Genomic DNA, 57,671 nt, shown 5'->3' with positions numbered 1-57,671 from the left:
ATGCAAATTCTAAGCAAGAACTATTTAAGTATAACCTTCAAGAAGATTTTTCTGGTAAAGTTACTGTTTTGGCGGGCGAAATTTATCGTAGAAACGGAGAATGGAAATTTAGTGCTTTAGGTATTGGTCAAAATGAAGAACTTCGTGAATTAAGTAATATATATAGTTAATAATAATTACAATAAAAAATTTATAAAAAGGAGTTGTTTTAAATGGGTATAACTTTGGCAAAAGGACAAAAAGTGAGTTTAACAAAAACTAATCCTGGTCTTAAAAAAGTAGTAGTAGGATTAGGATGGGATACTAATAAGTATGATGGTGGTTTTGATTTCGATTTAGATGCTTCTGCATTTTTAACTGGTGCTGACGGAAAAGTTACAAATGATGGAGATTTTATATTCTACAATAATTTAAAACATGCTTCTGGAGCAGTTGAATATATGGGTGATAATAGAACAGGTGTTGGTGATGGTGATGATGAACAAATAAATGTAGACTTATCTAAAATACCACAGAACATTGCTAAAATATCATTTACGGTTACTATAAATGAGGCTGTAACAAGAAGACAAAATTTTGGACAGGTTGAAAATTCATATATAAGAATCTACAATGAAGAAACTAATGAAGAGCTTATTAAATATGAATTAGGTGAAGATTTTAGTATAGAAACAGCAATAGTAGTTGCAGAATTGTATAGACACAATGAAGAATGGAAATTCAATGCATTAGGTTCTGGTTTTGAAGATGGTCTTGCAGGATTATGTGGAAACTTTGGCGTTAATTTAGGCTAATATCAATTTAAAATAGTAAAGATATTTACTAGTACAATATCAAATAAAAAGAAGGGTATATTAATATACTCTTCTTTTTATTTGATATTGTATTTTTAGTATATTATAAAACATTCATTTTTTTATTCTTTTTTCTCATTTGCTTTTTTCCAAAATCTACTGAAATATCAAAAAACGATGAAATATTTTCTGTAAAAAATTTGTTTTTATGAAATGCAATATCAAATGTCCTCTGTAAATTGATACCCTCAATATCACAAGACCATAAAAGATGTTTTTTTAAATAATCTTCAACAAGTAATTCAGATATAACTGCAATACCAAAATTATCTACAACTGCCCTTAATATAGCTTCAGAATTATAACATGACCATCTAATATTCATCGGTATTTTCAATTCTTTTAATTGATTTTCTAGCTGTGCTCTTGTGCCACTTCCCAACTCACGCATAATTAGTGGTTGATTTGAAAGCTCTGAAACATTTATGTAATCTCTTTTGTAAAATTCATGCTTATTAGAACATATAAGCACAAGGTTGTCATTAATAATACTTTTTGTAATAATATCTGGATGTTTTATTTTACCTTCTACAATTGCAATATCTAATTCACTATTAAGTAGTTTCTTTGCAATCAACCTTGTATCCTCTACAAATACTTCTGGCTCTATCAAAGGGTTTACCTTATATAATTCTAATATTATTGGGCTTATTACGCATGTTCCAACGGTTACTGTAGCTCCAACTCTTATACGTATGTTTTTTGCACAGTGTTTCATGCAATCATTCATTTCTTCATTTATAGCCAAAAGATGCCTTCCATATCCAAGAAGCTTTTTACCTGCTTCTGTTAAGTATAATTTTTTTGAAATTCTATCAAATAACTTAACTCCATACTCTTTTTCTATTTCTGAAATAGCTTGGCTAACTGATGACTGTGTAATATACATGTTTCTTGCTACTTCACTCATTTTACCACATTCGGCAACCTTAACAAATATCTCAAGACTGCGAATAGTCATATTATCACAACCTTAGCAAACATTAGTAAATACTTATGATTTTATTAATATTTTAGTATTTTACAAATGTATTGTCAAGAATTATAATTTTAGCATAGAGTTATAAAAGAGATTGGAGTGTGATATATTGTGAAAGTATTGATTATAGGTGGAGTTGCTGCTGGAACAAAGACTGCTGCAAAAATAAAACGTGAAATGGGTGATAACTGCTCTGTTACAATCCTAAATAAAGGTGAAGATATTTCTTACGCTGGTTGTGGTCTACCATACTATGTTGGCAATATAATTAAGGATAAATCATCTTTAATTGTCAATACACCTGAAAGTTTTTCGAAGCTAACAGGAGCAGAAGTTCGTTGTGGAGTTGAAGTTACATCTATTGATAGAAATACAAAACAAGTAAATTTGAAAACGATTTCAACAGGAGAAGAAGAAAATTTAAGCTATGACAAACTTGTAATTGCTACAGGAGCAGACCCAATAAAACCACCAATACCTGGCATTGACTTATCTGGAGTATTTTTTATGCGCACTCCAAATGATGCTATAACATTAAGAGATTCTATTGGAAATGATGTTAAGAGAGCTGTTGTTATTGGAGGCGGTTTTATTGGTCTTGAAATCGCTGAAAACCTTTCTGCAATGGGCATACGTGTAAGTGTCATTGATATGGCCAAACATGTCATGCCAGGATTTGATACTGACTTTGCAGAATATGTTGAAAATCATATGGCTGATAAAGGTATCATGATTTTTACAGGGGACCAAGTTGTAGGTATTGAAGGTCAAAATAAAGTTGAAAAACTTCGTACTAAAAATAGAGTCATTAAAACAGATTTAGTAGTTATGTCAGTTGGAATTCGCCCTAACACAAACTTTCTAAAAGATACGGGATTGGAATTTGCTCTAAATAAAACACTTATTGCAGATGAATATATGCTTACAAATGATAAAGATATATATGTAGTTGGGGATTGTGCATTTGTAAAAAATGCTTTAACAAATAAACCTACATGGTCACCTATGGGCTCATCTGCAAATCATGAAGGTAGGATTTGTGCACAAAATATATCTGGTAAATCTAAAACTTATAAGGGTGCTCTTGGAACAACAATAGTAAAATTACCTGAGCTTAATGCAGGAAAAACAGGTCTAAGCAAAGAAACTGCTGAAAAAGAAGGTTATAGTGTTTGTTCTGTAACTATAGCTACTGATGACAAAGCACACTATTATCCAGGTGCTTCTAATTTTATTATAAGAATGGTTGCTGAAAAAGATACTAGAAAATTATTAGGTGTTCAAGTTATGGGACCTGGAGCTGTTGATAAAATAGTAGATATCTCTGCCACTGCAATAACTTTAGGAGCTGACCTTTATTCATTAGAAAGTATGGACCTTGCATATGCACCACCTTTTTCAACTGCTATTCATCCATTTGTAGTAGCAGTAAATGTTTTACAAAACAAACTTAATGGAGAACTTGATAGTGTTTTACTTGATGAAATAGAAGACTTTGACAGTTGGACTAAAATAGATGTTTCAAAAGCTCCTTCTATTCCTAGTTTACGTTATCTTCCTGTTGGTGAGATTAATGGAGAAATTGAAGGCCTTTCTAAAGATGAAAAAATTCTTCTTATATGTGCAAAAGGTAAAAATAGCTATATGGCTCAAAATCGTTTAAGACGCTTTGGCTATACAAATACGAAAGTTCTTGAAGGTGGAATACTATTTTATCCAAATCTTAAGGTAATGGAGGAGTAATTATGAGTAATATTACAGCAGAACAAAAAAAAGAATTAAAAGGTAGAGGTTTTTTACCAAGCAGAGATGGAGAACATTTTGCAGCACGTATAATAACTGTAAATGGAGTAATAAATACATCACAGGCAAAAAAAATTGCAGAAGCTGCTGAAAAATTTGGAAATGGTCAGTTAGCATTTACTACTAGATTAACAGTAGAGTTACCTGGTGTAAAATTTGAAGATATTGAAGCTTTGAGTGAATTTATTGCTAGTGAAAATCTAATCACAGGTGGAACTGGCTCAAGAGTTCGTCCTGTCGTAGCTTGTAAAGGTACTGTTTGTGTTCATGGGTTGACTGATACACAGGCACTAGCTGCTGAAATACATCAGGAATTTTACAAAGATTGGTATGATGTAAAGCTACCTCATAAATTTAAAATTGGTGTTGGAGGATGCCCTAACAATTGTATTAAACCAGACTTAAACGACCTTGGAATTGTTGGTCAATGTGTACCTGATTATGACTCTGAACTTTGTGTTGGTTGTAAAAAATGTGCGGTCATGGAGGTCTGTCCTGTCAAAGCAGCTAAATTAACAGATGAGGGTAAACTTGAAATAGATAGTAATTTATGTAATAATTGTGGGAAATGTATAGACAGTTGTAATTTTGACAGTATTGAAGAAAAAGAATCTGGCTATAAAGTATATATAGGAGGAAAATGGGGTAAATCTGTTCGTCCTGGAACACAAATTGATAGATTATTTTCAAAACAAGAACTTATGACTTTAATTGAAAAAGCAATTCTTTTGTTTAGGGAACAAGGTAAAACAGGTGAACGTTTTGGAATAACAATTGACAGAATTGGTGTTGATAAATTTATAGAAATGCTTTTATCAGATGATGTTTTAGAAAGAAAAGAAGACATACTTGATGCTCCTCTACATCTTAAAGGTGGAGCTTTATGCTAACAATAAATATTTTAATTGTATAAATGTCACTAACATATATAATTTAGTTAAGAACAATTAAAAAATTAAGTGTCATAAATAATTTGTAAAGGTATATATAAATATATCTTTACAAATTATTATTTTATAATAACTATTTATTAATTTTATTTTAATTATATAAAATATACAATAAGTAATAATGTCTGATATTATCAAATTAATTTTGAATTGTATTAATTGAAAAATTAACTATTCCTCTATTTCCATCTTGATTTACAACCAAATACCATGTTCCTGTATTAGGTACTTTCATTCTGCATAGATTTTTCTTAGCAAATCCGCCATAGTAGTCATAATTTTTTTGATTTTTAAATTTTACATAGTTTATATGATCTAGCAATATTACATTAGCTTGTTTCTCTAAATTTACCTCTACAATATCCCCTTTTTTTAGATTCATCTTACTATAACTATATTCCATTGAACTACCCCTCCAGTATCGAATAATCTTTGTTATTTACTCATCTCATATATATGAAAATCCATTTAAAATATTATAAATACTATATAATTACGTTATTATCCAGCTTTAACTTTGTCTACTACAACCCAAAGTTTATTAAAAATATTATTGGCAACGTTTTCTCCATCCCATACTACTTTTTCTTCTTTATTTTCTAATAAAGCATAATACCCAGAGTCAGAACTTTCATCTTTATAGACTGTAACGTAAAACTCTTCATCACTATATCCAGGCTTATCTTTAAAGTCTTCAGATATTTTACATTTTAATATATATCCTTCTAATTCTTCCTCTATAAACAAATCAATTCCTCCAATCTCTATATTTTTACTAATTATACCATATTATGATATAATCTTTGTATTTTATCGTAAATTTCTATTTTTTCTTTATTTCATAAATGAATTATATGATTTTTCGTTTTTTTACTTTATATTATATTAATTATCTCTTTTATTTTGTTATATATTTCTTTATAATTCATAAATTTAATCTTTAGTTTATCCCGCTTTATATTGATAAATATAATAACTCACTTACTATTAAATAACTTACATTTTCTTAATTGCTATATTTATATTTTTTATTGTCACTTATTCTTTTTTTAAGTAAGTTATATTAATTAAAATATAATAAAATTGATTTAAAGATTATACTAAAATTATTATCTATTAAAAATAACAAAAAAAACAAGTATTCTATCCAATATAAAATACTTGTTTTTTATGATTATTTTTGACTTTCTAGCATTTCATTTAAAGCATCATATGTGAAATTTATTATTTCTTCACAACTTACTTTATTTTTCTTCAAGGATGCACATATTTCTGTACTGTATCTATCTCTTACTCTATTCATTAATTCTCTTGAATACTTTCTTGCCATATTTTCATCCAAATTACTATTTCGTCCATTTAGATAACCTATTATAACAATAGCTGCATTTACAGCTCCACAGACACTTCCAACAGTAATTCCAACTCCCATACCACTTCCTATCGAAATTGGTATATCTGTGTTATGTTCTTCATTATAAAACTTTATTAATGCCTCTGCACAAGTGTATCCTTGGCTATGATATATTGATGGTCTTGTCATTTTTATACTTCCTTTCAGATTTTATTTTATTACTTATTAATATTATAATAGTAACAATATTTTTATATGATGTTTTTGTACCTATAAACTCTAACTTATGTTTATAACAGATAAACTTATAGCTTTCTAAATTTAAACTACTTTATTATTTATAAAATTACCTTCACTAAATCTTTCAAATGATATACTTTTATTATATCTTAAATTTATTTTAGTTTCTGTGACTTAGTCACACAATCAATGTTTATTTACAACAACTTAATCTAATTTTCCAATATTAGCTAATATATATTTATGTACTAATTTTGATTTTTTAGACAGTAACTTGACTCTATTAAGTTAAGCAATATATTATTGATTTTAATTCTTTGTATTTAAACAAAAGATTTGCTAAAATAAAAATAAGCAATACTACATAAATCAAACCCCGAGGAGGTTGTCAAATTGAAAAAAATACTTATAACAGGTGCATTAGGACAAATAGGTTCAGAATTAACAATAAAACTTAGAAATGAATATGGAGAAAAAAATGTAATTGCTAGTTCAAGAAGAACAAAAGAAGGAAACCCTGTGTGTGAATCTGGTATATTTGAAATATTAGATGTTACAGATAAAAACTGTTTCTTTGAAATTGCAAAAAAATACAATGTAGATACTATAATTCATCTAGCTTCTCTACTTTCTGCTGTTGCTGAAAGTAAGCCTTTAGAAGCATGGAATTTAAATATGAATGGATTAATAAATGGTCTTGAAGTAGCTAGAGAACTCGATTGTAAATTTTTCACACCTAGCTCAATTGCTGCATTTGGTGAAAATTCTCCAAAAAATATGACTCCTCAAGATACATTACAAAGACCTAATACTATGTATGGTGTAACTAAAGTTTCTGGCGAGTTACTATGTGATTATTACCACTCAAAATTTGGAGTAGATACTAGAGGCGTTAGATTCCCAGGTCTTATTTCTTATGTTACTCCTCCTGGTGGAGGAACTACAGATTATGCAGTTGATATATACTATGAAGCATTAAAAAATAAAAAATATAAATCCTATATAGCAAAAGGTACTAAGATGGATATGATGTATATGCCTGATGCACTTCAATCAATAGTGGATTTAATTGAAGCTCCAGATGATAAACTTATTCATAGAAATGCGTTTAACATTACTGCTATGAGTTTTGCTCCTGAGGAAATCGCCGCTTCTATAAAAAAATATATCCCTGAATTTGTAATAGAGTATGACGTAGACCCTGTAAGACAAAGTATAGCTGACTCTTGGCCTAATTCTCTAGATAGCAGTAGTGCAGAAAAAGAATGGAACTTTAAATTCAATTATGATTTAGACAAAATGACTAAAGACATGTTAGAAAAATTATCAGAAAGAGGAATTGGTAAATAACAACTAATCTCTTAATGTTAAAGGAATTCAGAGAATAAGATATTTTATGTTTATAAATTAAATCTACAAGATATTATTTTACATACTTTTTCTCTGAATTCTAAAGATAATTTATTTTAAACATTTAACAAGCTATTATTTTTATATACCAATATTGATAATTTTTTTATGTATTAATTATACAGAATAATCTTAAAATCTAAAATGAAAGGAAAAGCTACTTTTTTAAGTGTGATAAAAATTTACTTGAATTTTACTACACTTTTCATAATATAATGTAAGTAGCAGGTACTAATATTGCTAAACTTAAGGGAAATTAGAGAGGAAATAATTAAAAAATATATAGGTGATAATTTAATCTCTGAACTTACAGAAGAATTAAAGAACATACTTATAACCGATTTACAGTCTAACCCATTTAAAAGTAATATTGAACTTAGTATAATACCAGCAAATATAGAAATATTTAAGAAAATAGAAAACACATTATTAGATTCTAAAGTTAATTTAAAAATGGGTTGGGAAAGGATACTTATAAATTACATACTAAAAGATTTATTTGAATTAAATTATGAAATAAATAAAAGTTGTAATGAGCCTTTGATGTTTAGAATCATTATATCAATTGATTCTTATGATGCTTAGTTGCAATAAATAATATACATGAGGATGTGCTTTATATTTATGAAATACAAGTTATTTATAGACTTTGAATTTAATATGCTAGATGACAATAAAAATAAATTAGAATATAATGGGGCTGAATTAATTTCAATTGGTGGAGTTTTAGTTGATAATGAATTTAATATAATAGATGACTATTATTCTTTGGTCAAACCAAAATATAACGAAATACTTTCAAATAAATGTAAAAAACTTACTAAACTAAATCAATTAGATATTGATAATGCTCCTAACCTTTTATATGTTATGGATGATTTTTATAGATGGTTTTGTAAATTTAATGATGTTACTATATACAATTGGGGTGATTTTGACATTGCTGGTCTTCTAAATTCATTTAGAGTATGTAAATATACTGGTAAATGCTTAGAGTTGTTTAATATGATGATTGACATTCAACCTTTTATATCTCAGCATATCACATACAATAATAGAATCTTATCTAAACAATTATCTTTACTTAATATGAAAAAGATTTTTTCTGTAGAAGGAGACATTAAACACAACTCACTTTCAGATGCTATGGATTTAATGAATGTATGTAAAAGCTTTTACCTTAACTATCCTAAAGATGTTGATACTCTCGGAGAATTATATAATAAATTACCTCCTATCAAAACTCCCTTATATTATATTCCATACTTCGAAGATGAAAATTTTGAGCTTAAATTTGATAAAACTCCAGAAGATATAATAATATATCTCAAACAAATATTAAATATGCTAAATATAAGTAAAAAAGAAATCTATTTTAAAAAAAGAAGTGTACTAGTAAATAACTCCAAAATTATTAATTTTAAAAATCTATCTTCTTCTTTTAAATTAACAAAACTCAATGAATTTGAAGAATATCCTGATTTTATCTTAAAATTAGGAGACAAAAATAATTTCGTTGAATCTATTATTAAAATAAATAAGAGCAATAGAAAATCTATAAAAAACTTAATATTCAAGTTATCAAGAACACCTTAAATAATTGAATTTAATTATTTAAGGTGTTTTTTATATCTTGAATTAAAATTCTTATACAGGACATAATAACTAAATGCAAATATTTTTTAAAGGAGTAATTGATAGATATGACAGTAGTATTAATAAGAAGTATTATATTATACATAACAGTGCTAATTGCGCTTAGAGTCATGGGAAAAGGTGAGATAGCTGAAATGAACTGTTTTGATTTAGTTATAACACTTTTAATTGCGGAAGTTGCATCTGTTCCAATGGAAAATAATAATATACCAATTATAAATGGTGTTGCAGCAATAACTGGACTTGTAATTATGCAGACTCTAATTTCATTCCTATCCTTAAAAAGTAGAAAATTGAGTTCATTTTTATCAGGTAAACCTTCTATATTGATAGATAAGGGAAAAATTGTATATAAAGAACTAAAAAAAGAGAGAGTTAGTATAGATGAATTATTAGAACAGCTGAGAATTCAGGGATACTTCAATCTAAAAGATGTGCAATATGCAATTTTAGAGACTGATGGCAATTTAAGTGTTGTACCAGCATCAAGTTATAATAGTACACCTCCAAGAGCTTTTAATCATTTACCAATTCCACTTATATTGGATGGTAGAATAATAAATGAAAATCTAGACATGGCTAAAAAAGACACTAATTGGTTAATGGGTATCTTAAAATCTAACCACATAGAAGCTTTTAAAGATGTTCTTATTTGTGTCTTAGACGAAAACGACAAAATATTTATTCAAAATAAAAAGGGTGATTAATATTGAAATCTACAACATTTGTTATAATATGGGCTATTTTATTTTTATTATTTGGATTTTACATTAATAATAAACTATATGATTTTACAGAGGAGTACAAAGATAATATGTCTGTTTTAGAAAAATCTATAGAAAATGAAGATTGGGAAAAAGCTCAAAAAGAAGCTGATTCTATATCTACAAGATGGGATAAAGAAAGAAATCATTGGTATAAAGTTTTAAACCATGAGTACTTTGATGAAATAGGTCTAAAGTTTAATATTCTTGATAAGACTATTTATACTGAAAATAAATTAAGATCTTTAGAGGAAGTCGAAAGCATAAAAACATATTTAGGAAATATTGTTGAAAGTGTTAAATTTGATATAAATTATATATTTTAACAACTTAAGCAAGGATATAAATAAAAGTAAGATAATTTATATCCTTGTTTTAATGCTTTTACTAAGTATCTTAACAAAATGTACAGACTTTTACTTCAAAGTTTGTAATAGTTATTGACTTTGCTTATAAATTGTTACAATCAAAATAAAATTTAAAAGCTTCTCCAATAAACTTAGATGCACCATCACCATATTTCTTATCAGTTACTCTTATATATGTAGAATTTGTCAAATAAAGTTCTGCCATGTAATCAAAATATCTTTCTCCATTATCTATTTTATAAAACTCATTACTCTTTTTCATTTCATTATCTATTTCTTTAACAATACTTTGAACCTCATTTGATGAGTAATCTCTACTTAAATCTGATACAAGTTTTTCATGTAATATATTTATCTTGGGCTTTTTATCTCCTAAATAAAGCTCTAGTGTTTGTCCAATAAACTTCCCTGCTCCACTTCCATATTTTTCATCTACATCTTTTATCCACATAGGATTTACCAAATAGTTTTGTATCATACTGTACCAATTATCATCTCCTGTATCCATATAAAAAACTTCATAGTCTTTCTTAGATATATCAGTTATCTCTTTGGCTATTTCTTGAAGTTCTTTTGATGAAGGATTCTTACTTAAGTCTTCTACAAGTTTTCTATATAATTCTTTCAGTTTAGGATGTTTTTCTTTTAAACAATCATTTTTATATATATCAAATTTTTCTCCTAAATTCAATATATCACTGCTAAAATTTGTTTTTATAGCCTTGGCAAACTTCTCAATAGTTCCATATTGTTTTATAGCCATTTTAGCAATTTTTTCTTCATTAGACTTAATTTTTTCTATAAATTCATTGTATTTTTCCACACTACCATAAATTTTAATTATCTTATTTTTATGCTCTCTTTTAAATTCTTCTAACACATTAAAATACTCACTCATATCAAATTCTTTAAAATTAATAGTACTCTCTCCTTTTATAGTTTTATTTATAAGCTCTATTAATTCATCCAATCTGTTTCGTTTTAGGATGAGTAACTTCTTTTGATTTTTCAAAGCTTCTACTTTATCAAAGTATGGGCTTGACATTATCTCTTTAACTTCCCTCAAAGGTAGGTCAATCTCTTTAAAAAATAAAATTTGTTGGAGAGTTTTAATGGCTTCATCATCATAAAGTCTATACCCTGCATCTGTAATTTTATTTGGTTTTAAAAGACCTATTTCATCATAGTAGTGTAATGCTCTTATGCTTATTCCTGTCAAATCTGAAACTTGCTTTACTGTTCTCATATCAACACCTCAAAACTTGATTTTATAGCTATCAATATTTACTAATACATCCATGCTATATTTTCATATTACACTATTACGTAATGTCAGGGTCAATAAAAATATTTTTCTTCTAAATAACTATATTTATTTAAAACATATATTTATGTACTACCTATTCTCAAATTTCTGAGGATTTTTTACATAAGACCTAATCACAGTTCCACATTTTTTACAAATAACATGAATTAGTTTATCTTCTGTAAAGCTAATAACTTTTGCTGGTCTGACATTTGCATGTCCTGATTGAACACCATAAACAACTTCTTCACATCCACACCAAGGACATATATACTTTTTATCCATAAATTTCATCTCCTTAATATATGTTTCTTTTACTTATTTATAAGAATAGTATATAAAATTCTCAAAATCGTGTCTAGTATAGGCTAAATTCTGAGAATTAGTTTTTTAAAATTAATTATATTCAACATATTTTACACGTCCAATATCGAATACACTTTTTTCATGTTATTCAAAATCTCAGAAAACAGTAAAGGAAGTTGTTCTGTATCATCATTCCTTTGTGTTAAATAATCTATTATAATATTAGATATTATCTCAATTATAGTAGCACATTTATCAAAAACCTCAGCTCCTTGTATGAAAGATTTATTTTTATATTCACCTCCAATCTGGTTAAGCATTCTACTCATTTTATCAAAACCACCTCTAAATTTGACACTATCTGGTTCTTCAATTCCTCTAATTGCATTTGGAATAGTTGGTACTGTCCCAAAAAACATAACCATATTAGATAATATCTTATCATAATCATCTTTTTCTAGTTCATTTTTCCATTGTGGCAATTCCTTGATAAACTTTTCAAAACCTTTGTATCCCAAAAAACTTTTAGGTGGATTTAAAAACATATTACTCTTTATAGCAAGTGCTTCTCTTGCAATCTCATATTTACTCTTTGAACCATTCATTCTAACTGTACAAATAGTATTTGCCTTACTCAACCCTAAATAACTACAATTCATACTTTGGCGTAATTCATCATAAGAAAGGTATAATAACTCAGTTCTTCCACAATCATACAAGTATATTCTTTCTTCCTCATCATCATACCCTACCATTAATATGTAATGAAAAGGAATATGTTCTTTATGATATAACTTCTGATAATATGGTAAATAATACATATCTAAAGCTCCTAAAATAACTGGATACCCATTATCAATTTCAGATTTTGCTTTTTTTAATGCCTGCTCATATCTCCTAAACTCATGATGTTTGTATTCAAAATCAACAATTGGCGCTAAAAATTCATACATCTTTTTTGTTCTTCCATCTCCCAAAACTACCATTCTTTTTAGTTCTGCTTTATTTGTTTTCATATAACAAAAAGAGCCAAAACCTGATAGTAAAAAGAAAAAATCACTTGGAAGACATTCTCCTGTTTTATTTATATATAAATCTTCTATACCATTCCACATACACTCATAATCATGTGAATGATGCTTAATTTTAATTATTTTTCTCATATAGTCTATCTCCTCACTATAAATTTTTATTAGATTCAGTATAAACCCTCTTACAATGAGAGAGTCAATAGGTTTTATATCTATAAAATTTATATTTAAGGACATTACATTTTTAGATTACTAAATTATTTGAAGTTATAATATATCTTATTCTATTATGTATAATATAATAAATCTAGATAAAAAAAGAGCATATAAAAACTAAAAATAGCTTTTATATGCTCTTAAGTAATTCATTATATTATTTTCCAGCCTTCATAGCTCTTATTTTTAATGGTAAAGTAAATAAATTAATGAATCCTTCTGCATCTTTGTGGTCATAAAGCTCACTATCTCCAAAAGAAGATATTCCTTCATCATAAAGAGCATTTTCAGTAAATATTCCAGCAGGTTTTATATTCCCCTTATAAAGTTTAACTTTTACTGTTCCAGTAACATTGTCTTGAGTTTGCTCCATAAAGGCATCTATAGATTCTCTTAGCTTACAATACCATAATCCATTGTAAATAAGTTCTCCATATTTATAAGATACCATTTGTTTGAAATGTAATGTATCTTTATCTAAAGTAGCACTTTCTAAAATATTATGTGCTTCATAAAGAATTGTTCCTCCTGGAGTCTCATATACTCCTCTTGATTTCATACCAACAAGTCTATTCTCAACTATATCTATAACACCAATTCCATGCTTACAACCTAATTCATTCAATTTATGAATTAATGCAACTGGAGATAATTCTTCACCATTTACCTTTTTAGGAACACCCTTTTCAAAGTAAACTTCTACATATTCAGCTACATCACATGCATCTTCTGGGTCTACACATTGTTTATATACATCTTTCTTATGTTCATTTTGTAAATGCTCTATATCCCCACCTTCAGTTGATACATGCCAAAGGTTAGCATCTACTGAATATATTTTAGCTTTAGTTGCTGTTACTTTTATATTATGTTTTTCTGCATAGTCTATAGCATCTTCTCTTGATTTTATATCCCATATTCTCCAAGGCGCAATAACTTTTATAGTTGGGTCAAGAGCTGCAATTGTAGCTTCAAATCTAACTTGGTCATTACCTTTTCCTGTACATCCATGACATATATATTTTGCACCTTCTTTATGAGCAACCTCAACTAGTTTTTTAGCTATTATAGGTCTCGCTAAAGAAGTTCCTAATAAATACTTTCCTTCATATTTAGCTTCTGCTTTTACAGCCTTAAATATAGTTTCAGTTACAAATTCTTCACTTATATCATCTACATATGCCTTTGATGCTCCACTTTGTAAAGCTTTTTCATAAACATCTTCCATCTTATCTTCTTGACCTACATTTCCACAAACAGCTATAACATCTATATCTTCATAATTTTCCTTTAACCAAGGTATTATGATTGATGTATCAAGTCCTCCTGAATATGCTAATACTACTTTTTCCTTCATTTTTAGTTCCTCCCAATTTTAAATTATGATTTTTATTTTTTATTTAATAGAAATTCTTAATATTGAATGATTTTGAGCATTTGAATTAACTTAAAATCATTTTAATACTAAAAAAGCCTCTCAGTATTTTTAAATACTAAGAGGCGAAATATCCGCGGTACCACTCTTATTGATAAAATTAGCTAATCAATTAGTAAATGTTCAACATATTAAATAAACATTAGTAATTAAATATATTAAAAAACGCCTCTTGGAAAAACCAAGAGACGAAATATATCCGCGTTACCACTCTAATTGATAAGATAAACTTATCCACTCTTTCTCTTAAGGCGAGATTACCTACTAACCTACTAAATTCAATTAGCATCCTCCAAAGTTCTTTTCACTAATACTCATTTGCTAAGCTTCCACCATCCTTAGCTCTCTATAAAACGCATATAAGTTACTCTCTTTCTCACAGGATTTAAATATAAAGTTTTTCATATCTCTCTTATAAAATATATAATAGTTTATTTTTCCATTTATGTCAACTATATAATTTATTTTATTTTTATTTTAAGAAATTTTTCTACACTACTCACTAATATCTCACTTTCCAAAGACATAGCCCTTTAGCTGGTGCTGTATCTGATGCTTGGTTTCTATCCTTAGATTCAAGCATATACTTAATATCTTGAGGAGCTTTTCTCTTAAGACCTACCTCTATCAAAGCACCCACTATGATTCTTACCATGTTATACAAAAATCCATTTCCTTCTATGTATATTTCTACAACATTATCATCTTCTTTTATATTTATTGAATAAATTTCTCTTATATTTGATTTTTTCTTAGACTTAGAAGAAGCAAAACTAGTAAAATCATGTTCTCCTATTAAGTATTCACTTGCTTTTATCATTCTATCTAAATCTAATTTTTTACTTACATGAGTAGCATATTTTCTTATAAAAGGATTGTGATACTTGTTATTGTCAATTTTATACATATAAGTCTTTGATTTTACATTATATCTTGAATGAAATCTTTCATCAACTTCTTCAACAGTTTTTACAACTATATCTTCTGGCAAATATTCATATAAGTATTTTTGGATTTTCTCTAATGAATCTGTACAACTTGTTCTAAAATTTATTACTTGTCCTCTAGCATGCGCTCCCATATCAGTTCTCCCAGAACCAATTATCTCAACTGTTTCATTAGTCATCTTACTTAAGACAGTTTCAAGTTTTTCTTGTATAGTCATGTTATTATCACCTAGTTTTTGATACCCTTTATATCTTGAACCATCATATGCTACTATCATTTTTATGTTTCTCATCTTAATCCTCTTTCTAAGAATTTATGCTTGTTTAGCAAATTTATTTTTTATATTGAAAGTTATCTTTGTTCCAACATTCTTTTCACTTTCTATTTTCATTCTTCCACCATGTAGTTTTACAATTTCATTACTGATTGCTAGACCTAACCCACTACCAGCTTTATTGTAGTCTTCTTGGAAGAACTTATCTAATACTTTATTTAGATTTTGTTTTTCTATGCCTGAGCCGTTGTCTTCAACTGATATAGTTGTTATATCTTCATTTTGAGAAGCTACAACTTTTATGTAACCACCTTGACCAGTAAATTTAAATGAATTCTGTATTAAATTTATAAGAACTTGTCTTAATCTATTCTTATCTCCTTGAATGTTCTCTATAAACTCATTTTCAAATTCAAATAAAAGTGCTATATCTTTTTCAGCTGCTTTAACTTTGAGCTGATTTACAACACCTACAACCAAACCTTCAACATCAACTATATCAACATGAAGTTTTATCCTATCTGAAGAAAGTCTTGAAAAATCCAATAATTCTTCCACAAGTTTTATAAGTCTTTCTGTTTCATCTTGTATAATACCCAAACCTAAGTCTAGCTCTTCTCTTGTTATACTTTCATAACCTAAAGTTTCACTCCATCCCTTTATCGATGTAAGAGGAGTCCTTAGTTCATGTGATACAGAAGATATAAATTCTTCCTTTAATTTTTCACTTTTATCAATCTCATGTGCCATATGTTCAAATGTCTGTGCCAAATCACCAATTTCATCATCTACAATTTTCATATTTTCTAATTTTATGTTATAGTTTCCTACAGCTAATTCATTTGCAAATTTCTTTAACTCTCGTAGTGGCTTTATAAGAGTCTCTGCAAATTTAAGACTTATTAGTATAGCTATAATAAGTATAAATATACCTGCCAATATAAGCCATGTAGCTTGCTTTAATATTGCATTGTCAATAGCATCTAATGAAACTGTATATCTAACAACACCTTCTATTATATTATTTACCTTTAGTGGCAAAGAGATACTCATAACATGTTCTCCTGTATCTGCTATTCTATAGGTATAGGGTGTTAAGTTTTTAGTCTTTATATCTTTTAGTGCATTATTGACATCTTCATAATTTGCTTTTTCTTTACTCTTAAAGCCATATTGGTCTAATATAATATTTTTATCCTTATCTATTATTGAAATTCCAAATTCCGAATTTTTAGTTAATGGTTGCTTATCAAATATGTTCTTTACTTTTTTTTCAAAGCTTGTAGTTTCCATTGTAATAGCATTATATTCATCAGCATATTTTATTTCAGATTCAAGTAGTTGTTTGACAGAATCATAGTAATAGTTTTGTATATAAAACATAAACAATCCTTCAAACAGAGTAACCATTATAATAATTATTATAAAGTAGTTTTTTATTACTTTTTTTCTCAGACCTTCAAAATGTAACACTATTATTCTTCCTTTCTAAAACAGTATCCATACCCCCAAATAGTTTGTATATATTTTGGTTTTGATGGGTCATCCTCTATTTTATTTCTTATCCTTCTTATATTTACATCTACTATTTTAAAATCATACAAATAATTAGTTCCCCAAACTTCATCTAGTATTTGGTCTCTACTTAATGACTGCTTAGCATTTGATATCAAATATTTTACTATTGAAAATTCAGTTGGAGTAAGCTCAATTTCTTTTCCATTCTTAAATAATTTTCTTTTGTCTATATCAAGTATAAATGGAGGAGAAACTATCTCACTTGACTTAACATTTGAATCGTCTTTTGTTACTCTTCTAAGAAGAGCAGAAACCCTAACTAAAAGTTCCTTTATACTAAATGGTTTTATAATGTAATCATCTGCTCCTGAAATGAATCCTTCTATTTTATCATCTTCTTGAGCTTTAGCAGTAAGCATTATTATACCTACTTGGTCAAAATTTTCCCTTATAAATTTACATACCTCTATTCCACTTATATCTGGAAGCATTACATCCAAAAGAGCTATTGTAATATCATTTTCTGTTGTCATTTTTTCTATAGCTTCTCTCCCAGTACCTGCCTCAACTATCTCATAACCTTCTCTTTTTAAATTTATACTAACAAAACTTCTAATCCCAATTTCATCTTCTAGTATAAGTATTTTTTCCTTCATAAAATAAAACCTCCAATTGAGTATAATATTAACCATATATTAATGAGAAATATTCTTTTAATGCGTCTATAGTAATATCTAGCTTATCCATTTCATTTGCATCATTTATGACTAGCAAGAAAGTATATTCATCACTCTCTTGAAGTACAATAGAATTTTGTGTATTTGGATTTTTTCTATCTTCAAGTTTATTTTTACTCTCTACTACTATATTAAACAAATTCTTACGATCTGAATAGTCAAAATAATAAAATTTAAACACTGCTTTCTCTCCAACAAATTCTTGCTCGACAAGTATTTTATCAAATAAATTATTTGGAATAAATAATTTAAAATTATATTTATAATTATAATATATCTGACTTGTAAATATTAGGCTTGAACTAGCATCTTCTTTTCCATTCCATCTATACCAGCTTATATTTGCAGATGCTTTAGAGCTATAAGTGTTTCTATTGCTACCTGCTACTATAGGTATTTCTATAATCTTATCTTTGTCAATATCATCTACAGGTATGTAATAAGATTTAGTAATAGTTTTATCATAATCACTAAAAGCTTTTTTAATTTTTCTGTCTTTCATATAAAGTATCTGTGTAATATAATTATTATCCTTTAATATCGGAATATCAAGTACGACACCTTTTATGGCTGCAGAGGAATTACCAATAGATGAAGCAACGTTACCTAAGGTTATATATAGTTCACTCAAATTTTTCACATTTTCAAATTTAACATAATCCTTGAGTTTCATATTTCCATCAAAATTTGCAACACTTGCAAACATTTCATTAGTTTTATTATTCAAATGAAGCATTAATATTTCTAATTTGTCATCTCCATCTATATACCCAATTTTAACTTTCATATCATTAAAATCTTCTTTGTTTGGAAGCCATGACGCATCTAAGTCATATACTTTTGTTATTTCATTGTCTTTTACTTTATATATATGCATATTAGTTTTGTCTTTGGATTTAATCAATAAAACGACTTCTTTATATCCATCTGAATCCAAATCATAAAAGTTAGCATATTCTATTGACTCACCATTTTCTAAAAAATGGTCACCAAGTACATATTTTTCTCCATTATAACTTAAAGTCACAAATCCTACCTGAGTTACATTATTGCTTAAATCCTCTTTTTGCTCAAATACAACTAATTCATCAACTCCATCACCATTTAAATCCACTTTGTTTATTTTTCCTACTTCTTTTGCATTAGAAGGTAATATCATAGATGAATCTGGCTTTAGTAACTGGTCAATGCCATCATACAATACTTTTTTTGTGTTATCATAATCAGGTATCTTTGCTAATTGTTCTGGAGATTCAGTTTTAATATTACATCCAGTAACAAATAGCATCATTAGGGCTACTACAGTAATAAGTTTTAATACTTTCATTTAACTCCTCCTAATCCCATTAATCTTGAAATTTGCTCACAAAAATCTCCTCACAATAATTAGACGTTTCAAGTCGTCATAATGTTTTACTTATTTTAATAAAACTTTATACTTTTTATCTGCCAATAATGTAAAAGCTATTTATTGTTTCTAGGAGGCTTAGGACCTGGATACTGGAAAAAGTTAGTTTTTAACATCCCATTATACAACTTTCTTTTTTTATCTGCCTTTTGTCCAAACTCGTATTCAAAATCTTCATAAGATGTTATTAAATAATACGACCAATTTTTTAATCTTCTAAATGCATAACCAAGCTCTTTATATAATTGTTTAACACTATCTTTATCTTCCAATCTTTCTCCATAAGGAGGATTAGTAATTATAAATCCAAACTCATCTTCACTTTTAAATTGAGTCGCATCTCCTATATTAAATTCTATATATTCATCTACTCCTGCTATCTCAGCATTTTCCTTAGCTATCTCTATACATTCTTCATCTATATCATATCCATAAATCTTAAACTTAGATTCATTATCTATCTTATTAAAAGCATCTTTTCTTACATCCCACCATATTTTTTTATCAAGAGTTCTCCATTTTTCTGATATAAATTCTCTATTCAAACCAGGTGCCATATTTATACCTATCATAGCTGCTTCAATCAATATAGTACCAGAACCACACATAGGGTCCACTAAAATTCTACCTGCTTTCCATGGTGTCAAATAAATAAGCCCAGAAGCTAAAGTCTCTCTTATAGGAGCTTTATTTGCTTTTTCTCTATATCCTCTCTTGTGTAAAGCATCTCCTGTTGTATCTATAGAAATAGTTACCTTATCTTTATGTATAAATACAAAGATAGGATATTTCTCTTTATCTTCTTTAAGTAAACCATCTTCCAAGTAGCTTTTCTTTAAGCTTTCTACTATAGCTTTTTTTACTATAGCTTGTACATCTGGTGTACTGTACAATTTTGATTTTATAGAAGAAGCTTTTGATATAGGAAATTGAGCTCCATAAGGTATATATCGAGACCAATTTATTCTTTTTGTATTTTCAAATAATTCATCAAAACTTTTCGCCTCAAATTCAGCTATTTTAAGATGTACTCTTTCAGCACACCTTAACCACATATTTGATTTTGCTATTCCAAACTCATCAGTTTTATATGTTATTCTTCCATCTTCTGTTTTTATTATTTCGTATCCTAAATTAGTAATTTCTCTAGCCAACATTTTTTCCATTCCAAAAAAACATGGCGATATTAGTGTATAACTTTTCATAAAACCTCCTGTTTCCTATGTTAATTACAAAATTTATTTATTTTTCATATAATCTACACATTTAAATTCATACTTCCCATTTTATATCCTGACATATCTAGTGTAACATATTTAAAGCCAAATATTTTTAATTTAGTATCAACTTTATTAAAATTGTTATTTTCAAAAAATTTTCCTAATTCTTCCTGTCCAACCTCTATTCTAGCTATATCTCCATGCATTCTTACTCTAAATTGAGAAAAACCTAAATCAGATAAATATTCTTCACTCTTTTCCACTATTCTTAGTTTTTCATCTGTTATTTGAACTCCATAAGGAATTCTACTTGCAAGACATGCAAAAGATGGTTTATTAAAAGTATCTAGTCCTAATTTTTTTGAAAGTAACCTAATTTCATCTTTTTTCAAACTACTTTCTTTCAATGGACTAATTACTCCTAACTCAGTCAATGCTTTAAGACCAGGTCTATAATCTCCTAAGTCATCTATATTTGTTCCATCTGCTATGTACTTTATATTATGTTCTTTTGCTATCTCTTTTATTTTAGAAAATATATATTTTTTACAATGGTAACATCTATCAACACCATTTTCTTTAAACTCTTTTAAGTCAAAGTCTTCTATATTTAAGATGATATGTCTAACACCAAAATTTTTAGTATATTGTTTAGCTTCTTCAATCTCTCTACTTGAATGCATCATTGCATGTATAGTTACAGCTATAACATTTTCTCCTAATGTATCTTTTGCTACCTTAAGTAAAAAGTTACTATCTACTCCACCAGAATAAGCAACTACAACACTTCCTAATTCAAGTAGTATTTCTTTTAATTTCTCTAATTTTTCTTCTTCCTTCAAAAAAACAACCTCCATATCTTGAAAAACATGAACTATAGAATACCCTATTATTTTTTACATTCTTAATGATTATAACATATAAAGTATTTATTTTATAAAATAGAATTATCTTTAAATACATTAATTACAATACAAAAGAATTTCTTAATATGTACAATTTAAACATATTACTGTAATACACTGTATATTAAAAATGAAGTAGTGTAATATAGTAATATATTTAAAAGCCATGAAGTGGAAATAGCTCATCCTCATGGCTGAATTCACGAATTTGTTTTAAGATAATTATTCCCCCACCAGTCATACTTGTAAATCGCAAAAAAGATACTATCATATGAATTTTCTAAAACTTTTAATTTAATACTTATAGCTTACATATATTTCTATTAATCCCACCAAAAAAGCCATATTGTAGAACGTTGTAGTACTTCTTTAAGAACTTTTAATGTTTCATATCCTTGTATAATAATGTCTTCACAATAAAGGACTAATTCAATACACAAATCATCAAATTTTTTATTATCTTCAATTGGTTTTTTTGCAGAATATTGAACTGTGTCACATCCAATTGCAATTGGGAATGCTCCGTATTTTTCGTACCAATATTTTGCAACAGCTATATGTTCTTCATCACTAGGACAATCATTAAATCCACCAATTGGTATATATGCAAACACTTCATATGGTTTAATTGTTGGAATTTTTGCTATGTAAATTTTGTTATTTTCTTGAAATATATCTATATTTGTAATTGGGCTAAAGTTTTTGTAATCATAAAAAGTATCTTCTGAACCCATTAATTCTGTTAGCAATTCTGGAATCTCACACTTTCTAGAATCGAAGAATTTATTTACATCAATTTCATTACTTTTTTTTAAACAATATTTTCTATAGTTTTCAAGAGAACCATACTCTTTATTAATCATGTCTATATTTTCTCTTAATAATCCTACTTTTTCATCAATAACTAGAATTGGTGTATATCCATTTTCTTTTCCATCTTCTCTCATCTTTTCAAATAAATCATCAATATCAATATCATTGTTCACAGGAACACATTCAAAACCATATAAATCTCCAATACTCATATTTATCTCCTATTCTTTTTAGATTTAATTCTTTTGAAAGTTTTCTTTTTTTGTTGTCAAGTTTTTAAATACTATTATTATTTGTAAAACTATAAGTATAGATGCAATTTATAAAATATACTTATATAAGACAAAAGTTAGTTTTCTTTTTTTGTATAAATAAGATATTTTTTATGACAATTCCCTCATATAGATATAATAGCATAAAACACATGTTCATGGTTAATAATAAGTGATTTTGTAATAATTCGTTGTATATTATACTATTTTAAGTAAAATAAATGATATTCTTTGTATAAGAAATAATATGTTTATTGATGTGAAATTTTTTTGGTTTAAATTTGTTAAGAATAATATTTTAATATTAATAGATAGACTCAAAAGAAAAAATCTTGTTGTAGTATTTAAACTCTACATATAATCTTTTAAAATCCTATATCAAATTGCAGGAATCAATAAATTAAAATCAAAACTTAAACTTAATAATATGGTTACTTAGAATCCCACGTAGTTATTTTATTCAGTAAAATCTAATAACTAAATAGGTATATTTCATCTATAAAAATCAAAGTAGATGTATAAATTTATAGGTGTATTAATCAAAAATTTTAATCAATACACCTACATACTTCTAATCTTCTTTTAATAAAGTACTTTTCCAAACATCTTCTTTGAAACCTAATAGTACATTTTCACCATCAAAAAGCAACGGTCTTTTAATAAGCATTCCATCACTCACTAATATTTCTAAAAGTTTATCATCAGATTCACTCTTTACAATATCCTTAAGACCTAATTCTCTATATTTCATACCACTTGTATTAAAAAATTTCTTTATATCATATCCACTAGTCTTGTAAATTGCTTCTAATTCATCTTTACTTGGAGGATTCTGAACCATGTCTATATCTTCAAATTCTAAATCATTTTCTTTTAGCCAGTTTTTTGCTTTTCTAACAGTAGAACATTTTGTATATCCATATAACTTAATCATCATATTAAAAGTCCTTTCTAATTTTTTATTTTTATACCCATAATTTGTATATTATAACCAACTTATATCACAATCATTCTAAGCTTTCAATATAAAAAATTATTCTATTTTAAAATGACTATTAATTCATATTAGATATTTAAATTATTATTTTATAATATATTAAATCTAATTAATCACTTAACATTAGATTTAATTTTTAAATAAAAAAAGAGCATAGTATATTTATTTTACTTAGCCCTTATTTATATTATAAATGTTCCTCTAATTTCCATTTATAAAGTATTAAACAATTTTTTCTTTGATTTGAACATTTTCCACTATACCATCTTTTATACTTATAATCTTATCTGCAACATTATTTGAGAAAGCAACATCATGCGTAATTATTAGTATAGTCATCCCTTTATCTTTAAGTCTGTTCATTATATTGACTACTCTTTGAATAGTATCAATATCAAGTGCAGAAGTAGGTTCATCGAAACAAAGAACTTTTGGCATTAGTGCACATGACCTAGCTATTGCAACTCTCTGTTGCTGTCCTCCTGACAATTCAAATGGATAGGAATTTAATTTATCTTCTAAATCAACTAATCTTAAAAGTTCTCTAGCCCTCTCTTCAGCCTCTTTTCTAGGAACTTTAAAAACATTAACTGGAGACTCAATTATATTTTCAAGAACTGTCATATGAGGGAATAAATTAAAATTTTGAAAAACCATTCCTATTTTCCCTCGTATTTTTGACATATCTTTCTTACTTTTTATTATCTCATTATCTATCATAATCTCTCCGCTATCAAATTCTTCAAGACCATTTATACATCTCAATATTGTAGTCTTTCCTGCACCAGATTTTCCAAGTAAGACTCCAATTTGACCTTCTTCTAGCTCAAAAGAAATATCTTTAAGTACTTTATTTTTTTTAAATGATTTATTTAAGTTTCTAATTTTCAACATATAAAAACCTCCTCCTATAATATTGTAACTTTATCTATAATAAGAATATTTTTTTTCAAGTAATTCAAATCCCTTAGTAAGTATAGCTACAAATATAAGATATATTGCTCCTGCCTCAAATAGTGGTAATAAACTTGCTTCTCTGTTCATTGCTATTTGGGATATTCTTAAAATATCATTTAATCCTAATATATATACTAAAGATGTATCTTTTACTAATGTGATTACTTCATTTGAAATAGGTGCTAGTATTCTTTTAAAAACTTGTGGAAAGATTATTCTCTTGTACATTGTAAACTTATCAAATCCTAGTACTTTAGAAGCTTCATATTGTCCTCTATCGATTGACTGTATTCCACCTCTAAATATTTCTGCAAAGTATGCTGCATAATTTAAGAAGAAAGCTACTATTCCAGCTGTAAATCTGTCAAATACAATTCCTAAAAGAGGTAAGCCATAAAATATGACTATCATTTGTAAAAGTAAAGGTGTCCCTCTCATTATTAATATATAACATTGTGTAATACCACTTATTAATTTATTTTTTGATAATCTTAAAAATGAAACTGCAATCCCCAATGGAATTGATACTATCAATGTTATACAAAACATTGCTATAACTATCTCTAAACCTTGTAACATGCCTTTAGTGCCCCCTTCTTAACAGCTAATCTATCTTTTATTTAAACCACTTATCATAAATTTTGTCAAAAGCTCCATCTTTTTTCATTTCTTTTAATGTTTCATTTATTTTATTACAAAGTTCTGGATTTTCTTTAGAAGTTGCTACAACATAATCTTCTAATCCAAAATCTTCTTTTAACACTTTATATTTATCTTCACCTTTTTGACCCATATAGTATCTAATTAAAACTTCATCACCAACAACTGCACTAGTTCTACCTATCTCTAAATCTCTAAGTGCTTTATCATAAGTATCATAAAGAACTGGTGCTCCACCTTTTAAGCTATTCATAAAATCTTTATCCTTTTCCACTGCATCAAGTGCTGTTGAACCTTGTTGTGTTCCAACTTCTTTATCTTTTAAATCTGCTTTTGAATTTACTTTTGAATCACTTAAAGTAACTATTATCTGTTTATTTTGTAAATATGGGTCTGTATATGATACTATTTTCTTTCTTTCATCTGTTATAGAGTACCCATTCCATAATACATCTACAGTTTTTGAATCATTTAACTCAGTTTCTTTCATTGACCAATCTATTGGTTGGAACTTAACTTCCATTCCAAGTCTCTTAAATGTTTCTTTAGCTAACTCTACATCAAATCCTACAGTATCTCCTTTTTCATCTAAAAATCCCATTGGAACAAATGTATTATCAAACCCTACGATTACTTCTTTTTTTGCTTCTTTTGAAGCATCTTTTCCCTTTTCATCATTTGATTTTGAACAACCTGCCATCCCACTTACTAAACCTAACATAATTGTAAATATTCCTAATTTTTTTAATATATTTTTCATAATATTCTCCCTCATCTTTTAAATTTTTAAATATTTTGATTATTTTTTAAAAAGTATATCTGTTGCAATATAATTCTCTGCGCGCTTAAAAAATTATATTAAAAAAACTCCCGTCTCTAGCTTCTGCTAGAGGACGGGAGTTGACTCTCGTGGTTCCACCTCTGTTCATTAATGCCTCACGACACTAACCTCTTTAAGTACAATAAAACAATTATACTCTAGCACTATAACGGGTGCAAGGATTCCGGAAAACTCCTAATAAAGTATCTTTACTCTTTCAGAGTTCTGCTCAAAGATGTGTTCAAAGTAAAATCTATTGCTCCTCTCACCAATCGGAAACTCTCTGTTTAAGATTAACTACTTCTACTATTTCTTTTCTTAGCATTTAATGTTGTTTTGAATTGTTATTATGATATTGATTTTATAGCATAAGGCAATATCTGTCAATATATATTTTAAAATATATATAAAAATCTAATTCCAAGGAACAACTTCTACTTCACCATAACATCTTTCTACCAATCTATTGGAATATTCCCCTCTATATCCCAAAATGAAAAGTAAAACAAGCTCAATATATCTTGTTCCTATTGAGATTATGTTCCAAATATCTTCAACTTCTAACACAGCTCTATGAGTTCTTCTGCTTGGATGAACTATACTATTCCTTAAATAAATTACTAAATCTACACCATCATCAAACTTATTTTTTATTGTATTATCAAATATATCTAATTCATGTTTTCCATATGGTATCTTACAAATATCAAGTAATAATCTTATATTTTTGGATGCTAAGTTACAATCAAAAGCTTCATCTGTAAGTATTTTGTTTTGCTCTACTAAAATTACATATGACAGAGTTTCAAGTGCAATTTGTACAGATATTATATTATTTTCCATAGTAACACTTCCAAGAGATTCTATATACCAGTCAATAACACTTTTTATGGCAGAACCATAATAAAAATCTTCTAATTTTTTACACATAAGACTTATATATTTCTCCATATTATGATAATTTGAAAGTGTATCTGACCATGTTGGTACATATCTAAATGGAGATATCTGATTTTCATTCCATATTCTATAGACTTCATTTCCACTTCTATATCCTTTAGCCAAACAAAATCCAACATATCTTCCACACATAAAACTCAAAGCTGTTGATATTCTATCTAAAAGATTTATTGTATTATTTGTTCTAAAAATTCTACCATCTTTTCTTCTAACTCTACCTATATGAGTTATTATGGCTCCAGACTTAGACCTTAAGTCTGACTTAAGTTCTTTTCTATAATCGTATCTTTTATCTATAGTCACAATATAATCATTTATATCAAATTCAATTCTACCTGCATATACTTTATCATTATATTTAATGAGTTTTCCAGGTATTTTATCTAAGTTTATTATATTAAAATCTACATGCTCAACATAAGAATTTTTAGATTTTATACAGTCATCATTGATATATCCTTCCACATTAACTTCACTTAGAGTGTTTATTGTTATAGAAATAATTTTATAACCATGAACTTCAAGAATAGCATTATCATAATCTAAAGCTAAATTATCATCTTCATTATCTATTTCTTCAATGCAACCTATATCCGCCTTAAAGCTTATAGATATTGGAGGTGTCATTTTATAATAAATTTTTCCATTACATCTATATTTTTTATCTAAATATATGCAAAACCGACCTTCATAGATACTAATATCTTCATTGATACCATAGCTTAAATACTCTGATGTTATAGCATCATCAATTTCTTTCATTTTTATTCCCACCTTTGCTTTTGTATAATAACATAGGGATTGTAGTTCTTTTTTATTTAGTAAAACTCAATCTATTATATAATTTAGCATATTATTTTATTACTTATGTACTTTAATAATTTTCTACAAAAATATCATCATTCTAGTATCATCGTTTATTTAATACTTTATGTATCTCATTTAAATTTAATTATTTAAAAGCTTACATTGCTTACTTGTAATTTCTACAGCTTATTACATCCTTCCTTGTAATTATAGCATAGTTTTATAATTTCATATTATATATTTACTAAAAAAGCTAATACCTTTACCTTTTTCTAAACAGTTTTTTAAATAAAAATGGCAGCTTTAATTTATTATTTTAAAACCGCCATCAAACTGCAAATATTTTATTTTGATATATATAACTTAACCATTATATTAAGAGATTTTTGCTTCTATCAATCTTCAAGTTTAGATAAGACTTCACTTATATCCTTTTCCACTAATGGTTTCATATTATTATTATAAATACTTGTGTCTGCATTACTTAATTCCATTTGTATACGATGGATGAGATTTTTTTTATACTTTGTAATATTAGGTAATGATTTAATAAACATTCTTGATACAGACGGTTTTTTATCTACAATATGACTTAAAATACAATCTATATTTATTTCAATTTTATTCTCAGTATCCCATTGAGCATTTACAGCTATTAATAACAATCCTCCTCCCCTAATATATGAACTTTCATTATTTAGCATATCTAAAAATGAATCAAAAAAACAATATGTAATATTTGATTTCATACTTTCATTTTCTAAAAACAAAAAAATTCTATATGCTTCATTATGATTTTTTGAATATAATTTATTAATAAGTAAATTTATGTCTTCCAATCTTTCCATCTCCCTCATGACAAACATGTACTTAAACAAAGTATAATATATCCCAAAATATATGTAAATAAACCTCTATACTAAATACAAATCTAAAATTATTCTAAAATCACTTAATATTTATTTCCAAACAATAATCATAAATGTTATACACTTATTGATTATATGTCATAAAAATAAGCTATCAAATAATTTATATTTGATAGCTTATCTTTCTTATAATTCTTTTTTTAAAGTTTCCTTTAGATTATCATATGCAAAATCCATTATTTCTCTACATGCAACTAAGTCCTTTTTTAAGTCTATACACAGTTCTGAACCATACTCTTTTCTTACTGTTGTAGTCAAATCTTTAGCATACACTTTAGCTTTAGTACTTTCATCTTCATGATTTCTACCCTTTACATATCCAATTATTATATTTGAGGCATTTACTGCACCACATAAGCTAGCAACTCCACAACCTGAACCTAATCCACTACCTAAACAAACTGGTATATCTGTATTAAATTCCTCATTATATGCTTTTATAACTGATTCAGCACAATTAAATCCTTTTTCATGATATTTTGATGCTATAACTTTATTACACATTAAAATTCCCCCTTATCTTTATAAGTTAAAATATTTGTTTGCTATCTTTGTAAAAAAATATTTGTTTTTACCATTATTATATCAAATTTTAACAATAAAAACATTTTTTTCTGGATTATACACTTTTTTCTAAATTTAATAGTATTTCTTTCAAATCAGAATGATTTCCCATATATCCGCCAATATTATTTTTGCCAACTACTCTATGACAAGGTATTATTATTGGAATTTTATTGCTCTTACTTGCCTGTCCTATTGCTCTTACTGATTTCGGATTATTTATATTTTGTGCTATATCTGAATAATATAATGTTTCTCCATATGGTATTTTTAGCATTTCCCTATAAACTGATTTTTGAAACTCAGTTCCTTCAATTCGAATATCTAAATCAAATACTTTTCTTTTTCCTTTAAAGTAGTCATCTATTTGGTTTATAGCTTCTTTTAAATCTTCTTGGCTTCTTTTTATGTCAATTCCTTTTTTGATATATTCATCTTTTAATTTATTAAATTTTTCGTCTCCTATATCTACACTGACTATAAAACCATCTTCACTTAATATGTACAAATTTCCTATTTTTGATTGATAAACATCATATACTAGATTCATATAACTTCCCCCCTTTACACTAGTATACATATAATTTTTTAACTAATAAAGAGTTACCCTAAAAAATAGGATAACTCTTCTTTTATAATTATTTAATATATAATATTTTTTTTAAGCTTATTGGCTATTTAATATATAAAAATATCGATTTTATATATTTTTAAAAGCTTTAGAAAGCATAAGCTTTATCCTGTTAAGCTGATTTACCTCACTTGCAGAAGGGTCATAATCAATAGGTATTATATTTGCATTTTTATATAATCTTTTTAATTCTTTTATAGAACCTTTACCAATTATATGATTAGGTAAACATCCAAAAGGTTGCATACAAATAATATTTTCTACACCTTCGTTTAATAGCTCAACCATCTCACCTGTTAAAAGCCAACCTTCTCCAGTTTGATTTCCTAATGACACTACTGGTTCTGTGTTTTTTGCAACAGTCTTTATGTTACCTGGTGCATAAAATCTTTTACTCTTATCAAGTGCCTTCTTATATACTTTTTGGTATATTCCAGTTATGTATATAAATGCTTCTCCTATAATTCTACTCTTTCTACTTCCCTCTAAATGAGTATGTTTATAAATAGTATTAAAAGCACAACTTAAGAAGAAGTTTGTAAGGTCTGGAACAACAGCTTCAGCACCTTCTCGCTCCAATATGTCTACTAGATTATTATTTGCAATTGGATGGAACTTTACTAAAATCTCTCCTACTAAACCTACTTTTGGTTTTTTTACATCTAGTATCTCTAAATTATCAAATTCCTTTACTATATCTTTTATATTTTTAGTAAATATAGAAATTTTTGCTTTGACAAGCGAAGTTTTACATATATCAACCCATTTTTCATATAGAGCATTTGCACTTCCAGTAACCTTTTCATATGGTCTTACTCTATAAAGTACCTTCATCAATAAGTCACCATATACAACTGACATAAAAAGTCTATTGATTAATTTTAGTGATATATTATCCATTATTCCACTGTCTTCTATTCCATTTACACTAAGGGCGATTACAGGTACATCTTTAAATCCAGCATCATACATAGCTTTTCTCAAGAATCCGATATAATTTGTAGCTCTACAACCTCCACCAGTCTGAGTTATAGTGACAGAGGTGTTATTTAAATCATATTTACCAGATTTTAATGCTGTTATTAGTTGACCCACGACTATTATAGCTGGATAACATGCATCATTATTTACATATCTTAATCCCTCTTCAATTACATTACTATCTGTATCCTTTAGAACTTCTATATTATAACCACTTAAGTTTACGGCTTTTTCAAGAAATTGAAAATGTATTGGAGACATTTGTGGAGCTAATATAGTATGTTTGTTCGTTATTCGATTATTTTTAGCATACTGTATCCTATTTACCTTTATATTTTTAACATCTATATTTTTGCTTTCTCTCTCAAACATGGCTGCTTTTAAAGACCTCATTCTTATTTTAGCAGCACCTAAATTGTTGCCTTCATCAATCTTTATGATAGTATATATCTTTGATTTTTCATTAAGTATCTCTTGAACTTGGTCTGTAGTTACTGCGTCCAATCCACATCCAAATGAGTTAAGTTGTACTAATTCCAAATAATTTTTATCTCTCACAAAGCTTGCTGCTTTGTACAATCTTGAATGATATACCCATTGGTCTACAACTCTAAGAGGTCTTTGTATATTTGCTAAGTGACATATAGAATCTTCAGTAAGTACTGCCATATCTAATGAGTTTATAAGTTCTGGCATACCATGATTTATTTCTGGGTCTATATGATATGGTCTTCCACATAACACAATCCCCTTAATATTTCTTTCTTTTATTTCTTTAAGTGCTCTTTCACCTGCAGCCTGCATCTCCATTTTAAATGAATTTTGTTCATCAGTAGCTTTATCAACTGCATTATTAATTTCGTCTTTAGTTATTTTTATATCTGAAAAACTTTTTGATAATTCTTCATAAAGTCTCTTTTTCAATTTTTCCTTATCATTTAGACTTATAAATGGATTTATGTAGTTTATGTTCTTATTTCTTATATTTTCTACATTGTTTTTTATTACTTCAGAATATGATATTACCACAGGACAATTATAATAATTATCAGCGCTTGAATCTTCTTTGTTTTCATTTGTTACGCTTGGATAAAATATATTTTTTATTCCCTTTGCAATTAAGTTTTCTATATGTCCATGAACTAATTTTCCTGGATAGCAAACTGTTTCAGAAGCAATACTAGTTATACCAGTTTCATATAATCGTTTTGATGACCTATCTGAAAGCACAACCCTAAATCCTATATTATTGAAAAAAGTAAACCAAAATGGATAATCTTCATACATATTTAATACTCTTGGTATACCAATCTCTCCATTCTTTGCTTCTTCTTTTTCTAGTGGTTTATATCTAAAAATCCTATCATATTTGTACTTAAATAAATTTATTGGTTTTTTCTTTTCTAGTCCTATTTTTTTATCGCCATAGATAGCTTCACCCTTCTCACATCTATTTCCTGAAATAAAAAGTTCATTGTCAGAAAATTTATTTATAGTAAGAAGACAATGATTTGAGCATCCTTTACATCTAGTTACACTTGATTCTAGTTTTATATTATTCAATTCTTCTTTAGATAATAAAGATGTTTGATAGCCACTTTCATATTTTTCTTTTGCTATAAGTGCTGAACCAAAAGCACCCATAATTCCTGAAATATTAGGTCTGATTACATTTTTTTCAATTAATTTTTCAAAGCTTCTAAGCACTAAATCATTATAAAATGTTCCACCTTGTACAACAATATTGCTACCAATTTCATTTAAATCTCTAATTTTTATTACTTTGAATAAAGCATTTTTTATTACAGAATAAGATAATCCTGCTGATATATCTCCAATGCTTGCACCTTCTTTTTGAGACTGTTTTACTCGAGAATTCATAAACACGGTACATCTTGAACCTAAATCTACAGGACTTTGAGAATAAATCCCTTCCTGTGCAAATTCTTCTATTGTCATAGATAAAGAAGTCGCAAATGTCTCTAAAAATGATCCACAACCTGAAGAACAAGCTTCATTTAATATTATATTGTCAATTACTCCATCTTTTATTTTTAGACACTTCATATCTTGACCACCAATATCAAGTATAAAATCTACGTCTTTATTAAAAAATTTAGCGGCTTTATAATGTGCTATAGTTTCTATTTCTCCATTATCAATTTTTAATGCTTTTTTAATAAGGCCTTCTCCATATCCAGTTACAGTTGAGCTCAGTATTTTAATATTTTTTGGCAATATGTCATATATTTCATTTATAACCTTAATAGTCGTTTTTAATGGATTTCCTTCATTACTATTATAATAAGAATATACTAGTCTTCCTTCTTCATCAATAAGGGCTGCTTTAGTAGTAGTGGAACCTGCATCAATTCCTAAATAACAATTACCTTTGATTGAATTTATATCTACATAATTTATTTTTTCTTTTTCATGTCTTCTTGAAAACTCTTCATATTCGTTTTTATCTCTAAATAATGGTTCTAATAAATTTACTTCTCCATCTTCAATATTCTCTATACTATCCAGCTTTTCTATTAGAGACTCTAAGTTTATACTATCTTCATCTACTGACAATAATCCTGCTCCAATAGCAATATAGAGTTGTGCATCTTCTGGAAAAATTATATTTTCATCTTTTAAATCTAATACTCTTTTAAATGCTCCTCTAAGCTCAGATAAAAAATACAATGGACCACCTAAAAATGCAACATTGCCTTCTATTTTTCTTCCACAAGAAAGAACACTTACAGTTTGTACAACAACTGCATTAAAGATACTCATGGCTATATCTGTCTGCTTAGCTCCATCATTTATAAGAGGTTGAATATCTGTTTTAGCAAAAACACCACATCTTGAAGCTATTGGATATATAACATTGTACTCTTTAGCTAGTTCATTTAATCCACTTGCATCTGTTTTTAAAAGTGATGCCATTTGGTCTATAAATGCTCCTGTGCCACCTGCACATATCCCATTCATTCTTTGGTCTATTCCGCCACTCAGATATGTTATTTTTGCATCTTCCCCTCCAAGTTCTATGACAACATCAGTTTCAGGATGGAAATATTCTATTGCTTTTGTACTAGATATAACTTCCTGAACAAATTTTACTCCTAGCTTTTTAGATATTCCAATCCCACCTGAACCAGTTATTACAATTTTAGTATTTATGTTTCCCAATTTTTCATATATACCTTTTAGTACTTCTTTAACTGATTTCTTCACATCAGAATAATGCCTTCTATATTCTTTATGAACTATACTATTACTATTATTAAGTACCACAACCTTCACCGTTGTAGAACCTACATCAATTCCTATATGAAATAATTCATCCATTGTATCCCTCCATACTTATATGCTTTTTTTAATTTTTGTAAGTTCTATGGCTTTATTTTAAGTAAGTTATTCTATAATCTTTATGACTAATATTTTTATTTTATGATTATTTTATTAATCAAGCTTACTCTACTAGGTAATTCCCAATCCTAACCTTAAATTTTAAATAAGAACATATAGTTAGTGTACTAAATTTTGTCATAAATTTCTACAGATTTTTGTTACTTTTTACATAAATATAACTTAACTCTAATATCTACTTAATATTTATATATTATAAATTATCTTCATTCATCAAAAAATGGTTGTCAGTGTACAAATTCTTATTGTACACTAACAACCATTTCTTATATACTATCTTTTATTTATTAATTATACTTATCCTACGAGCATAAATATGAAGTGAGCTGCTGCTCCTGCACATAAACCACCTATTGTATGAGAAAGGATAGCTTTACCTGCCAATTGTCTAGCATTTAATGCATCCATCATACCAATGTGTGTACTTAAATATCCACTCCAACACATACCCATAGCTGTAAACACTGCTATATCATTAGGAGTTATAGCTCCTGATTTTATAAATTCTGGAACTAAAGACATTGCTGCTCCAACAGCTCCCAATGAAGTTATAGGGAAAGCTATTGCTTCTGGTGATGTAAATCCAAATAATGGTTCTAATATGAATCCAAGTTTATCTCCAATAACTGGAAGTAATTTTATTCCTTCGTATGCAGCTCCAGTATAAACTTCTTGACCTGTAACAGGGTCTGTAGATGGTCCAAAAGTTAATAGCATGACTAATGTACATACTACTAGGACACCTGGGATTATAGCCATTCCCATATCTACTCCCATTTTACCACCTTCAAGAATTGCATCTAAAGCTCTTTGGAACACATTTCCTTCTCTAACTTCTCTAAACTCAGCTTTTTTTTCTAGTGAACCAGTTGCTTTATCTTCCTCTGGATTGTATTTATAAAATTTCTTAGTAAATGTCAACATTATTCTAACACTTACTATACTACCTATAACAGCACCTAAATTACCAATTAATGCTGGAAGTACATACTCTGTACCTTGAGAAATCATAAATGTTGTTAAGATAAGTCCCATACCAAAAGCTGTTCCTAAATTACATAGTGCTGGAACTTGATATTTTTTAAAGTATTGTGTGAATGTTTTATCTTTAGCAAAAGGTATAATAGCTGGATTATCTGATAAATAAGTTGTTATAGCTCCTGCTATACTAGCACCAGGCAATCCATATAAAGGCTTCATAAATATAGCGAAAATTTTATTAATTAATGCTATTACTCCAAACTCTGAAAGTAGTGCACTTAATGCGCCTGCAAGAACTGCCATAGCCATAATTAAGAAAACTGTCTCTAATAGTAAAGCATGTGCTGTACTCATTATTACTTTGAACATCATTCCTGCTCCCATAATACTACCAACATATCCAAAACCAACTACTAGTAATATTAAGAAAACAAAAGTTTCCATGCTTACTGCCTTAACCTGTCTCCTGTCTGTTAACTTCTCCATTTTGAATCATCCCTTCTTTTTCTTTTGTTGTAAATAAAGTTTAACAAAACCTTTTCTCTTTTTTAATTATACTTATAAATATTACTGTTTGCAACTTTATTTGTCATTTTTTTGTCATAATTAAAATGAAAATCAGTATTTTAATAATAAAAATTTTTCAGATTTATGCAAGTTTTCGACATCTTATCCTTCACTTTAGAAAAAGTACGATTCCTTACTAGTTATGCACAAGTTACTCTAACGACCTAATATTCACATACAAGTTGTAACTTGTATCTTTTATAGGAAACAAAAAAGATTATGAAAAAAATTTTCCTTCAATATTTTTCGTAATCTTTTTTATTAGTTTTATAGAATTTTTTTATTTTTTTTTTTTTAAGTTATGTATTATTGTAATTTTTCAGCTATATATTTTACTAAATCAACTGTTCTTGATGAATATCCCCATTCATTATCATACCATGAAACTACTTTAACCATATTGTCTTCTATAGCCATTGTGGATAGAGCATCTATAATAGACGATCTAGAATCGCCTCTAAAATCTATAGAAACAAGTGGTTTGTCACAATATCCTAAAACTCCTTTTAATTCTCCTTCAGCAGCATCTTTTAATGCAGAGTTTACTTCTTCAACTGTAACGTTTTCTTTAAGTTCGCACACTAAATCAACAAGTGAAACTGTTGGTGTTGGCACTCTAAGTGAAAAACCATTTAATTTTCCTTCTAATTGTGGTAATACTCTTGACACAGCTTTTGCTGCTCCTGTAGTGGTAGGTATTATAGATTCAGCCGCAGCTCTTGCTCTTCTTAAGTCTTTATGGCTCTTATCTAATATTCTTTGATCGTTAGTATATGAATGTACTGTAGTCATTAAACCTTTTACTATGCCAAATTTTTCGTCCAATACTTTAGCAAATGGTGCTAGACAATTTGTAGTACAAGATGCATTTGAAATTATATTGTGCTTTTCATTATCATATTGTTCTTCATTAACTCCGATAACTATAGTTATATCTTCATTTTTTCCTGGAGCTGTTATAATTACTTTTTTTGCTCCTGCTTTAATATGTTTTTCTGCCTTTTCTCTTTGTGTAAATAGCCCTGTTGATTCTATTACTATATCAACTCCTAGTTCTTTCCATGGTAATTCTTCTGGGTCATTATATCTTAATATTTTTATTTCTTTAGAATTTACTACTAGAGTATCTTCATCTTTTGCTTCTACTTCACCTCTAAAAGTTCCATAGCATGAATCATATGTAAATAAATGTGCCAAAGACTCTGTTGTTGCTCTTGCATTTATGGCTACAATTTCTATATTATCTCCTAATTCTTCTTGAGCTATTCTTAATACAGCTCTTCCTATTCTTCCAAATCCGTTCATTCCTACCTTAATTTTCATTATGAAATGTCTCCCTCCATTACTATGTTTTTACATGATTATTGTACACTAAACAAATCATTTGTTCAATACTTTTTCTTGATTAAATAATTAAATTCTATGTTTTTTTATTATCAAAAGAGAATTAGTGTATCATTTTTATCTATTTTAACCCATATTTAGTATATACTTTTTAGTATACAGAGGCTGAAGCCATTTATTTTGCTCAATGTCCCTTGGGACATATTTCGCCATCTTTTTTTTGAATTTTTAAACTATACTTATTCCTAAAATGTACTATATTAGATACTCTTTTTTAATTTAAAATAACAAAAATCAAATAAATTATTATTTAGTCCAAAAAATATATAAACTTTTAAAATTTAATGCACAAAAAAGAGATTATAATTTCTATAACTAAAATAAATTTTAATCATCTTTATAATCTCTTTTCTATATATTATTCAAATAATTTCGTTCCTAAACTTACAAACATCTGTAAAATTAAAAAAGCTTTTGTATCTATTTTATGATTACTCTCTAGAATCTCTTTGGCTTCTTCTTGTGAGATTAAAAAAGCTTCAATGTCTTCATCTGGTTCTAAAAATTCATCTGTTATGTCACCATCACATATACAATAAACAAATGCAACAGATTCATCACTCATTCCAGGAGATAAGTATACTTTATCTTTACTCTTGTTTTTTTTAATTTCTAAAAGAGTAAGTCCTGTTTCTTCTCTAAGTTCTCTTTCAACAGAAGTCTCTATAGATTCACCTTCATCAACAAGTCCTGCTGGTAATTCATATATATAATCATTAATAGGTACTCTAAATTGTTTTATTAAAATTAGTTTTCCACTACTTTTATGAAGTCCTGCTATTACAACTGCATCTACATTGTCCTCTTCATTCTTCAAATAAACACGTTCTAGTTCTTCATTGCTTTTTCTTGATGCCACCATCCAAATCTTATCTTCGTTCAATTTATTTTTGTACTCAATTTCAAAAAGTCCTATAAACTTATTTTCAATCAATGTATTTACATTCTTTATTATAGTTTTTTTCAAATTTACTACGACCTTTCTTTTTTAATACCATTAAACTAATATAAATATGATACCTTAGTAAATATTTATCTTATTATATTTCCATTTCTGGATTATCTTTATCTACAAAACCTACTTTAATCTCACAATCAAAAATTTCTTTTAATAACTTCGCTAACTCTTCTCTTGCACTCATTACTTTATCCAAATTAGCATCAGTAAAACCATCTATAGGGAAAAATATATTTTTTGAACTATTAGTTATTTTTCCTTCTTCTCCTTGTCTCCATATCCATCTTCTCGTCTTTACCATATCTCCAACAGAATAAATTAATTCTCCCTCTTCCATCAACTCAACATCAGTTTCTCCAAATGGAACAAATTTATCCCCTTCTTTTGAAAATCTAACATATACATCATCATTTCTAAAATCCATATCATGTGCACCCATTGGAAGTAAATATTTTAAAGAAATAGAATTTCCTAAATCCACAATAGGATTTATATGAGGAAGTTTCTTATTCTTAGCAACTCTTGTTGTCATTGCTTCTATTGAACTCATAAATTTATTTGGGTTCATTCCTAGGCTTCTAAAGGCTTCTCTATATGGTATAATTTCTTCTGATTCTTTCACTTTTTTATCTTTAAAGTAATCTTCTACTCTATCTATACTTATATCTAAAAGATTACCTATTCTTTCGATTTCTTTAGTATTGTCTATTCCTTTTGCTACCACTACCCCAAAACATACATTTTCTAATTTATCAAAGACTTCTTTTTCTACTATAAATTTCATTTTGTCTTATCCTCCTGTTATTTACATTATTTTCTAAGTAAATTTTATCACTTTATGTCTTATAAATATACCCCCTATTTAGCAATTGTTTAAGTTTTTTAAATTTTCCAATTAATGTTATATTTGCTCTTCCCAAATATTTTATATATACTAATTACAAATTTAGCTTTTAAAAACAGGTTTCTTACTTTATAATGTATAATATATTTTTATGGAGGTAAGATTATGAAAAATTTTATTTTAATATATCTTATAGTGATTAATTTTATTGCTTTTTTTTCAATGTATATAGATAAAAAAAGGGCAATTAAAAATGAATGGAGAATAAAAGAAGCCACTCTTATTTCTATGGCAGTAGTTGGAGGCAGTATAGGTTCTATAACTGGGATGTATTCTTTTAGACATAAAACTAAACATATTAAATTTACACTTGGTATACCATTTATAATATTTCTACAATTATTATTAATATATTTTTACATTTTAAAGTAATTGGAATATAAAACTGTATTTTTTCAATAAATTAAGGTGTATGAAACTTTTGATTTCATACACCTTTTTCTAGCAATTCATAAAAATACATCTAATTAAAATTAATGACCTTTATGTTTGGCTTTTCTCTTTTCTTGTTTCAAATTGAAAAGTCTTTCTTTTTCTTCTTCTTTCCTATCTTTAGCTAGAATTTTTTTATCCTGCTTTCTTTCTTCATATTGAAGCTTAAGGGCATTTTGAGCCTTGGTTCCTATAGTTTCTTTTTCCTGTTCTTTTTTTACTTTTCTCTGCATTTTTTTGTATCCAATTTTATCTTTGGTTACATTCTTTTCTAACTTAATACTACCAAAATCTAATGAGAAAAATCTTTCAAGTATAAATTCATATACTTCTACCTCTTTAGGTTCTGCTCCAAAAACTACTCTACATGCTTCATATTTTTTACCATCTTGTCTTTCAAATACACCTATCCAAAATGGTTCTTCAAATAAGACTGTCAATTTTCCACTAACTTTGTCCATTGCTAGTTCCTCCTATTTAATTACTTTCTAAAGAATGGACAACCAAGGAGGCAGGTTACTGACAGCAATTGCTGCGTCTGGACTACCAACCAGACTGTGTTTTTATCTTTATAAATTAAATCTTATCTTTTTTAATAATACTTGTCAATGTTGATATAAATTAATTTCTAAATATCAATTTTTATTGTTCCTTGCATAAATAAAACTGCTTCACCAGAAATTTTTACAGTATCATCCTCTAATAACTCACACTGAATTATACCACTTCGATTAGATAGTTGTGTTGCTACCATTTTACTTTTCCCCAATTTTTTAGCCCAATATGGAATTAGATTACAATGAGATGAGCCAGTTACAGGGTCTTCTGAATCTAATTCTGGACAAAAATACCTCGAAACAAAATCTGTATTACTCCCTTTTGCTGTAATTATTATACCTAACCAATCTGTCAATTTACGCAAATTTGCATAATTAGGTGTATAATTTATAATTTCTTTTTCACTATTTAGTAACAAAATTAAATCCCTTGAAGAATAAATAGCACTTGGTATGCAACCTATCAAATCAATTTGTTGTTGTGATAATTTTATTTCAGTAGGCATTAGTTTTGGAAATATCATCTCATATAGATTCCCATTTCGCATAACCTTAAGATTTCCACTTTGAGTAACGAACTCTATGTTTTGAACATTACTATCAATAAAATTTGATATTATATAAGCAGCTGCTAAAGTCGCATGACCACATAAATCAATTTCTGCTTTAGGAGTAAACCATCGTAATTCATAATTTCCTTTATTTTTAACTATAAATGCTGTTTCTGGCAGATTGTTTTCTTCTGCTATTTTCTGCATTAATTCCAAAGGCAATCTCTTATCAAGAACACAAACTCCAGCAGGATTTCCTTTAAATAATTTACTTGTAAATGCATCAACTATGTAGTACTCCATTCACCATCCTCACTTCCTGATTTAAATTTTCTTATATGTATTTCTCAAGATTACTCTGTTCAACAACCATTTTACCTAACAATGTGATTGCTTGCTTAGGACAATTATTCACACAACGATAACACATTGTACACTGATTATTGGAAATAACCATCTCATTTTTAATTACTAAATTATTCATTGGACATAAATTAATACACTTACCACATATGATACATTTATTAGCATTTATTTTTAGTTTGTCTGTATATTTATTCATTTTATTAATAAAGTATAATCTTTGTCCAAATAATCCTACAATATGACATAAAAATCCTAATCCATCTTTTGGTGGTATCCCAGATTTCAATTGTTTACTGGCTTTTTTTATTTTATTTTCTGCTTTTATTATCAATTTTCTATTGTAATCCAAGGAATGTTTTAGTACCTTCTCATCCCCTATACTATCTGGCATCTTTATGTGCAGTCCGCCAATAGTAGTAGCTCCATATTTTTTAAGCATCCTAGATAATACACCAGAACCATCTCCACTGAACAGAGCCATAGTGGCAATAATAAAAATACGTTTACCATTCCACAAATCTGAATTATTGATTATAAAATCTTTTAATATTTTAGGTACATTACTATATTGTACAGGATAACCAAAAATAATATCCTCATGATTATTAATGTGTTTTAAAAGTTCACTATTTTCAATAGAATAAGAATTTACTGTTGTATCGTATTCTTGTAAAAATTTTTCTACACAGTATCTTGAGTTACCTGTTCCACTAAAATATATTCCTAGCATCGATTTACTCCTATAATTAAGATTTATAGCTTTATTTTTAAAAGCTTCATCCTTCAATTTTACACTTTACTATCCAAACTAAACATCACTTAACAATAGTTTTTCTATATTAACCCTAATGATTTTTCTGTAAACTATATGGTAAAAATAATAATAGTTGTAAACGCATCAGATATACTAAAGGTCCTATACTATTTTAATCTTAAGCATTATTAATTTGATTTAAAATTATAAATAGGTTTCAATATATTAATTATGTCAACTGTATCTCTTATATTTTCTACAATCTCATCAATTGGTTTATATGCTTGAGGTGCTTCGTCAATAGTTTTAATATTTACACTTGTTGTAAATATATTTTTCATAGATTCTTCATAATCTTTCATATTTATATTTCTTTTAGCCTCTCCTCTTGAAAGTATTCGTCCTGCACCATGGGGTGCAGAATTAACCCAGTCTACATTTCCTTTGCCTACTCCCAATATAACACCATCTCTCATGTTTATAGGAATTAGTAATCTTCTCCCTTCATATGCTGCTATAGCTCCTTTTCTTAATATCTTATTTTCAATTTCTATATAATTATGTATAGTTTGAAAATGTTCTAAATTATTAAATTTAAGACCTATGCATTCTTCAATTATTCTTTTAGCCATTGTATCTCTATTTAATTCAGCATATTTTTGTATGATATCCATATCATGAAGGTAATCTTCCATTAATTTTCCTTCTAAATAACATAAATCTTTTGGTATTTTAGGAGTAAAGTTATGCTCTTTTTTAAGCATAATTAATGCATCTTGAATCTCATCTTCTCTATTTTCCTTTTTATACTTCTCTATAAGTCTTTTACTATCTTTTTCAAATTCATTGTTTGCTCTGATATAATAATCATAAGCTTTTTTTTGATAACATTTTGCTACTCTATTTCCAAGATTCCTGCTCCCTGAATGTATTATTAAATACTTATTTTTTTCATTATCTTCATCTAATTCAATGAAATGATTCCCTCCTCCAAGGCTTCCAATTGCTCTGTTATATTCATCAGTTCCTTTTCCTATATCTTTTAAACAGTATAATGATTCTATTTCTTTTTTGTAATTTGCCTTATTATATTTATTTATATTAAATCCATGAGGGATTTTCTCTCTTATAAAATCATCTATTTTTTTCAAATCCAAATCAATTTTGCCTAGATTTGCACATAAAACACCACAACCTATGTCAACTCCAACAAGATTTGGAACAACTTTATCTTGTATTGTCATGACAGTACCTATTACACAACCAGCACCTGCGTGGCAATCTGGCATTATTCTTATCTTAGACTTAGCTGTAAACTCCTGATTACATAATTCTATTATCTGACTTATAGTTGTACTATCTACATTATCTGTAAATATTTTTGCTTTATTACACTTTCCTTGAACCTCTAACATCAATATCACATCCTTTTTAGCTATTTTGAGCTATATGTTACTTTTAATAGCATTAATTATTTTAAAATATACCTAAATAAATTTTATATAAAAATAACAATCTAAATATTAACTTTTACTTTGTATAAGTAAATTTATAATGTATTAAAAGTAACACAAAAACTCCTATTTTTCAATATGTGAGCTTTCCTTATGGTATTTTATTATTATCGGTTTCAAGTTTTTATTTATTCATTTAGAAATATCTATTATTTTTGTAAAACCAATCCCATAGTCATACTGTCATCAGAATATGCTTCACCTTTGACATTACTAAAAAATTCAACAGATTTAAATCCAATATCTTGAATTTCTAATAAGAAACTTTCTTTTGAAAAATAGTGATTCCAAATATAAAACACAGTTTCATGTTTTTCTGTTATCACAAGAGTTTGTTCAAGTGTATTATAATCACTATATTTACAATTATCTTGTATACACATATATCTTTCACTACTCCAAAAGCCTCCATCTCCATTTATTTCCCAGGTTTTAATCTCTTTAAAATCATTGTATTTATTTATTGTAAACACATCTAATATCAATTTTCCTCCAGGTTTTAAACTTTTATAAATTCTCTCCATTAGCAATCTTCTATTTTCAGTTGATAAAGCTCCATAATCACAGTAAATTAAAGTAGCTAAATCAAATTCTTCATTGTAATTCATACTTAAATAGCTTTGAAATAAGTAGTTTATATTTAAATTAGTTTCTTTATTTCTATTTTGTGCATAATTAATAGAACGTTTTGAGAAATCAATTCCAGTTACCTTATAACCTTTTTGTGCAAATCTCTCTGCATATAGTCCTGGTCCACATCCTAAATCAATTAATTTAGTATACTCTTCTGGATTTGCAACTGTAACTATCCAATTTACAGAATCCTCAATAAAGTTAAAATTTCTACTTGCTCCTTCAAAGTCAACATCTAAATGAGCTTTTAATAATTGCTTTGAAATATACTCGTCATTCCAAAAATTAATTTCACTTCTTTTGTAAAGCTCTGGTCTTTCTAAATACATACATAATTTGTTTAACAAAACATACCACTCCTTAAAATTTTTATTTTTAAAATAAAAAAACCACAGAGTTTACTCTGTGGTTTAACTTCAAAAAGATGAGTTTAAATAAGAGTAAAATAGAACCAAATATTTTTAAGCACAACAATAAAACTGTAGTTTAACTTTGTTTGCTTATTAAATTTGATTTTATTCACTCTTTTCCAGAAATACTTATATCAACGATTTTATGATATCAAGTATCGCCGAACAACATCATCCTTTCATATTTTTATTTTATGAATTAATTATATATTTAGCATTTATATTTGTCAATAAAATTTAATTTAGATAGTTTACAAGCATTTCATCAAAAATATTTTTTATATCCAAAATTAATCAAAAAAAGATAACTGTACATCTCGTGAGTTTTTTAATTTTTCATTCATCACCTTAGAGTAACTACTTGATAAGGAGTACTTGTTTCTAAGTTCATTGACTATTTTATACAATTGATTTTTATACTCCCTATTAGCTGAACCTGTACTATATAGTATTGATAATTTATTAAATAATTCAGGAAACTCTTTTTTAACAAAATCAAAAAACACACCTCTAGTTAACCCCTTTAAATACAAGGTCCCAGGCAAAACGTAATGTACATTACATTCTTTTGCATGTGTAAATAAGGAATTTATATTATCAAAATCATCTGTAATATATGGTATAATTGGCATAATATGCAATCCAACAGATGCGTTAGTTTTTCTAAACTCTTTTAACATCTTAAATCTTCTCATTGAATCTACACCATTTGGTTCAATAAGTTTTTGTATATCTTCATTTATTGTTGTAATTGTAGATGCTATATTTATGTATGTAATCCTAGACAACTTATCAATCAAATCATAATCCCTCAAGATTAAATCCGATTTTGTAGAAATAATAGCTGGTGTCTTATACTTTATTAATAGATTTAATATTTCTGGCATAATTTTGTAATCCTCTTCTATTGGTTGATAACTATCTGTAACACCACCTATATTAATTACTTCTCTCTTCCACTTATTACTTCTAAGTTGTTTCTCAAGTTTTTCTACTATATTCGTTTTTATATAAATCTCTTCAAAATAATTATCAGAATTAATATACTTATGAGAATAAATAGCATAACAATATTTACATCCATGCTCACATCCACGATAAATATTTAAATCCCATTTATAAGGCATACTTCTTTTTAATTTATTACAGGCTATTTCACAATTTATTGGAATATATTTCATCTTATTATACAAATAATCACCTCTTTGTACATAATAATATCACAATATCAAATCATAATAATTAATCATAGTAGGTAATTTCCAGACCATAATTTATAATTTTCACCATATTTATAAAGTAATATATTCCATTCATTCATGGGTATTCCTCCACAAGTTGCTTTTTCTTCTAAATTATATAGACACTGTTTTAAATATGTTTCATTATGCCAATAATTATATAAATTTTCTAAATTTAAACTATGCTCATTAGATATGTCATTTGAGAAATTGTTATTTTCCCACTTTAATATACTTATGTATTTTAGCTCATTAGGCTTATAATTTCTCTTTATCATTTCATCATGTATAGTTCTTGTGTAAAACTTAAATTCATCTATACTATAATCCAAGACCTTATTAACTAATAGATGATTTGGTGTACCTTTCTTATCTATAGAACCTTTTATAGCAAGTAGTTCTCTCCATTGACTTACTAATTGATTTTTAGGTAATACATCAATTAAATCCTTATGCCATAATCTCATAATTTAACTCCTTACTATAAAATATTTTCTAAGTTTAATCATAAATCTATCTTATAACTTTACATGTTCAATAATTTTATCTGTAAAAACTATACCATTTAAATGGTCTATCTCATGACAAAGACATTTTGCCATAAAACCTGAACCCGTAATTTCTATTTTTTCACCATACTCATTTAAAGCTTGTACTGTTACCTTTTTTGGTCTTTTTAATTTTCCCCATGTTTCAGGGAAACTTAAACAACCTTCAACAACAATTTGTTCTCCTTCTTCTTTAATAATTTCAGGATTAACAAGCTTAATAAGACCTTCTCCTAAATCTATAACAACTAATCGTTTTAATACTCCTACTTGGCATCCAGCTAGTCCTCCACCATTTGGTGTATTATACATAGTCTCTGCCATGTCATTTAATATCTCTCTTATCTTATTATCTACATTTTCTACATACTTACTCTTTTTTCTTAAAATTTCATCATCAAAAGTTCTAATCTCTCTTAGAGCCATAATATTCCCCCCTACTTATCTGTGCTCTTGACTTTCTTTCACTTTCTTCAAATAAAAATACACTCTCAATTGGCTCATTAAAAACGCTTGAAATATCATATGCTAACCATATTGAAGGTTCATTTTTTCCAGTTTCTATGGCATTTATCGCCTGTCTAGATGTTCCAACCAGTATTCCTAGTTGTTCTTGTGTTAAACCTAATTTTTCTCTTAATATCTTTATTTTATTTTTCATACATACTCCATTCATGTAATGTTAACCTTACATTTTAAATTTAACATTTTTCTACTCAAGTGTCAAGTTAGCCTTACATTTTTTTCAATAATTTGTCTTATTTAATTATTTTTTCACTAAATTTTTTAAATAGTAGAAAAATCCATACTAATGATATAAAAAATGAAATAAGCACATATATATAATTATTTTCATTAAACGCCTTTGACAACCAAAACGTTGGTAAGAAAAATAGAATGTATTGCACTTTATTTAAGATAAAAAATGGTGCTAAAATACCCATTATAAAAACACCTGATAATTTAGTAATAGCCATTCCTTCCAATTTGTTTGATGATAAAGAAATCACCAACATCGATGTTATAATTCCTTGTAATAAAGCTATTAAAGAAATTGATAAATTTGATAAGAAAGAGATTTTAGTTAAAGAAAAAATCGTTAGCATAACTACTGTAATAATAAATGCTAAAATAGCTGGTATTCCAAGTCGTGAAATAAGATAACCAGTTTTACCAAGTGGAGTTACTATTAGATACCTTGAGATATTGTCATCAATCTCTCCCAATATAACCATTGTGGAAGCAAAAAAGAACATAAAAGGTGTAATAAAAGCCATAAGTAAATCAAACATCAAGAAATATGACTTTAAATTTAATTGATAATAAAATTTATCAAACAATATATCCTGTATTAATGGTATTCCAAATTTTATAAATACTCCACATATTATTGGTGAAATACATACTACAAAAAGCATAGAATCTCTTTTAATTTGCTCAAACTCTTGTTTGAAAGCATTAATAATTTTTATCATAATTTTACTCCACCCACTTTTTTCCAACTACTACAAACAAAATAATAGGTTATAAAATAAGTTATTATTGTCATTAATATTAAAATTAAAAAATTAATTATTATAAAACTTTTGTCCCCACTAATAAGAGAAATACATACATTAAAAGGATAAAAATCTATATAGGATTTTGTATCAACAAGTACATTGAGTATTGGTGGAATAAGGCATATAATCTCAATAGGAATAGTTAAAACAATAAACTTATTTAAGCTAGATACTTTACTTGCAACCATCAATCCAATTAAAGAAAATATAACAGAAGAAAAAAAGGTTCCTATAATTGTTATTATAATATTATCTAAATTTACTGTAAGAGAAATGAACATAGCCACAATACTAGATATTATTCCTAATGAAATTACCTTTGACAATATATATTCTGATACTTTTACTGGAGATACAGCTAAAGAATTTAAAACCCGTTGACTTTTCTCAAGAAGTACAATAGCTCCCATAAAAAATAATCCCATCGCTGCTGGGTCAGAATAAATCATAATTATGGCTATTTTTTCTCTAATAAAAGTTGGAAATACATTGATAGCACAAATATATATAATACTTAAAATAATATACAGAAAATAAAAACCATATTTAAATTGAAACTTTATATCTCCTAAGATAAGGTTTTTTAGTCTCATTGTAAATCCCTCCCTGTTATCTCAATAAAAATATCATTTAATGTTGGTTCACTACTATGTATTGATAAAAGTTTATTTTTTGCAATAAGCATATTCAAGTTTTTGTCATTACTAGTACTATTCAGAAAACACTCAGAAGTTTTTTCTCCATTATCAAAATAAGTATATTTGATTTTTATGGCTCCCTTTGACATAATAAGGTTATGTGGTGTATCTAATGTAGATATTTTTCCATTTACAATGAAAGCTACCCTATCACAAAGCTCCGTTGCATCTAACATATTATGAGTTGTTAAGATAATAGTTTTTCCCTTAGATTTTTCCGATAGAATTATATCTTTCATAACTTTACTATTTGATGGGTCAAGACCACTTGTTGGTTCATCTAAAAATAAAATATCTGGATTATGTAATAAAGCTTTTATAAAATTTAGTCTAGATTTCATACCTTTTGAATACTCAGATATCTTTTTATTTGCTTCATTCTCTAAACCTACTGATTTTAATAGTTCATCAATAGATAATAATTTTTTTGAATATAAAGAGCCAAAATATTTTAGATTTTCTATTGCAGTTAACTTTTCATACAAGCTTGGAAATTCAAAATCAACACCTATATTTTCATAGAATTTATTTGAACATTTTTTACTTTCTATCCCATTAATAAGTACACTTCCTTTGTAATTAGTTATCATTCCAATTAGAATTTTTTGTAATGTTGATTTTCCTGCTCCTGATGGACCCAAAAATCCTAGTATTTCTCCTTTTCCTACTTTGAAATTAATATTTTGTAAAAAATCTCTATCTGTATAGCTAAATGATAAACTATCAACTTTAATCATTTTATACCATCCTTTCTACTCTTTGACTGTTTTAACTATATAGTCAAAAAAAGATAATTTTTTGTTTGTCAACTATTCCCTATAAAATAATTAGCAAACAAAAATTAATCTCTATTCAATAAGTTGCATAACTAACCCACGTATCATCAACCTTAAAGCATCTTCAAAACAATCACTTCCAACCTCTCGTTTATATAACATAGTGAGAAAAACTGCTCTAAAAGCTCCACTGAAGCCTTCTATATCTTTATTTTTTGCATTTGGTATATAAGATATAATCTCTCCTATCTCAAACTTATCGTGTTTGAAATGTTCTTCTATTACAGAATCTGGTAACTTTCGCATTAAGATTTCAAGTTCTCCATTTACCATAATATTTAAAATTGAAGTACTATCAACCATTTTATAAAATTTCATAAATATATCAGTCAATTGCTCACATGTAATACTTTCATCTATTCTCTCTACCTCGTACACAATTTGTTTCTGTATAGAATCATGTATGTCTCTAAACACCTCAAAAAAGAGCAACTCTTTTGATTTAAAAAATAAATAAAAAGTTCCTTTTGGAATTTTTACTCGTCTTACTAGTTCATCAACAGTAGTCTTCCTAATACCATATTGTTCCATACATAAACTTGCTTCTTCTTTAAGTCTTTTTATTATATATTCTCTTTCTTTATCAGAATATGATTTGGGCATTTTCCCCCTCCTTTTTGACTAAAATACTTTATACAGTCAATATAATGCTTTTTTTATTAACTGTCAATAGCTTTATTAATATACTTAAAAATCTTCGAAAATTCTGAATTTTTTATAGCCTTTTTTATTATATAGTGTTATAATATAAGTATAAATAATATATTATTCTAATTTTCATATCTATTTGCTTATTTTTTAACTTAGTTTCTAATAGAAGTAATCATATTCATCTTTTTAAAAATTTCATTTTTAATAAAAAATAAAGGAGTTGATTTCATGACTACTACTACAAAGAACCGTTTTCAAGATTATGTACAAGAAAACTTAAATAAATATGTTGAAGTGCATTCTTATTTTAGCAGTTGTCCTCTATATGGTGAAATTATAGAAGCAGACAGCTTATCAATTACACTTTGCTCAAGATATATAGATGAATCTAATCCAACTTTAAATGAAACTTACACATTATATTTACCATTAAGCTCAATAATATCTATTAGAACACTATAAAAAGTTAATTATATATGGGTTATTTATATATAAAATGCAAGATTTTCTGTATAAAATAACCCTTTTTATTTGTGTTTTTGAACGCATAATGTGCAAATTAAAAGCTGAAAATAAAATTTTATAATTATTGATTATTTTATTTATCAATAATTTAAAATAATTATTTTCAGCTATTATTAATAAAAATTACTAATACATATTAATATTTAAGTATTTTATTTAGCGCTCTTTAATTTTACCAACTCTTTAAATGCATTTTGATTTGCTCCACCACCAACTTGAGTGACTTTTTCTAAAACCTTATTTTTAAGAACTGATTTTTGGCTGTCAGCCAATTTGTCACCAACTAAAATTACTGGTGAACCAGTTTTAGCTCCTAGAGGACCAACTGCCAAACCATCTATTAAATCATTTTGGCTCTTAATTCCATTTTTAACTACAAATGCATTTTTCAAAGTATCTTTTTTATAAAAATTATCTATTATCTTGGAATTAGTTTCATCTCTACTACTACCAGATAATCTAATTGGATTTTTCAATTTACTCTCTAAATTACTTGATAAAGATACTGTTCCTCCAATAATATAAGATTTATCTATGTTTAATGAATTTAAAAATTCATCTGCTCCTTGCAATTCGCTTTTTTCATTTGCAAGTATAATTGGTATATTATTTTCTGCTGCAGCTGCTCCTACACTAATGGCATCAGCTAATCCCTTTACACCATTTACAACTGCTATTTGAGAAACACTTTTTATACTATTTAGTTTTTGAGCTAACAATAAACTTGTCTTGTATCTATCACTTCCTGATATTCTTTCTATTGATATGTTTAAGTTTTTTAATTGTTGTTCAATTTCTTTACTTATAGAATTTTCTCCACCTATTAAGTATACTTTCTTAGCACCTAATCTTTGTATCTCAGCCTTAGTCTTTGAATTCAAAGTGTCTTTTTGTGTTAATAGTATTGGCGAATTGATAGCAGATGTAAAAGGAGTTGCTGCTAATGCATCCACTATTGAACCTCCATTTACTAAAACCACATTTTCTGAAGAATTAAAACCATTTTGACTAACTTTGATGGCAGTTTCATATCTATCTCCACCAATTAAGGACTCATTTGGAATACTCTCACCAGAAGATTTTTCTGTAACAGCTTTTATAGTAAAGTTGCATGGATAGAAGTTGCTATCTCTATTTATATCAAAGAATTTTCCAGTACTATCTATAACATAACTTTCACCTAAATTAGCTTTTGCTTTAAATGTATCATATCCTGGTACATTTGATTCAGAACCTATAGTTGATTCTCCATTTTTTGCCTCTATACTGACTACAATTGCTCCCTTTCCTGTTTGGATATCAAAAGAATCAATTGGAACTGTTATGTATCCTGAATATTGTGCAGTACCTTCTTTTAACTTTTTCATATTATTCTCTTGAGGTATACCATTTACTACTGGAGCATAATATACTTCATATTTAGCCCCTATACTCTCAGTTAAGAACATTACAGATTTTAGAGTCTCATCTCCTCTATTAAAATCAAATACATTTGCAGCTGTTATTTTTTTTGAAACTAAAGGAACGATACTTGCATAGTCATGTTGATACATTTTCTCATCATCATTTGGCTTTTGCCCACCTTTGATTGAAAAGTTATCTATATCAGACATAAGTGTTTTATCTTCATAAGATATCCAAAAATATCCATCCTCAGAGTTATAATCTCCCCAACTGTTTTTTATTAACCAAGCACCATTTTTTGATGGTTTAATGTTTGCATTAAAATTGTCTTTAGAATAGTTATCATCCCAACCTACAATTGAAATGGCATGATTAGTGTTAAAGCTTTTTGTTGGACAATAATATGCATTTTGATTTTCACTTTGATATTTAATATCTTCATAATAACCAGATGTTACTGCTCCATACTGTAATATAGCATTTTTTGTAGAATTAATATCATTACTTACACACACAGCATCTGTTACATTAAAAACAGTTGGTGCTGTATTCATGTTAGTTGGTTTTGTAGCTCCTTGTGCTTTAGATACTTTACCATTGTATGGAATGTCTTTTTCCAATTTGGGCCCTGACCAAGATGTTAAATATCCCATGGCTTCATAATTTAAAGCACCATCCATATCATTTACAGTCCATCCATATTCACCTTCTGAAGCCCACCATCTTAAGTGTTCTTCTGATAAATCATAGTCTCCATAGTTATTTAACTTCAAGAAGCTCTCTAAAGTTGCCATTGCAGCGAAATCCCAGCATATTCCTAGATTTTCTTGATTTTTTACTGATGTCATAAGACCTAATTTCCTAGGGTCATAAGATGCTGGAGCTGTTCTTCCTTTACTTTGGATTTTAGTACCTTCCAGTTGATATGGATTTGGTATAATCCCATTATATTTTTCTGTACGTCCATTTTTAGCATCTTTTAGATATTGTTTATACGTTTCACTGTATTCTGCTTTTTTTATCTGATTCAATGTACTACTATCAGCTGATACAGGAATTGTTGACATTACTAAAATAGATATTAAAAATAGTGCAACAAATCTTGCTGCTTTTTTTGAAGCAAATTTCTTCACGCGTTCTCCCCCTCACTTTGAGCTAATTTTAAAAACTTTAATGTTATATATGACTAAACATAAATTATTTACAAATATATAATCATTTAAATCAATTATACCAAAGTTTCCCTTTGTAAATAAACAAAATAAAATAAAAAAACTGGATTTATTTGGCATAAATCCAGTTTTTTATTTTATTTTAATAATATTTTATCTAAACCCTATTACAGCAGCTCCTAATGCTCCCATTATCTGAGTATCTTCTGCAATAAAAATTTTTTTGTCTAGTATTTCCTCTATCATTTTTACTAATTCTTTGCTCTTTGCAAGCCCTCCAGTAAATGCAACTTCATCTACTATCTCACCTCTTGCTAGCATCGAAGTAGATTTGTTTGCAATAGATTTAAGTATACCTGCTGCTACCTCTCCAGTAGAAATATTTTGAGCTAAAAGACTTACAATTTCAGATTCAGCGAAAACTGTACACATACTAGATATATTAACTGGATTATGTCCTTGAGCTAATGTATCAATACTTTCTATATCACTGCCTAAAAGATTAGAAGTAATTTCTAAGAATCTACCAGTTCCTGCAGCACACTTATCATTCATTATAAAATTAAATACATTTCCATCTCTATCTAAGTTTATAACTTTACTGTCTTGACCACCTACATCTAAAATAGTCCTTATATTCCTATTTAAAAAATAAACACCTCTAGTATGACAAGTTATTTCTGTCACCTTCTTATCAGCAAAATCCATTACTCCTCTTCCATAACCTGTACCTACTACTTTTTTTATATCTTTTTTATCAATTTCACTACTTAATAACTCATAGACCTGTTTAGATGTACTTTTAGGGCTCCATCCAGTTGGTATAATTATTTTTTTAATAATTTTTTCACCATCGAATAATACACCTTTTGTTGCTACTGACCCTGAGTCCACTCCTATACTAAACATAGCTCCTCCTATTTTTATGTATTCCTATAACATCTCTACAAACGCCTCAAATCTAGTTCTCAATTGTTCAGTATCTGATTTGGAATAATCAGTCTCAAGAGACATAAATGGCTTGTTTTTTTCTTTTGTAACGAACTCTCTTATTCTATAACTTTCTATATTAAATGTATGACAGGCTTGTAAAACTACATCTATTACAGCATCCACATTATATTCATCTATTATTCTATCTAATAATTCAATACGATTATCATTATTCATCATACAAGAACATCCTATATTTATATACTTTTGTGTTAAAGCATCATAAACATCTTCTATTTCTTCATCAACCAACAAATCATTTGATCTAATAGCCCCACAAAGTTCATATGCCACAACTGAAGCTCCTGCATCTTCTAAAGTCTTAACTATTTTTTCGCTTATTCCTCCAATAGGAGAGCCTGTTATTAATATTCTTGGCTTATCTTTTTTAACTGGACATTCTCCTTTTTCATATCTTTCTTTCATATCATCTATGACTTTTCTTAAAGACTGCTTAAGTTCTGTACGGTCAAATTTGAATCCTGCTTGATATAAAACATTATGTAGCTCAAGTCCTGTAAGTGCAGATGGTTGTAGCTTACCAAGTGCATAAAATTCTTTTAAAAGTTCTCTTTCTTCATTTTTATCTTTTATAGCAGCTCTTATATCATCTTCTGTTATAGTCACACCTAAAGATTTCTCAACCTCATCTTTTAATCTTATCATTTCATCTTTCCAAAGCTTATAGGCAAATTCACCTTTTGAGGTATTAGGCAGGTGCATTACATAAGTTGGTTTGACTTTTGCAAGCTCTTCATACATCTTTTTCTTCCCATCACAAGTAGTTTCTCCTATTAATAAATCAGAAAAATAGAAGTATGGACAGGTATCTGTTATTGCATGACCATAGCTTGATTTTATCAAAGGACAAAGATTTCTTGGAAGTACCCTTTCTGCATCTGGTATTGGCTCTTCACTAACTCCACATACACCTACTACAGTTGCACCAGCTGCCATTGGAATTTCAACTGGAGTGAATGTACAGAAAACTCCAACCATCTTTTTCCCACTTTCTTTAAGTTCTTTTGCATTTATAAATCCTTTTTGTCTAGCTTCATTAAAGCTATCAAATTGTTTTGGCAAATTTGTCATGAAAATATTCCTCCCAATTACTTTTCTTCATAGTTTAGCTTATATTTTTAACAGTAAAAACTAAATTTTTCCATTAAAATACAAGCATCTACATTAAATTTTATCATGCTTTACCTTTTATCCATAATCGTTTTTATCAATGCAAATCTAAGTATATATAGATATATTGTATAATCAATTTTTTATCTTTTTTATCTTTTGTTGTATTTATAAATTAAGTTTTCTAATCCTCAATCTATACGCATATACAGCAGTTTCATGCAGTTTATCAATTAATTTTCCATTTACATAAAACCCTACAAATGCTCCTATTCCAGGCATTAGTTGTAGAAATTTAGCTAAATCCAAATAATCTCTGTATTCTTGTTGAAATGTCCTCCAATCAAAGTCATTAATATCTTCTGGTAAACCCTTCACATACTCATCCCAATTACTCATCAATTTAAAAGTTTCATTTATATGCTGTTGACTAGAGAAAGCCAATTGTAATATGCTTAATATATAAATTCTTTCTCTATAATCCTTAACATCATATCCATAAAGTGAGGCAACATCATACAAAAACTTTATTTTAATTCCTAGAAGTAATGGAAAATCAGAAAGACCTAGGAGAATTCCTCCGGCTCCTGTTCCAGCTCCTTCAATCATTGCTGTTGTTTTGTAATTTTTAGCCTTTTCTAAAACTAATTTTTCTCTTTCTTCTAATGACATATTTCTTATTGGCGATTTTGTAGCGTATTTGTACCCAAATAATACAGTCTTTGTCATTCCCTTTATTGAAGAAGTTATTACTTCATGGTATTTATCTGGCAATACTCCATTAACTTTATTTTGTATCCCTTTTGATGCCTTATCAAATATGGAAGGTTTCTTTAATATATTTTTCTCCCATTCTTCAAGTTCTTTTTTAGCTAGTTTAATATAAGAGATATCTTCATAACTTTTCATGTTTTTTCTCCTACTCTAATATAGTTTTGTTGATTAATTAAGTAGATTTAAATTTCAAATAGCTTAATCTGTTAAATTAAGCTATTTAGGTACTTTTTAGTTTCTTCATCTGCAAAACTAGCTTCTACTGTATTTCTGTACATTATTTTATAATCTTCTAAGTCTAATTTAAATGTATTAAATATAATATTTAGTTCTGAATTTAAACTTATATCGGATACAGTTCTATTATCAGTATTTATACTTACATTCAAACTATCTTTATAAAAATTATAAAATGGATGTGTCTCATAAGAATCTACTGTCTTAGTTTGTAAATTACTAGTTGGACATAATTCAAGAAGTATTTTTTTTTCTTTGACTAAATTATATGCCTTTTTATGCTTATTAATTTTTACACCATGACCAATTCTATCAGCCTTTAAAATATTTATAGCATCTAAAACATTTTCTCCACTTGCTGCTTCACCTGCATGTACTGTAACTTTATATCCATATTCTCTTGCTAATTCAAAAGCATCCTCATATTCCTTGCAAAAACCTTCTATCTCTGGTCCACATAAATCTACTGCAACAACACCTTTATTTACAAATAATTTTCCTTCTTCAATTACTAATAAAGCCTCTTTTGAAGTCATAGTTCTCATACAACCTAATATTAAATTTCCTTTTATATTATAAATACTTTCGGCTTCTCTAATACCTTCAAGTATACTTTCAATTATACTTTTAATACTCATACCTTTTTGGGTATGAAGTAATGGAGCAAATCTAATTTCAATATATTTTACATTTTCTTTATTTGCATCTTCTAAAAGTTCAAAAGCAATTCTTTTTAAATTTTCCCTAGATTGCATTACTTTTAAAGGCAAATCAAACTTTTCTAGATATTCATCAAGTGAAGTACAATTAACAGAAACTTTTGCTAATTTTTTTATTTCATCAATATTATTTGAAGGTAAGTCTATTTTCTCCTTAATAGCTATATCAAACATAGTTTCTACTCTAACACTTCCATCTAAATGGCAATGTAAATCTATCTTAGGTAAATTTTCAAACATTTTATCCTCCTACTAATAGTATTCTAAACATATTTTTAAGTCTTATTTCTATTATATCAATATACTAATATTTTTCATGCTAAAAAAGTTATATCTCTTTAAAATATTTTAATTTAATTTATGATTATCTAATTATATCTACTGATTATTTTTAATATACATTTATTAATATATATTTGATAATAAAATTCTAATACATGAGAGTTTCAGTTATACAATTAATATTTTAAATTACAAAGGAGGATTTATTTTGCTTACCTTAACTTTTGATATGGTACAAACCTTGACACTATCTATATTATTTTTTTTAATTGGTAATTTATTAAAAAACAAAATTAACTTTTTAAATAATTTCTGTATACCTGCTCCAGTAATAGGAGGTCTGTTATTTTGTTTTTTAAATTTGTTTCTTA

58 protein-coding genes and 2 other annotated features (2 of these 60 running past the window's edge) are annotated in these 57,671 nt (G+C 27.4%); of the genes, 12 read left to right on the top strand and 46 right to left on the bottom strand.

Annotated elements, in window-relative coordinates; all coding sequences use genetic code 11:
- Together ACTG47_RS09585 and ACTG47_RS09580 are read left to right on the top strand one after the other, a co-directional pair.
- Window positions 1-170 carry the 3' end of a TerD family protein gene (locus ACTG47_RS09585; RefSeq protein WP_479926986.1) on the top strand. It extends 397 nt beyond the left edge of the window, so 170 of the gene's 567 nt are visible here — the last part of the coding sequence; its start codon lies beyond the left edge, outside the window; it ends in the stop codon at window positions 168-170.
- 42 nt (window positions 171-212) lie between these two features.
- Entirely contained in the window at window positions 213-794 is a 582-nt protein-coding gene (locus ACTG47_RS09580; RefSeq protein ID WP_169466750.1) for a TerD family protein, read from the top strand.
- A 103-nt stretch (window positions 795-897) separates the two neighbouring features.
- Here ACTG47_RS09580 and ACTG47_RS09575 read toward each other — a convergent pair whose 3' ends face one another.
- Window positions 898-1,815 carry a LysR substrate-binding domain-containing protein gene (locus tag ACTG47_RS09575; protein ID WP_479926985.1) on the bottom strand — a complete coding sequence of 306 codons (918 nt, stop codon included), beginning with the start codon at window positions 1,813-1,815 and terminating at the stop codon, window positions 898-900.
- A 129-nt stretch (window positions 1,816-1,944) separates the two neighbouring features.
- On the opposite strand from ACTG47_RS09575, the gene ACTG47_RS09570 reads away from it, so the two are divergent.
- Together ACTG47_RS09570 and ACTG47_RS09565 are read left to right on the top strand one after the other, a co-directional pair.
- Window positions 1,945-3,576 (top strand): FAD-dependent oxidoreductase, encoded by a 1,632-nt coding sequence (locus ACTG47_RS09570; RefSeq protein WP_479926984.1) that lies wholly within the window; start codon window positions 1,945-1,947, stop codon window positions 3,574-3,576.
- A gap of 2 nt (window positions 3,577-3,578) precedes the next feature.
- Window positions 3,579-4,526, top strand: coding sequence for a (4Fe-4S)-binding protein (locus ACTG47_RS09565; protein ID WP_479926983.1), 948 nt, complete (start codon window positions 3,579-3,581; stop codon window positions 4,524-4,526).
- A gap of 199 nt (window positions 4,527-4,725) precedes the next feature.
- Here ACTG47_RS09565 and mrpB read toward each other — a convergent pair whose 3' ends face one another.
- From mrpB to ACTG47_RS09550, 3 genes are all read right to left on the bottom strand, one after another.
- Window positions 4,726-4,989, bottom strand: a complete 264-nt coding sequence (mrpB, locus tag ACTG47_RS09560; protein WP_479926982.1) for a DUF1883 domain-containing protein MrpB — start codon at window positions 4,987-4,989, stop codon at window positions 4,726-4,728.
- A 98-nt stretch (window positions 4,990-5,087) separates the two neighbouring features.
- Window positions 5,088-5,333, bottom strand: coding sequence for an MrpA family protein (locus ACTG47_RS09555; RefSeq protein WP_479926981.1), 246 nt, complete (start codon window positions 5,331-5,333; stop codon window positions 5,088-5,090).
- Between the two features lie 427 nt (window positions 5,334-5,760).
- Window positions 5,761-6,129, bottom strand: a complete 369-nt coding sequence (locus ACTG47_RS09550) for a C-GCAxxG-C-C family (seleno)protein (protein ID WP_479926980.1) — start codon at window positions 6,127-6,129, stop codon at window positions 5,761-5,763.
- A gap of 444 nt (window positions 6,130-6,573) precedes the next feature.
- Here ACTG47_RS09550 and ACTG47_RS09545 point away from each other — a divergent pair, with 444 nt between their 5' ends.
- The 5 genes from ACTG47_RS09545 to ACTG47_RS09525 all read left to right on the top strand — a co-directional run bounded on the left by ACTG47_RS09545 (window position 6,574) and on the right by ACTG47_RS09525 (window position 10,336).
- Complete coding sequence (locus tag ACTG47_RS09545) at window positions 6,574-7,530, top strand: L-threonine 3-dehydrogenase (RefSeq protein WP_479926979.1); 957 nt, start codon at window positions 6,574-6,576, stop codon at window positions 7,528-7,530.
- Window positions 7,531-7,827: 297 nt separating this feature from the next.
- Window positions 7,828-8,175, top strand: a complete 348-nt coding sequence (locus ACTG47_RS09540; RefSeq protein ID WP_479926978.1) for a hypothetical protein — start codon at window positions 7,828-7,830, stop codon at window positions 8,173-8,175.
- Window positions 8,176-8,214: 39 nt separating this feature from the next.
- Window positions 8,215-9,186, top strand: a complete 972-nt coding sequence (locus ACTG47_RS09535) for a 3'-5' exonuclease (RefSeq protein WP_169470393.1) — start codon at window positions 8,215-8,217, stop codon at window positions 9,184-9,186.
- Window positions 9,187-9,293: 107 nt separating this feature from the next.
- Entirely contained in the window at window positions 9,294-9,953 is a 660-nt protein-coding gene (locus ACTG47_RS09530) for a DUF421 domain-containing protein (protein WP_169470392.1), read from the top strand.
- A gap of 2 nt (window positions 9,954-9,955) precedes the next feature.
- The gene (locus ACTG47_RS09525; protein WP_169470391.1) at window positions 9,956-10,336 is read left to right on the top strand and encodes a DUF4363 family protein; all 381 of its coding nucleotides are present in this window, start codon (window positions 9,956-9,958) and stop codon (window positions 10,334-10,336) included.
- A 124-nt stretch (window positions 10,337-10,460) separates the two neighbouring features.
- Here the strand turns inward: ACTG47_RS09525 and ACTG47_RS09520 are convergent, their stop codons facing one another.
- The 24 genes from ACTG47_RS09520 to ACTG47_RS09405 form a co-directional block, all read right to left on the bottom strand.
- Window positions 10,461-11,624 (bottom strand): MerR family transcriptional regulator, encoded by a 1,164-nt coding sequence (locus tag ACTG47_RS09520; protein WP_479926977.1) that lies wholly within the window; start codon window positions 11,622-11,624, stop codon window positions 10,461-10,463.
- A 150-nt stretch (window positions 11,625-11,774) separates the two neighbouring features.
- The gene (locus ACTG47_RS09515) at window positions 11,775-11,969 is read right to left on the bottom strand and encodes a hypothetical protein (protein ID WP_479926976.1); all 195 of its coding nucleotides are present in this window, start codon (window positions 11,967-11,969) and stop codon (window positions 11,775-11,777) included.
- Window positions 11,970-12,100: 131 nt separating this feature from the next.
- Window positions 12,101-13,153 carry a BtrH N-terminal domain-containing protein gene (locus ACTG47_RS09510; protein WP_479926975.1) on the bottom strand — a complete coding sequence of 351 codons (1,053 nt, stop codon included), beginning with the start codon at window positions 13,151-13,153 and terminating at the stop codon, window positions 12,101-12,103.
- A 241-nt stretch (window positions 13,154-13,394) separates the two neighbouring features.
- The gene (locus tag ACTG47_RS09505; protein WP_054270265.1) at window positions 13,395-14,594 is read right to left on the bottom strand and encodes an argininosuccinate synthase; all 1,200 of its coding nucleotides are present in this window, start codon (window positions 14,592-14,594) and stop codon (window positions 13,395-13,397) included.
- A gap of 259 nt (window positions 14,595-14,853) precedes the next feature.
- Window positions 14,854-15,061 (bottom strand) — a binding site (T-box leader).
- Between the two features lie 113 nt (window positions 15,062-15,174).
- On the bottom strand, window positions 15,175-15,912 hold the full coding sequence (gene truA / locus ACTG47_RS09500) for a tRNA pseudouridine(38-40) synthase TruA (protein WP_479926974.1): 738 nt from the start codon (window positions 15,910-15,912) through the stop codon (window positions 15,175-15,177).
- 21 nt (window positions 15,913-15,933) lie between these two features.
- Complete coding sequence (gene walK / locus ACTG47_RS09495) at window positions 15,934-17,367, bottom strand: cell wall metabolism sensor histidine kinase WalK (protein ID WP_074179386.1); 1,434 nt, start codon at window positions 17,365-17,367, stop codon at window positions 15,934-15,936.
- A gap of 2 nt (window positions 17,368-17,369) precedes the next feature.
- The gene (gene walR / locus ACTG47_RS09490) at window positions 17,370-18,068 is read right to left on the bottom strand and encodes a cell wall metabolism DNA-binding response regulator WalR (RefSeq protein WP_479926973.1); all 699 of its coding nucleotides are present in this window, start codon (window positions 18,066-18,068) and stop codon (window positions 17,370-17,372) included.
- Between the two features lie 28 nt (window positions 18,069-18,096).
- On the bottom strand, window positions 18,097-19,476 hold the full coding sequence (locus tag ACTG47_RS09485) for a hypothetical protein (RefSeq protein ID WP_169470384.1): 1,380 nt from the start codon (window positions 19,474-19,476) through the stop codon (window positions 18,097-18,099).
- Between the two features lie 137 nt (window positions 19,477-19,613).
- On the bottom strand, window positions 19,614-20,762 hold the full coding sequence (locus ACTG47_RS09480; protein WP_479926972.1) for a THUMP domain-containing class I SAM-dependent RNA methyltransferase: 1,149 nt from the start codon (window positions 20,760-20,762) through the stop codon (window positions 19,614-19,616).
- 53 nt (window positions 20,763-20,815) lie between these two features.
- Complete coding sequence (larE, locus tag ACTG47_RS09475; protein ID WP_479926971.1) at window positions 20,816-21,634, bottom strand: ATP-dependent sacrificial sulfur transferase LarE; 819 nt, start codon at window positions 21,632-21,634, stop codon at window positions 20,816-20,818.
- A gap of 371 nt (window positions 21,635-22,005) precedes the next feature.
- Entirely contained in the window at window positions 22,006-22,707 is a 702-nt protein-coding gene (locus tag ACTG47_RS09470) for a DUF4253 domain-containing protein (RefSeq protein ID WP_479926970.1), read from the bottom strand.
- Between the two features lie 631 nt (window positions 22,708-23,338).
- Window positions 23,339-23,701, bottom strand: a complete 363-nt coding sequence (locus ACTG47_RS09465; RefSeq protein WP_074179406.1) for an arsenate reductase family protein — start codon at window positions 23,699-23,701, stop codon at window positions 23,339-23,341.
- Window positions 23,702-23,986: 285 nt separating this feature from the next.
- Window positions 23,987-24,658: an amino acid ABC transporter ATP-binding protein gene (locus ACTG47_RS09460; RefSeq protein WP_479926969.1), complete on the bottom strand. Its 672-nt coding sequence runs from the start codon at window positions 24,656-24,658 to the stop codon at window positions 23,987-23,989.
- 30 nt (window positions 24,659-24,688) lie between these two features.
- The gene (locus ACTG47_RS09455; protein WP_479926968.1) at window positions 24,689-25,300 is read right to left on the bottom strand and encodes an amino acid ABC transporter permease; all 612 of its coding nucleotides are present in this window, start codon (window positions 25,298-25,300) and stop codon (window positions 24,689-24,691) included.
- Window positions 25,301-25,337: 37 nt separating this feature from the next.
- Complete coding sequence (locus ACTG47_RS09450) at window positions 25,338-26,141, bottom strand: amino acid ABC transporter substrate-binding protein (RefSeq protein ID WP_479926967.1); 804 nt, start codon at window positions 26,139-26,141, stop codon at window positions 25,338-25,340.
- Window positions 26,142-26,267: 126 nt separating this feature from the next.
- Window positions 26,268-26,530, bottom strand: a binding site (T-box leader).
- A gap of 85 nt (window positions 26,531-26,615) precedes the next feature.
- Entirely contained in the window at window positions 26,616-27,923 is a 1,308-nt protein-coding gene (locus ACTG47_RS09445) for a YopA family protein (protein ID WP_169469900.1), read from the bottom strand.
- Between the two features lie 440 nt (window positions 27,924-28,363).
- Window positions 28,364-28,807, bottom strand: a complete 444-nt coding sequence (locus tag ACTG47_RS09440; RefSeq protein WP_479926966.1) for a SufBD protein — start codon at window positions 28,805-28,807, stop codon at window positions 28,364-28,366.
- Window positions 28,808-29,023: 216 nt separating this feature from the next.
- On the bottom strand, window positions 29,024-29,401 hold the full coding sequence (locus tag ACTG47_RS09435; protein ID WP_169469898.1) for a C-GCAxxG-C-C family (seleno)protein: 378 nt from the start codon (window positions 29,399-29,401) through the stop codon (window positions 29,024-29,026).
- Window positions 29,402-29,516: 115 nt separating this feature from the next.
- A complete protein-coding gene (locus ACTG47_RS09430) occupies window positions 29,517-30,011 on the bottom strand; it encodes a methylated-DNA--[protein]-cysteine S-methyltransferase (protein ID WP_169469897.1) in 495 nt (164 codons plus the stop codon).
- A 150-nt stretch (window positions 30,012-30,161) separates the two neighbouring features.
- Window positions 30,162-34,415 (bottom strand): acyl-CoA dehydratase activase-related protein, encoded by a 4,254-nt coding sequence (locus ACTG47_RS09425; RefSeq protein WP_479926965.1) that lies wholly within the window; start codon window positions 34,413-34,415, stop codon window positions 30,162-30,164.
- Between the two features lie 378 nt (window positions 34,416-34,793).
- The gene (locus tag ACTG47_RS09420) at window positions 34,794-35,963 is read right to left on the bottom strand and encodes a CD0519/CD1768 family membrane protein (protein ID WP_169469895.1); all 1,170 of its coding nucleotides are present in this window, start codon (window positions 35,961-35,963) and stop codon (window positions 34,794-34,796) included.
- A gap of 387 nt (window positions 35,964-36,350) precedes the next feature.
- A complete protein-coding gene (gene gap, locus ACTG47_RS09415) occupies window positions 36,351-37,367 on the bottom strand; it encodes a type I glyceraldehyde-3-phosphate dehydrogenase (protein WP_021384519.1) in 1,017 nt (338 codons plus the stop codon).
- A gap of 439 nt (window positions 37,368-37,806) precedes the next feature.
- Entirely contained in the window at window positions 37,807-38,415 is a 609-nt protein-coding gene (locus ACTG47_RS09410; protein WP_479926964.1) for an NUDIX hydrolase, read from the bottom strand.
- Between the two features lie 73 nt (window positions 38,416-38,488).
- Window positions 38,489-39,190: a phenylalanine--tRNA ligase beta subunit-related protein gene (locus ACTG47_RS09405; protein ID WP_169469893.1), complete on the bottom strand. Its 702-nt coding sequence runs from the start codon at window positions 39,188-39,190 to the stop codon at window positions 38,489-38,491.
- Window positions 39,191-39,415: 225 nt separating this feature from the next.
- Between ACTG47_RS09405 and ACTG47_RS09400 the strand changes: the two genes are divergently transcribed.
- Window positions 39,416-39,682, top strand: a complete 267-nt coding sequence (locus ACTG47_RS09400) for a DUF1294 domain-containing protein (protein ID WP_169469892.1) — start codon at window positions 39,416-39,418, stop codon at window positions 39,680-39,682.
- Between the two features lie 101 nt (window positions 39,683-39,783).
- Here the strand turns inward: ACTG47_RS09400 and ACTG47_RS09395 are convergent, their stop codons facing one another.
- The 13 genes from ACTG47_RS09395 to ACTG47_RS09335 form a co-directional block, all read right to left on the bottom strand.
- Window positions 39,784-40,203, bottom strand: a complete 420-nt coding sequence (locus ACTG47_RS09395; RefSeq protein WP_479926963.1) for a YjdF family protein — start codon at window positions 40,201-40,203, stop codon at window positions 39,784-39,786.
- A 167-nt stretch (window positions 40,204-40,370) separates the two neighbouring features.
- Complete coding sequence (locus ACTG47_RS09390) at window positions 40,371-41,153, bottom strand: PhzF family phenazine biosynthesis protein (RefSeq protein ID WP_479926962.1); 783 nt, start codon at window positions 41,151-41,153, stop codon at window positions 40,371-40,373.
- 31 nt (window positions 41,154-41,184) lie between these two features.
- Window positions 41,185-41,946 carry an EFR1 family ferrodoxin gene (locus tag ACTG47_RS09385; RefSeq protein ID WP_479926961.1) on the bottom strand — a complete coding sequence of 254 codons (762 nt, stop codon included), beginning with the start codon at window positions 41,944-41,946 and terminating at the stop codon, window positions 41,185-41,187.
- Window positions 41,947-42,158: 212 nt separating this feature from the next.
- Window positions 42,159-43,385 (bottom strand): RtcB family protein, encoded by a 1,227-nt coding sequence (locus ACTG47_RS09380; RefSeq protein ID WP_479926960.1) that lies wholly within the window; start codon window positions 43,383-43,385, stop codon window positions 42,159-42,161.
- 248 nt (window positions 43,386-43,633) lie between these two features.
- Window positions 43,634-44,464, bottom strand: a complete 831-nt coding sequence (locus tag ACTG47_RS09375; RefSeq protein ID WP_479926959.1) for a class I SAM-dependent methyltransferase — start codon at window positions 44,462-44,464, stop codon at window positions 43,634-43,636.
- Window positions 44,465-44,817: 353 nt separating this feature from the next.
- Window positions 44,818-45,720, bottom strand: coding sequence for an SPL family radical SAM protein (locus ACTG47_RS09370; protein WP_479926958.1), 903 nt, complete (start codon window positions 45,718-45,720; stop codon window positions 44,818-44,820).
- Window positions 45,721-45,773: 53 nt separating this feature from the next.
- The gene (locus tag ACTG47_RS09365; RefSeq protein WP_479926957.1) at window positions 45,774-46,235 is read right to left on the bottom strand and encodes a pyrimidine dimer DNA glycosylase/endonuclease V; all 462 of its coding nucleotides are present in this window, start codon (window positions 46,233-46,235) and stop codon (window positions 45,774-45,776) included.
- A 51-nt stretch (window positions 46,236-46,286) separates the two neighbouring features.
- Window positions 46,287-46,742, bottom strand: coding sequence for a peptide deformylase (gene def / locus ACTG47_RS09360; RefSeq protein ID WP_479926956.1), 456 nt, complete (start codon window positions 46,740-46,742; stop codon window positions 46,287-46,289).
- Complete coding sequence (locus ACTG47_RS09355; RefSeq protein ID WP_479926955.1) at window positions 46,723-46,977, bottom strand: helix-turn-helix transcriptional regulator; 255 nt, start codon at window positions 46,975-46,977, stop codon at window positions 46,723-46,725. The genes def and ACTG47_RS09355 overlap by 20 nt, the downstream gene beginning before the upstream one ends.
- A 97-nt stretch (window positions 46,978-47,074) precedes the next feature.
- Complete coding sequence (locus ACTG47_RS09350) at window positions 47,075-47,791, bottom strand: ABC transporter permease (protein WP_479926954.1); 717 nt, start codon at window positions 47,789-47,791, stop codon at window positions 47,075-47,077.
- Window positions 47,788-48,471, bottom strand: coding sequence for an ABC transporter permease (locus tag ACTG47_RS09345; RefSeq protein ID WP_479926953.1), 684 nt, complete (start codon window positions 48,469-48,471; stop codon window positions 47,788-47,790). Before ACTG47_RS09345 ends, ACTG47_RS09350 begins: the two co-directional genes overlap by 4 nt.
- Window positions 48,468-49,313, bottom strand: coding sequence for an ABC transporter ATP-binding protein (locus ACTG47_RS09340; protein ID WP_479926952.1), 846 nt, complete (start codon window positions 49,311-49,313; stop codon window positions 48,468-48,470). Before ACTG47_RS09340 ends, ACTG47_RS09345 begins: the two co-directional genes overlap by 4 nt.
- 111 nt (window positions 49,314-49,424) lie before the next feature.
- Window positions 49,425-50,015 carry a TetR/AcrR family transcriptional regulator gene (locus ACTG47_RS09335; RefSeq protein WP_479926951.1) on the bottom strand — a complete coding sequence of 197 codons (591 nt, stop codon included), beginning with the start codon at window positions 50,013-50,015 and terminating at the stop codon, window positions 49,425-49,427.
- 276 nt (window positions 50,016-50,291) lie between these two features.
- Between ACTG47_RS09335 and ACTG47_RS09330 the strand changes: the two genes are divergently transcribed.
- On the top strand, window positions 50,292-50,525 hold the full coding sequence (locus ACTG47_RS09330; RefSeq protein WP_021384535.1) for a hypothetical protein: 234 nt from the start codon (window positions 50,292-50,294) through the stop codon (window positions 50,523-50,525).
- A gap of 215 nt (window positions 50,526-50,740) precedes the next feature.
- Here the strand turns inward: ACTG47_RS09330 and ACTG47_RS09325 are convergent, their stop codons facing one another.
- The 5 genes from ACTG47_RS09325 to add form a co-directional block, all read right to left on the bottom strand.
- The gene (locus ACTG47_RS09325) at window positions 50,741-53,125 is read right to left on the bottom strand and encodes a cell wall-binding cysteine protease Cwp13 (RefSeq protein WP_479926950.1); all 2,385 of its coding nucleotides are present in this window, start codon (window positions 53,123-53,125) and stop codon (window positions 50,741-50,743) included.
- 192 nt (window positions 53,126-53,317) lie between these two features.
- On the bottom strand, window positions 53,318-54,073 hold the full coding sequence (locus tag ACTG47_RS09320; protein ID WP_479926949.1) for an acyl-CoA dehydratase activase: 756 nt from the start codon (window positions 54,071-54,073) through the stop codon (window positions 53,318-53,320).
- 24 nt (window positions 54,074-54,097) lie between these two features.
- Entirely contained in the window at window positions 54,098-55,249 is a 1,152-nt protein-coding gene (locus tag ACTG47_RS09315) for a double-cubane-cluster-containing anaerobic reductase (RefSeq protein WP_054270229.1), read from the bottom strand.
- Window positions 55,250-55,456: 207 nt separating this feature from the next.
- Window positions 55,457-56,197, bottom strand: coding sequence for an EcsC family protein (locus tag ACTG47_RS09310; protein ID WP_479926948.1), 741 nt, complete (start codon window positions 56,195-56,197; stop codon window positions 55,457-55,459).
- Between the two features lie 71 nt (window positions 56,198-56,268).
- A complete protein-coding gene (gene add, locus ACTG47_RS09305; RefSeq protein WP_479926947.1) occupies window positions 56,269-57,258 on the bottom strand; it encodes an adenosine deaminase in 990 nt (329 codons plus the stop codon).
- 250 nt (window positions 57,259-57,508) lie between these two features.
- Between add and ACTG47_RS09300 the strand changes: the two genes are divergently transcribed.
- On the top strand, window positions 57,509-57,671 hold the 5' end (the start) of the coding sequence (locus tag ACTG47_RS09300; RefSeq protein ID WP_479926946.1) for a sodium/glutamate symporter. The gene runs 1,091 nt beyond the window's last position; the window shows 163 of its 1,254 coding nt (coding positions 1-163); its start codon is at window positions 57,509-57,511; its stop codon lies beyond the right edge, outside the window.

The organism is Clostridioides sp. LIBA-6622 (assembly GCF_056716095.1).
This window is presented reverse-complemented; position numbering and strand designations above follow the sequence as displayed.

Coding starts and splice junctions, on each gene's coding strand:
- ACTG47_RS09580 (WP_169466750.1), top strand. CDS start 213: ATGGGTATAACTTTGGCAAAAGGACAAAAAGTGAGTTTAACAAAAACT.
- ACTG47_RS09575 (WP_479926985.1), bottom strand. CDS start 1,815: ATGACTATTCGCAGTCTTGAGATATTTGTTAAGGTTGCCGAATGTGGT.
- ACTG47_RS09565 (WP_479926983.1), top strand. CDS start 3,579: ATGAGTAATATTACAGCAGAACAAAAAAAAGAATTAAAAGGTAGAGGT.
- mrpB (WP_479926982.1), bottom strand. CDS start 4,989: ATGGAATATAGTTATAGTAAGATGAATCTAAAAAAAGGGGATATTGTA.
- ACTG47_RS09550 (WP_479926980.1), bottom strand. CDS start 6,129: ATGACAAGACCATCAATATATCATAGCCAAGGATACACTTGTGCAGAG.
- ACTG47_RS09535 (WP_169470393.1), top strand. CDS start 8,215: ATGAAATACAAGTTATTTATAGACTTTGAATTTAATATGCTAGATGAC.
- ACTG47_RS09530 (WP_169470392.1), top strand. CDS start 9,294: ATGACAGTAGTATTAATAAGAAGTATTATATTATACATAACAGTGCTA.
- ACTG47_RS09520 (WP_479926977.1), bottom strand. CDS start 11,624: ATGAGAACAGTAAAGCAAGTTTCAGATTTGACAGGAATAAGCATAAGA.
- ACTG47_RS09515 (WP_479926976.1), bottom strand. CDS start 11,969: ATGGATAAAAAGTATATATGTCCTTGGTGTGGATGTGAAGAAGTTGTT.
- ACTG47_RS09510 (WP_479926975.1), bottom strand. CDS start 13,153: ATGAGAAAAATAATTAAAATTAAGCATCATTCACATGATTATGAGTGT.
- ACTG47_RS09505 (WP_054270265.1), bottom strand. CDS start 14,594: ATGAAGGAAAAAGTAGTATTAGCATATTCAGGAGGACTTGATACATCA.
- truA (WP_479926974.1), bottom strand. CDS start 15,912: ATGAGAAACATAAAAATGATAGTAGCATATGATGGTTCAAGATATAAA.
- walR (WP_479926973.1), bottom strand. CDS start 18,068: ATGAAGGAAAAAATACTTATACTAGAAGATGAAATTGGGATTAGAAGT.
- ACTG47_RS09485 (WP_169470384.1), bottom strand. CDS start 19,476: ATGAAAGTATTAAAACTTATTACTGTAGTAGCCCTAATGATGCTATTT.
- ACTG47_RS09480 (WP_479926972.1), bottom strand. CDS start 20,762: ATGAAAAGTTATACACTAATATCGCCATGTTTTTTTGGAATGGAAAAA.
- larE (WP_479926971.1), bottom strand. CDS start 21,634: ATGGAGGTTGTTTTTTTGAAGGAAGAAGAAAAATTAGAGAAATTAAAA.
- ACTG47_RS09470 (WP_479926970.1), bottom strand. CDS start 22,707: ATGAGTATTGGAGATTTATATGGTTTTGAATGTGTTCCTGTGAACAAT.
- ACTG47_RS09465 (WP_074179406.1), bottom strand. CDS start 23,701: ATGATTAAGTTATATGGATATACAAAATGTTCTACTGTTAGAAAAGCA.
- ACTG47_RS09460 (WP_479926969.1), bottom strand. CDS start 24,658: ATGTTGAAAATTAGAAACTTAAATAAATCATTTAAAAAAAATAAAGTA.
- ACTG47_RS09455 (WP_479926968.1), bottom strand. CDS start 25,300: ATGTTACAAGGTTTAGAGATAGTTATAGCAATGTTTTGTATAACATTG.
- ACTG47_RS09450 (WP_479926967.1), bottom strand. CDS start 26,141: ATGAAAAATATATTAAAAAAATTAGGAATATTTACAATTATGTTAGGT.
- ACTG47_RS09445 (WP_169469900.1), bottom strand. CDS start 27,923: ATGAAAGAAATTGATGATGCTATAACATCAGAGTATTTAAGCTATGGT.
- ACTG47_RS09435 (WP_169469898.1), bottom strand. CDS start 29,401: ATGTGTAATAAAGTTATAGCATCAAAATATCATGAAAAAGGATTTAAT.
- ACTG47_RS09430 (WP_169469897.1), bottom strand. CDS start 30,011: ATGAATCTAGTATATGATGTTTATCAATCAAAAATAGGAAATTTGTAC.
- ACTG47_RS09425 (WP_479926965.1), bottom strand. CDS start 34,415: ATGGATGAATTATTTCATATAGGAATTGATGTAGGTTCTACAACGGTG.
- ACTG47_RS09420 (WP_169469895.1), bottom strand. CDS start 35,963: ATGGAGAAGTTAACAGACAGGAGACAGGTTAAGGCAGTAAGCATGGAA.
- gap (WP_021384519.1), bottom strand. CDS start 37,367: ATGAAAATTAAGGTAGGAATGAACGGATTTGGAAGAATAGGAAGAGCT.
- ACTG47_RS09405 (WP_169469893.1), bottom strand. CDS start 39,190: ATGAAATTTATAGTAGAAAAAGAAGTCTTTGATAAATTAGAAAATGTA.
- ACTG47_RS09400 (WP_169469892.1), top strand. CDS start 39,416: ATGAAAAATTTTATTTTAATATATCTTATAGTGATTAATTTTATTGCT.
- ACTG47_RS09395 (WP_479926963.1), bottom strand. CDS start 40,203: ATGGACAAAGTTAGTGGAAAATTGACAGTCTTATTTGAAGAACCATTT.
- ACTG47_RS09390 (WP_479926962.1), bottom strand. CDS start 41,153: ATGGAGTACTACATAGTTGATGCATTTACAAGTAAATTATTTAAAGGA.
- ACTG47_RS09385 (WP_479926961.1), bottom strand. CDS start 41,946: ATGCTAGGAATATATTTTAGTGGAACAGGTAACTCAAGATACTGTGTA.
- ACTG47_RS09380 (WP_479926960.1), bottom strand. CDS start 43,385: ATGTTAGAGGTTCAAGGAAAGTGTAATAAAGCAAAAATATTTACAGAT.
- ACTG47_RS09365 (WP_479926957.1), bottom strand. CDS start 46,235: ATGAGATTATGGCATAAGGATTTAATTGATGTATTACCTAAAAATCAA.
- def (WP_479926956.1), bottom strand. CDS start 46,742: ATGGCTCTAAGAGAGATTAGAACTTTTGATGATGAAATTTTAAGAAAA.
- ACTG47_RS09355 (WP_479926955.1), bottom strand. CDS start 46,977: ATGAAAAATAAAATAAAGATATTAAGAGAAAAATTAGGTTTAACACAA.
- ACTG47_RS09350 (WP_479926954.1), bottom strand. CDS start 47,791: ATGATAAAAATTATTAATGCTTTCAAACAAGAGTTTGAGCAAATTAAA.
- ACTG47_RS09345 (WP_479926953.1), bottom strand. CDS start 48,471: ATGAGACTAAAAAACCTTATCTTAGGAGATATAAAGTTTCAATTTAAA.
- ACTG47_RS09340 (WP_479926952.1), bottom strand. CDS start 49,313: ATGATTAAAGTTGATAGTTTATCATTTAGCTATACAGATAGAGATTTT.
- ACTG47_RS09335 (WP_479926951.1), bottom strand. CDS start 50,015: ATGCCCAAATCATATTCTGATAAAGAAAGAGAATATATAATAAAAAGA.
- ACTG47_RS09330 (WP_021384535.1), top strand. CDS start 50,292: ATGACTACTACTACAAAGAACCGTTTTCAAGATTATGTACAAGAAAAC.
- ACTG47_RS09320 (WP_479926949.1), bottom strand. CDS start 54,073: ATGTTTAGTATAGGAGTGGACTCAGGGTCAGTAGCAACAAAAGGTGTA.
- ACTG47_RS09315 (WP_054270229.1), bottom strand. CDS start 55,249: ATGACAAATTTGCCAAAACAATTTGATAGCTTTAATGAAGCTAGACAA.
- ACTG47_RS09310 (WP_479926948.1), bottom strand. CDS start 56,197: ATGAAAAGTTATGAAGATATCTCTTATATTAAACTAGCTAAAAAAGAA.
- add (WP_479926947.1), bottom strand. CDS start 57,258: ATGTTTGAAAATTTACCTAAGATAGATTTACATTGCCATTTAGATGGA.